The 51,706-nt window shown below is 73.6% G+C and carries 46 protein-coding genes and 2 pseudogenes (1 of these 48 running past the window's edge); 27 read left to right on the forward strand and 21 right to left on the reverse strand.

Annotation, left to right across the window (positions count from 1 at the left end; all coding sequences use genetic code 11):
• Both ABGA99_RS28940 and ABGA99_RS28945 read left to right on the forward strand, forming a co-directional pair.
• Window positions 1–1,276, forward strand: the 3' portion of a protein-coding gene (locus ABGA99_RS28940) for an MFS transporter (protein WP_347583759.1). It extends 149 nt beyond the left edge of the window; only the last 1,276 of its 1,425 coding nucleotides appear in the window; the start codon falls outside the window, past its left edge; the stop codon is at window positions 1,274–1,276.
• A gap of 169 nt (window positions 1,277–1,445) precedes the next feature.
• On the forward strand, window positions 1,446–1,967 hold the full coding sequence (locus tag ABGA99_RS28945) for a GNAT family N-acetyltransferase (RefSeq protein ID WP_347578221.1): 522 nt from the start codon (window positions 1,446–1,448) through the stop codon (window positions 1,965–1,967).
• Between the two features lie 82 nt (window positions 1,968–2,049).
• On the opposite strand, the gene ABGA99_RS28950 is transcribed toward ABGA99_RS28945, so the two are convergent.
• From ABGA99_RS28950 to ABGA99_RS28960, 3 genes are all read right to left on the reverse strand, one after another.
• Window positions 2,050–2,178: a hypothetical protein gene (locus ABGA99_RS28950; protein ID WP_347578045.1), complete on the reverse strand. Its 129-nt coding sequence runs from the start codon at window positions 2,176–2,178 to the stop codon at window positions 2,050–2,052.
• Window positions 2,171–2,740: a Uma2 family endonuclease gene (locus ABGA99_RS28955; RefSeq protein ID WP_347578046.1), complete on the reverse strand. Its 570-nt coding sequence runs from the start codon at window positions 2,738–2,740 to the stop codon at window positions 2,171–2,173. The genes ABGA99_RS28950 and ABGA99_RS28955 overlap by 8 nt, the downstream gene beginning before the upstream one ends.
• A 66-nt stretch (window positions 2,741–2,806) precedes the next feature.
• Window positions 2,807–6,193 (reverse strand): AAA family ATPase, encoded by a 3,387-nt coding sequence (locus tag ABGA99_RS28960; RefSeq protein ID WP_347583760.1) that lies wholly within the window; start codon window positions 6,191–6,193, stop codon window positions 2,807–2,809.
• Between the two features lie 409 nt (window positions 6,194–6,602).
• Here ABGA99_RS28960 and rho point away from each other — a divergent pair, with 409 nt between their 5' ends.
• Window positions 6,603–7,781 carry a transcription termination factor Rho gene (rho, locus tag ABGA99_RS28965; protein WP_347583782.1) on the forward strand — a complete coding sequence of 393 codons (1,179 nt, stop codon included), beginning with the start codon at window positions 6,603–6,605 and terminating at the stop codon, window positions 7,779–7,781.
• An 87-nt stretch (window positions 7,782–7,868) separates the two neighbouring features.
• On the opposite strand, the gene ABGA99_RS28970 is transcribed toward rho, so the two are convergent.
• Both ABGA99_RS28970 and ABGA99_RS28975 read right to left on the reverse strand, forming a co-directional pair.
• Complete coding sequence (locus ABGA99_RS28970; protein WP_347578048.1) at window positions 7,869–10,466, reverse strand: AAA family ATPase; 2,598 nt, start codon at window positions 10,464–10,466, stop codon at window positions 7,869–7,871.
• 122 nt (window positions 10,467–10,588) lie between these two features.
• A complete protein-coding gene (locus tag ABGA99_RS28975; protein WP_347583761.1) occupies window positions 10,589–11,188 on the reverse strand; it encodes a CGNR zinc finger domain-containing protein in 600 nt (199 codons plus the stop codon).
• A 389-nt stretch (window positions 11,189–11,577) separates the two neighbouring features.
• Here ABGA99_RS28975 and ABGA99_RS28980 point away from each other — a divergent pair, with 389 nt between their 5' ends.
• Both ABGA99_RS28980 and ABGA99_RS28985 read left to right on the forward strand, forming a co-directional pair.
• Entirely contained in the window at window positions 11,578–12,846 is a 1,269-nt protein-coding gene (locus ABGA99_RS28980; protein WP_347583762.1) for an MFS transporter, read from the forward strand.
• A 191-nt stretch (window positions 12,847–13,037) separates the two neighbouring features.
• Window positions 13,038–13,835: an SAM-dependent methyltransferase gene (locus ABGA99_RS28985; RefSeq protein WP_347583763.1), complete on the forward strand. Its 798-nt coding sequence runs from the start codon at window positions 13,038–13,040 to the stop codon at window positions 13,833–13,835.
• A gap of 72 nt (window positions 13,836–13,907) precedes the next feature.
• Here the strand turns inward: ABGA99_RS28985 and ABGA99_RS28990 are convergent, their stop codons facing one another.
• The 3 genes from ABGA99_RS28990 to ABGA99_RS29000 all read right to left on the reverse strand — a co-directional run bounded on the left by ABGA99_RS28990 (window position 13,908) and on the right by ABGA99_RS29000 (window position 16,110).
• Entirely contained in the window at window positions 13,908–14,162 is a 255-nt protein-coding gene (locus ABGA99_RS28990) for a hypothetical protein (RefSeq protein ID WP_347578052.1), read from the reverse strand.
• A 160-nt stretch (window positions 14,163–14,322) separates the two neighbouring features.
• Window positions 14,323–15,546 carry a lipase family protein gene (locus ABGA99_RS28995; RefSeq protein ID WP_347583764.1) on the reverse strand — a complete coding sequence of 408 codons (1,224 nt, stop codon included), beginning with the start codon at window positions 15,544–15,546 and terminating at the stop codon, window positions 14,323–14,325.
• 144 nt (window positions 15,547–15,690) lie between these two features.
• Complete coding sequence (locus tag ABGA99_RS29000) at window positions 15,691–16,110, reverse strand: DoxX family protein (protein WP_347578054.1); 420 nt, start codon at window positions 16,108–16,110, stop codon at window positions 15,691–15,693.
• Between the two features lie 370 nt (window positions 16,111–16,480).
• On the opposite strand from ABGA99_RS29000, the gene ABGA99_RS29005 reads away from it, so the two are divergent.
• A complete protein-coding gene (locus ABGA99_RS29005; RefSeq protein WP_347578223.1) occupies window positions 16,481–17,347 on the forward strand; it encodes a serine hydrolase in 867 nt (288 codons plus the stop codon).
• 112 nt (window positions 17,348–17,459) lie between these two features.
• Here ABGA99_RS29005 and ABGA99_RS29010 read toward each other — a convergent pair whose 3' ends face one another.
• Window positions 17,460–18,851, reverse strand: a complete 1,392-nt coding sequence (locus tag ABGA99_RS29010) for an SGNH/GDSL hydrolase family protein (RefSeq protein ID WP_347583765.1) — start codon at window positions 18,849–18,851, stop codon at window positions 17,460–17,462.
• A gap of 324 nt (window positions 18,852–19,175) precedes the next feature.
• Here ABGA99_RS29010 and ABGA99_RS29015 point away from each other — a divergent pair, with 324 nt between their 5' ends.
• The gene (locus tag ABGA99_RS29015; RefSeq protein WP_347578224.1) at window positions 19,176–20,096 is read left to right on the forward strand and encodes a glycoside hydrolase family 19 protein; all 921 of its coding nucleotides are present in this window, start codon (window positions 19,176–19,178) and stop codon (window positions 20,094–20,096) included.
• Window positions 20,097–20,259: 163 nt separating this feature from the next.
• Here the strand turns inward: ABGA99_RS29015 and ABGA99_RS29020 are convergent, their stop codons facing one another.
• From ABGA99_RS29020 to ABGA99_RS29030, 3 genes are all read right to left on the reverse strand, one after another.
• Window positions 20,260–20,577 carry a hypothetical protein gene (locus ABGA99_RS29020; RefSeq protein WP_347583766.1) on the reverse strand — a complete coding sequence of 106 codons (318 nt, stop codon included), beginning with the start codon at window positions 20,575–20,577 and terminating at the stop codon, window positions 20,260–20,262.
• A 63-nt stretch (window positions 20,578–20,640) separates the two neighbouring features.
• Window positions 20,641–21,228 carry a short chain dehydrogenase gene (locus ABGA99_RS29025; RefSeq protein ID WP_347578057.1) on the reverse strand — a complete coding sequence of 196 codons (588 nt, stop codon included), beginning with the start codon at window positions 21,226–21,228 and terminating at the stop codon, window positions 20,641–20,643.
• Window positions 21,229–21,235: 7 nt separating this feature from the next.
• On the reverse strand, window positions 21,236–22,873 hold the full coding sequence (locus ABGA99_RS29030) for an FAD-binding oxidoreductase (RefSeq protein WP_347583767.1): 1,638 nt from the start codon (window positions 22,871–22,873) through the stop codon (window positions 21,236–21,238).
• A gap of 186 nt (window positions 22,874–23,059) precedes the next feature.
• Between ABGA99_RS29030 and ABGA99_RS29035 the strand changes: the two genes are divergently transcribed.
• Together ABGA99_RS29035 and ABGA99_RS29040 are read left to right on the forward strand one after the other, a co-directional pair.
• Window positions 23,060–23,695, forward strand: a complete 636-nt coding sequence (locus tag ABGA99_RS29035) for a hemerythrin domain-containing protein (protein ID WP_347578059.1) — start codon at window positions 23,060–23,062, stop codon at window positions 23,693–23,695.
• Between the two features lie 122 nt (window positions 23,696–23,817).
• Entirely contained in the window at window positions 23,818–24,753 is a 936-nt protein-coding gene (locus ABGA99_RS29040) for a hypothetical protein (protein ID WP_347583768.1), read from the forward strand.
• Between the two features lie 25 nt (window positions 24,754–24,778).
• Here the strand turns inward: ABGA99_RS29040 and ABGA99_RS29045 are convergent, their stop codons facing one another.
• The gene (locus ABGA99_RS29045; RefSeq protein WP_347578061.1) at window positions 24,779–25,543 is read right to left on the reverse strand and encodes an SDR family NAD(P)-dependent oxidoreductase; all 765 of its coding nucleotides are present in this window, start codon (window positions 25,541–25,543) and stop codon (window positions 24,779–24,781) included.
• A 181-nt stretch (window positions 25,544–25,724) separates the two neighbouring features.
• Here ABGA99_RS29045 and ABGA99_RS29050 point away from each other — a divergent pair, with 181 nt between their 5' ends.
• The 3 genes from ABGA99_RS29050 (at window position 25,725) to ABGA99_RS29060 (ending at window position 30,070) form a co-directional block, all read left to right on the forward strand.
• Complete coding sequence (locus ABGA99_RS29050; protein ID WP_347578062.1) at window positions 25,725–26,036, forward strand: MazG-like family protein; 312 nt, start codon at window positions 25,725–25,727, stop codon at window positions 26,034–26,036.
• A 413-nt stretch (window positions 26,037–26,449) separates the two neighbouring features.
• Entirely contained in the window at window positions 26,450–29,329 is a 2,880-nt protein-coding gene (locus ABGA99_RS29055) for an AAA family ATPase (RefSeq protein ID WP_347583769.1), read from the forward strand.
• A 111-nt stretch (window positions 29,330–29,440) separates the two neighbouring features.
• The gene (locus tag ABGA99_RS29060) at window positions 29,441–30,070 is read left to right on the forward strand and encodes a hypothetical protein (RefSeq protein ID WP_347578063.1); all 630 of its coding nucleotides are present in this window, start codon (window positions 29,441–29,443) and stop codon (window positions 30,068–30,070) included.
• Between the two features lie 201 nt (window positions 30,071–30,271).
• Here the strand turns inward: ABGA99_RS29060 and ABGA99_RS29065 are convergent, their stop codons facing one another.
• Complete coding sequence (locus ABGA99_RS29065; protein ID WP_347578064.1) at window positions 30,272–30,622, reverse strand: helix-turn-helix domain-containing protein; 351 nt, start codon at window positions 30,620–30,622, stop codon at window positions 30,272–30,274.
• Window positions 30,623–30,681: 59 nt separating this feature from the next.
• Here ABGA99_RS29065 and ABGA99_RS29070 point away from each other — a divergent pair, with 59 nt between their 5' ends.
• From ABGA99_RS29070 to ABGA99_RS29085, 4 genes are all read left to right on the forward strand, one after another.
• Window positions 30,682–31,581, forward strand: a complete 900-nt coding sequence (locus ABGA99_RS29070; protein WP_347578065.1) for an NAD(P)-binding domain-containing protein — start codon at window positions 30,682–30,684, stop codon at window positions 31,579–31,581.
• A 141-nt stretch (window positions 31,582–31,722) separates the two neighbouring features.
• A complete protein-coding gene (locus ABGA99_RS29075) occupies window positions 31,723–31,995 on the forward strand; it encodes a hypothetical protein (protein WP_347578066.1) in 273 nt (90 codons plus the stop codon).
• A gap of 310 nt (window positions 31,996–32,305) precedes the next feature.
• Complete coding sequence (gene sigJ, locus ABGA99_RS29080) at window positions 32,306–33,187, forward strand: RNA polymerase sigma factor SigJ (protein WP_347578067.1); 882 nt, start codon at window positions 32,306–32,308, stop codon at window positions 33,185–33,187.
• A 75-nt stretch (window positions 33,188–33,262) separates the two neighbouring features.
• Window positions 33,263–34,441 (forward strand): FAD-dependent oxidoreductase, encoded by a 1,179-nt coding sequence (locus tag ABGA99_RS29085; protein ID WP_347583770.1) that lies wholly within the window; start codon window positions 33,263–33,265, stop codon window positions 34,439–34,441.
• On the opposite strand, the gene ABGA99_RS29090 is transcribed toward ABGA99_RS29085, so the two are convergent.
• The gene (locus tag ABGA99_RS29090) at window positions 34,425–34,961 is read right to left on the reverse strand and encodes an SRPBCC family protein (RefSeq protein ID WP_347578069.1); all 537 of its coding nucleotides are present in this window, start codon (window positions 34,959–34,961) and stop codon (window positions 34,425–34,427) included. The two genes, ABGA99_RS29085 and ABGA99_RS29090, sit on opposite strands and share 17 nt — an antisense overlap.
• A gap of 94 nt (window positions 34,962–35,055) precedes the next feature.
• Window positions 35,056–36,600, reverse strand: a complete 1,545-nt coding sequence (locus ABGA99_RS29095) for an MFS transporter (protein WP_347583771.1) — start codon at window positions 36,598–36,600, stop codon at window positions 35,056–35,058.
• A 54-nt stretch (window positions 36,601–36,654) separates the two neighbouring features.
• Here ABGA99_RS29095 and soxR point away from each other — a divergent pair, with 54 nt between their 5' ends.
• Both soxR and ABGA99_RS29105 read left to right on the forward strand, forming a co-directional pair.
• The gene (soxR, locus tag ABGA99_RS29100) at window positions 36,655–37,161 is read left to right on the forward strand and encodes a redox-sensitive transcriptional activator SoxR (RefSeq protein ID WP_347578071.1); all 507 of its coding nucleotides are present in this window, start codon (window positions 36,655–36,657) and stop codon (window positions 37,159–37,161) included.
• A gap of 84 nt (window positions 37,162–37,245) precedes the next feature.
• Window positions 37,246–38,592 (forward strand): GAF domain-containing SpoIIE family protein phosphatase, encoded by a 1,347-nt coding sequence (locus ABGA99_RS29105; protein ID WP_347583772.1) that lies wholly within the window; start codon window positions 37,246–37,248, stop codon window positions 38,590–38,592.
• 68 nt (window positions 38,593–38,660) lie between these two features.
• Here ABGA99_RS29105 and ABGA99_RS29110 read toward each other — a convergent pair.
• Both ABGA99_RS29110 and ABGA99_RS29115 read right to left on the reverse strand, forming a co-directional pair.
• A pseudogene (locus ABGA99_RS29110) lies at window positions 38,661–40,346 on the reverse strand (SpoIIE family protein phosphatase); the annotation flags it as partial.
• Between the two features lie 1,939 nt (window positions 40,347–42,285).
• Window positions 42,286–42,492, reverse strand: coding sequence for a hypothetical protein (locus ABGA99_RS29115; RefSeq protein ID WP_347578073.1), 207 nt, complete (start codon window positions 42,490–42,492; stop codon window positions 42,286–42,288).
• A 388-nt stretch (window positions 42,493–42,880) separates the two neighbouring features.
• Between ABGA99_RS29115 and ABGA99_RS29120 the strand changes: the two genes are divergently transcribed.
• Genes ABGA99_RS29120 through ABGA99_RS29145 form a run of 6 tightly spaced genes read left to right on the forward strand, consistent with a single transcriptional unit; the run spans window position 42,881 to window position 47,303 of the window.
• On the forward strand, window positions 42,881–43,861 hold the full coding sequence (locus ABGA99_RS29120; protein ID WP_347578074.1) for an ATP-binding cassette domain-containing protein: 981 nt from the start codon (window positions 42,881–42,883) through the stop codon (window positions 43,859–43,861).
• The gene (locus ABGA99_RS29125; RefSeq protein ID WP_347583773.1) at window positions 43,858–44,646 is read left to right on the forward strand and encodes an ABC transporter permease; all 789 of its coding nucleotides are present in this window, start codon (window positions 43,858–43,860) and stop codon (window positions 44,644–44,646) included. Before ABGA99_RS29120 ends, ABGA99_RS29125 begins: the two co-directional genes overlap by 4 nt.
• 9 nt (window positions 44,647–44,655) lie before the next feature.
• Entirely contained in the window at window positions 44,656–45,429 is a 774-nt protein-coding gene (locus ABGA99_RS29130) for a MerR family transcriptional regulator (protein WP_347583774.1), read from the forward strand.
• 55 nt (window positions 45,430–45,484) lie between these two features.
• Complete coding sequence (locus tag ABGA99_RS29135; protein ID WP_347578077.1) at window positions 45,485–46,621, forward strand: ferric reductase-like transmembrane domain-containing protein; 1,137 nt, start codon at window positions 45,485–45,487, stop codon at window positions 46,619–46,621.
• Window positions 46,622–46,680: 59 nt separating this feature from the next.
• The gene (locus ABGA99_RS29140; RefSeq protein WP_347578078.1) at window positions 46,681–46,905 is read left to right on the forward strand and encodes an antitoxin; all 225 of its coding nucleotides are present in this window, start codon (window positions 46,681–46,683) and stop codon (window positions 46,903–46,905) included.
• Window positions 46,902–47,303 (forward strand): type II toxin-antitoxin system VapC family toxin, encoded by a 402-nt coding sequence (locus tag ABGA99_RS29145; protein ID WP_347578079.1) that lies wholly within the window; start codon window positions 46,902–46,904, stop codon window positions 47,301–47,303. The genes ABGA99_RS29140 and ABGA99_RS29145 overlap by 4 nt, the downstream gene beginning before the upstream one ends.
• Before the next feature lie 8 nt (window positions 47,304–47,311).
• Here ABGA99_RS29145 and ABGA99_RS29150 read toward each other — a convergent pair whose 3' ends face one another.
• On the reverse strand, window positions 47,312–48,307 hold the full coding sequence (locus ABGA99_RS29150) for an aldo/keto reductase (RefSeq protein ID WP_347583775.1): 996 nt from the start codon (window positions 48,305–48,307) through the stop codon (window positions 47,312–47,314).
• A 274-nt stretch (window positions 48,308–48,581) separates the two neighbouring features.
• Complete coding sequence (locus tag ABGA99_RS29155) at window positions 48,582–49,025, reverse strand: nuclear transport factor 2 family protein (RefSeq protein ID WP_347583776.1); 444 nt, start codon at window positions 49,023–49,025, stop codon at window positions 48,582–48,584.
• Between the two features lie 225 nt (window positions 49,026–49,250).
• Here ABGA99_RS29155 and ABGA99_RS29160 point away from each other — a divergent pair.
• Both ABGA99_RS29160 and ABGA99_RS29165 read left to right on the forward strand, forming a co-directional pair.
• Window positions 49,251–49,537 (forward strand): annotated as a pseudogene (locus tag ABGA99_RS29160) (IS5/IS1182 family transposase); the annotation flags it as partial.
• 47 nt (window positions 49,538–49,584) lie between these two features.
• The gene (locus ABGA99_RS29165) at window positions 49,585–50,082 is read left to right on the forward strand and encodes a DinB family protein (RefSeq protein ID WP_347583777.1); all 498 of its coding nucleotides are present in this window, start codon (window positions 49,585–49,587) and stop codon (window positions 50,080–50,082) included.
• Between the two features lie 545 nt (window positions 50,083–50,627).
• Here ABGA99_RS29165 and ABGA99_RS29170 read toward each other — a convergent pair.
• Window positions 50,628–51,101, reverse strand: a complete 474-nt coding sequence (locus tag ABGA99_RS29170) for an SAM-dependent methyltransferase (RefSeq protein WP_347578083.1) — start codon at window positions 51,099–51,101, stop codon at window positions 50,628–50,630.
• A 94-nt stretch (window positions 51,102–51,195) separates the two neighbouring features.
• Here ABGA99_RS29170 and ABGA99_RS29175 point away from each other — a divergent pair, with 94 nt between their 5' ends.
• Window positions 51,196–51,645 (forward strand): nuclear transport factor 2 family protein, encoded by a 450-nt coding sequence (locus ABGA99_RS29175; RefSeq protein ID WP_347583778.1) that lies wholly within the window; start codon window positions 51,196–51,198, stop codon window positions 51,643–51,645.
• The last annotated feature ends 61 nt before the right edge of the window (window positions 51,646–51,706 follow it).

The following is a 51,706-nucleotide window of genomic DNA, read 5'->3' on the forward strand; positions in this document are numbered from 1 at the left end:
CAGCACCGCGGGCCTGGCATGGGTCGTCAACGCCTACTTCCTCGCCTTCGGCGGGCTGTTGCTGCTGTTCGGCCGCATGGCCGACCTGCTGGGCCGCAGACGTGTCTTCCTGGCCGGCGTGACCCTGTTCGGTGCGGCGAGTCTGGTCTGCGGGCTCGCGCAGGAGCCCTGGCACCTGGTGGCCGGGCGGTTCGTCCAGGGTGCGGGAGCGGCCATGGCCAGCCCCGCCGCGCTGGCGCTGATCGCGCTCCTGTTCCCCGGTACCCGGGAGCGCGCCCGGGCGTTCGGCGTCTGGGGCGGCATCGCGGGTCTGGGTGGCACGGCGGGTCTGGTGATCTCCGGCGCGCTGACCGGCCTCGCGTCCTGGCGCTGGATCTTCCTGATCAACCTGCCGGTGGCGCTGGCGGCCGTCGTGCTGCTCCCGCGCCTGGTCCCCGAGAGCCGGGCCGGGCGCGTGGCGCGCCTCGACGTACCCGGTGCGGTCCTGGGCACCGGTGCGCTCGTGTCGCTGGTCTACGGGCTGCTGCGGGCCGGCGAGTCGGGCTGGGGCGACCCGGGCGCGGTCGGGCCCCTGGCGCTCGCCGTCCTCCTGGCCGGCGCCTTCGTCGGGGTCGAGGCACGCACCGCCGAGCCGCTGGTGCCGTTGTCGTTCCTGGCCGTCCGGATCCGCGCCGTCGCCAACGGGACGACCCTGCTGTTCTCCGCCGCCATGTACGCGATGGCCTTCCTGCTGATGGTGCACCTGCAGACCGTGCTGGGCTACCGCCCGCTGACGGCCGGCCTCGCCTACCTGCCGTACGGCGCCGGCATCCTCATCGGCATGTGGCTCTCCTCCCGGGCCGTGAGGAGGCTCGGCACGCGGCCGGCCCTCGTCCTGTCGTTCCTGCTCGCCGCGGCCGGGCTGCTGCTGCTCTCCGGGGTCGCACCGCACGACGGCTACGCCTCCGGGGTCCTGCCGGGCATGCTCCTGACCAGCCTCGGGTGCGGACTGAGCCTGCCCGCCCTGACCGTCGCGGCACTCACCGGCACCACGGGGGAGAACGCCGGGCTGGGCTCGGCCGTCCTCAGCTCCGTCCAGCAGGTCGGGGGCGCGGTGGGGGTGGCGGTCTTCGTCGGACTGGCCACCCGCCGCCGCGACGAGCCGACCGCGGGGCACGACCCCCTGCACACGGCGACCGAAGGCTTCTCCTTCGCGCTCACCACGGCTGCCGCACTCCTCGCGCTCGGCGCCGTCCTCATAGCCGCGCTGCTCCGCGGTCCGGCCGTCAAAGCCTGATGGACTGGGGAGGCATCTCCTCGCCGCGGCTGCTCAGCAGGGTGCGGGAGTTCCGGCGGACCGCGGGCGGAGTGGACAGTGCCGTGGTCCGCACCTGCGGCGACCGCATCCGCGCAACCGTCCGAGGGAGCGTCACGTGACACCACCACAGGCCGTCGCCGTGGAGCCGATGGACGGACGGGCCGCTGCACAGCCCTTGGGCTCGTTCCGCCTCATCTACGCCGAAGCGTTCGCGGAGCCACCGTACGAGGAGACCGAGAGCGAGGTGAATGCCGCCTTCCGGCGCTTCCGTTCCCAGTCCCGCAAGCCCGGCTTCCGTGCCGTCCTGGCCAGTGCCGGGGACGGTGAGCCGGCCGGTATGGCGTACGGGTATCCGCTCAGCGCCGACACGGGATGGTGGGACCGACTCACCGAACCGGTAGCCGAGGACATGCGGCGCGAGGACGGCCACCGCACGTTCGGCCTCATGGAACTCGCCGTGCGCACACCCTGGCGTGGACAAGGCATTGCCCGCCGCATCCATGAGACGCTGCTCCACGGCATCGGGACCGAGCGCGTCCTGCTCAACGTCCACCCCGGCAGTAGGGCGGCATCGGCCGCGTACCGGGCGTGGGGGTACCGGAAGGTAGGCGAGGCACGGCCTTGGGCCGGTGCTGATGTGCACGACGTGATGGTGCTCGATCTGGGCTGAGCCTGCGCCTAGCGCTGGCAGCGGCGGTCTGTCACGTCGGTTGCCACGGATCGTCCGCACCCTCGTAGAGGGGTGAGGCGGGTCATTCCCAGGCGGGCGGCTCGTCCGACAGGTTCTCGTGCCTCAGCCGCTCTGCGTCCTCGCGTGCCTGGGCCAGCCAGGCCGTGTGGAGCGGCGGATCGTCCTCGGGGCCCTGGTCCGAATCAGTCACGGCTGCTGCCCGTCGACGCGGGGCGGTACGGGTGCCAGCCGTGCGTCTGCACGGTGAAGCCCATCGGCTCGGGGAAGGTGAGTGGCTGGCCGAAGATGCCCTTGTCGGTCTCGACGTACACCCGGCCTTCCAGCTCCAGAACGTGCCAGGTCGCGTCGTTGGGGTCGACGACAAGGTAGACCGGGATGCCCACGGAGGCGTAGCGCTCCCGCTTGTCCTCCCAGTCTCGCTTGATGGCCGTACGGGTACTGGAGACCGTCTCGACCACGGCCAGCACGATCTGCGCGGGCCAGTCCGCGTCCGCCTCGTCCGCCGGGCGGTCCGCACTCCTGATGATCACGGCGTCGGCACGCGGACGATAGTCGTCGGCCACCAGCAGCCCGCGCTCGGACCACGCCTCGAAAGGCTCCGGCGTGTGCCGAACGAGGCTCCGACCGGGAAGGTCGTGAACGTGCCCGGGGTTTGCCTGCATGACGAGCTCGCCGTCGAGTAGTTCGACCCGCAGCCCGTCAGGGACCTCAAGGTCATGCCACAGCTGAACCAGCGCATTGGCCTTGTCCATGGCCCGGCACCGCCTTCGTCTCTCGTGCTTACAGCATAGGGAAGTCCGAGGAGCCCCAGATTTGGTTCACAGGCGCCAGGTGGGGGCCGGGTTCTGGGGGTGGTACGTGCAGGTGGTGCCTGTGGAGAGGGATTCCTTGAGGTGAGCTGCCAGATCGGGGTGGCCCTTGGCGATCTTGCGGAGGGCGTCGCGGATGCGGGCGCCCACCGCTTTGCGGGCGCGCTCCGCCTCGTCGCCCAGGCGGCGGGTGCGGCCGGCGAGGCCGGCGGCGGCGCGCAGTTCGTCGAGGAGGGCCGCCCGTTCGCGGTCGTACGCGGCGGCGCGGGTGTCGTCGCCGGCGGCGGTGGCGTGGTCGATCTCCTCGTCGAGGACTTCCAGGCGGCGCCGGTAGCGGGACCTGGCCTCGGCGTCCAGCACGGGGTCGCCGCCCATGCGGTGCGCGGCGAGGAGTTCCTCGCCGCCCTCCGGGTTGAGGAGGCGTACGGCCGGGAGGTCGGTGCCGGGGGCGGCGAGGAGGGTGTGCAGGTCGCGCAGGCCCTTGGCATCGGGGAGGTGCACGGTCCGGCCCGCGTACGTCAGCGTCCACACCCGGCCGTCGTAGCGGAACTCCTCGCCCGTGGGCGGCGGTTCGGAGGGCGGGGGCGCGGTCCTGGGCTCGTCCGCGTCCAGCCTCATGCCCAGGCGGGCCGCTTCCTCCGCCGTCTCGCGCGCCAGCTTCTCCGCCGCCGGGTCGCCCTGCTCCCGCAGCACCCGCGCCAGGCCGTGGCGGGCCAGCACCGACCACGGGCGGGCCTGCATGAGGTCCGCCGAGCGGCGGGCCGCGCGGAAGCCGGCCGCGGCCGGGTCCCAGCGGCCCTCCGCCGCGTCGACCAGCGCCAGCCAGTAGTCGACGGGGCCGCTCATGTCCCAGCCGTAGACCGCCACGAGCCACTGCCCGCGGTGCGGCGACAGCGCCTCCCGCACCGACGCGGCCACCTCCGGGTCCCGTGTCGCGGCCGCCGTCTCCGCCTGGAGCCGCAGCCACAGCGGGAAGAAGCCGCGGTTTTGCTGCTCGTCCGTCGGCGGGCCCTCGGCGACCAGCCGCAGCGCGGGCTCCGGGTCGCCGCGGCGCAGCTCCGTCAGCGCCTGCAGCACGGCCGGGAAGCCGTGCCCGGCGACGGTGACCCTCGCCGCCGCCTCGGCCGCCTCCGCGTACCGGCCCTGGAGCATCCGGATCGTCCACCAGTGGTGGTCGAGCAGCTCGATCCAGTGCTCGTGCTCGTTGTCCCTGCCCAGCTCCACGACGTGCGCCATGTGCCGCTCGGCGGCGTCGAAGTCGCCGCGCAGCGTCTCGACGAGGGCCTCGTCCATGGCCAGGGTGTGCCGGATGCTGGGAAGGTCGCTCCGCTCGGCGGCCTCGACGTAGCCGCGGTACGTGTGCGGGAAGCGCGGGTCGCCCAGCTCCAGCATCGCCACCCAGCGCATCGCCACCGCGATGTGCCGCCCCGCGGCGCTCCCGGCCCGCTCGGCGAGCGTGATCAGCTCCTCCGTCAGCGCCAGCCGCTCGGCGGCCGTGCCCAGGCCCCAGATCGCGTTGTGCCGGGTCCACAGGCCGAAGCCCAGCTCCTCGTCGTCCTGGCCGCGGCGGGCGCTGACCGACAGGGTGATGCTCAGCTCCGCCGCCATCTGGTCGGCCGTCAGCTCTCCTTCGCCCTCCGCGCCGCCGGCCGGCTCCGGGTGGGAGCTGCGGGCCAGCGCGCGGTGCGCCTCGCGCAGCAGCAGGCGGTTGGCGTCGGCCTGGTCCTGGGGGATCATCGCGCAGTAGCCCTCGGCGCTGTAGACGCCGAGGGCGACGCGGGCCAGCATCTCGGGGTCGTCCTGCGCGCGGGCGGTGCGCACCGCGCCCTCGAACAGCGGCCAGGCGTCGGCCGTCCTGCCCGCGTGCAGCAGCGCGCCGCCCAGGTCCAGGGCCGTGAGCACCCGGCAGCGCACCGATGCCCCGGCGGACCGCTCGTACGCCCGCCACAGATGGGAGAGGACCTCCTCGAACGCGAGCCGGCTGCCGGCGTCCCGCCCGGCGGCCCGCAGCAGCCCGACGGCCTGCTCGGCGGGCACTTCGTCGCCCGCGGCCCAGGCGTGCCGGGCGCGGTCGGCGGGGAAGACCTTCTCGCTCAGCGCGGGCGCGGCCTCCAGAGCGCGTACGACGTCCGCGTGCCGTCGGCGGGCCTCGGCGGGGTCCAGATCCTCGTACAGCGTTTCGCGCACCAAGTCGTGCCCGAAGGCGAACATGCCCGCGCCCCGGCCCACGACGAGCCGGGCGGCGACCGCGGTCTCCAGCAGCCGGTCGACGTACCCGGGCGGCCTGCCGACGGCGGCGGCCAGCACCTGGCGGTGGAACTCGCGGCCGAGCACCGCGGCGGCGACCAGCAGCTCGGCGACCGGCGCCGGCAGCAGTTGCAGACGGCGCTGCAACGCGTCACGCACGCCGGGCGCCACGGCGTCCGCGGAGGCGCCGCCGGCCCAGAGGCGGGCGGTCTGCTCGATGAAGAACGGGTTGCCGCCGGTGCGCCGGTGCACCTCGGCGGCCAGCGCCTCGTCCGGGTCGCGGCCGGCGGTACGGGCCATGAGCCGGGCCGTTCCGGCGCGGTCGAGGCCGGTGAGCGTGAGGGTGGTGGCCTTGGCGATGAGCGGCGCCATCTGCTCGCGCAGCGGGTGGCCGGGGGTGTCGACCTCGGCGTCCCGGTACGTGCCGATGAGCAGCAGCCGCTCGAACCACGTGTGCTGCGCGGCGAACTCCAGCAGGCGCAGGGAGGCGGGGTCCGCCCAGTGCAGGTCGTCGAGGACGACGATGACGGGGCGGGTGTGCGAGACGGCGACCAGGGCGGTGGTCACGGCGTCGGCGAGGTGGAAGCTGTCGGCGTACGTCCCGGTGCCGGCCGGGTCGGTGCCCGGTCCTGTCGGGGGGCCGCCCACGACGGCGGGGTCGGTCCCGTGGGGTGCCCCGTCGTGGTGGGGTGCCCCGTCGTGGTGGGGTGCGCCGTCGTGGTGCGGGCCGTGGCCGTCCCCTACGCGGCCGTCCCGTCCGCGGTCGTCCGGCACGCCGTGCTCGCGGTGCGCGCCGGGGGCCTCCGCGCCGGCCGTGCCCTGCTCCTCGCCGAGCAGCACCTCCAGCCCGCTGCCCGCCGCCTCGCGGGCCGCCGCCCACTCGGCCGCCGGCACCCCGCGCCGCAGCGCCCGTACGACCTGGACCCACGGCCAGTACCCCGGGGCGCTGTCCGACGCCCAGCACGAGCCGCCGAGCACCAGCGTCCCCCGCCGCCTCGCCTGGGCCACCGCCGCGGTGACCAGCGACGTCTTGCCGATGCCCGGCTCGCCCGTGACCAGCACGAGCCCCCCGTGGCTGTCCGCGGCCCGGTCGGCCTCGGCGCGGAGCACGCCCGCGGGGTGGTCTCGTCCGATGAGTGCAGCAGTCATGTCCCTAGCACTGTGACATGCCCCTCTGACACCGGGGCAGCCCTTTTCGCCGGGATATGCCGCTACGGCCCTGTTCAGAGGGCCGGTGGCGGCGAGAAGGAATGGCAGGGGGACGGGGGATGTTACTCTGGCATCAGCACCGAGTCGCGCCCGCAGTCGGCGCCCGTGCTTCTTCACCACCGCGCTCCGGTTCTCCGTCGAGTCGCTGACTGACGCCGAGCGAGGTTGTTCCACCTCTCTACGCGGCCGCGCGTGCCCAAGCCGCGCCTCTGCCGCACATCCCACACCCCTTGGAACCGAGACACCGTCCGTGAAAGGACCGTGCATGACTACTACGACACCCACCACAGCAGAAACCCCGGCGGCCGGTGCCGTCCGGGCCACGTCCGAACTCGCCGCGGTCGCCGGGGTGTTCGAGCCCGTGGGCAACCACGGCTTCCTGCGCGTCGGCAGCCTGCAGCCGGGCGACGACGACGTCCAGGTGCCCACGAACCTCGTACGCCGGTTCGGCCTCCGCAAGGGCGACCTCGTGGAAGGCGGCGTCCTTCCGGCCGGCGACCAGGCGCCGAGGTCCGGCTCCGGGGCCGGCTCGGGCTCGGGTTCCGGGTCCGGCAAGCGCCGCGACCGCGGGGCCGCCGCCGACCGGCGGCCGAAGGTCCCCGCCCTCGCCCGCGTCGACCGCGTCGCCGGCCTCGACCCCGAGGCCGCCGCCCGCCGTCCCCGCTTCACCGACCTCGTCCCCCTCCACCCCACCGAGCGGCTGCGCCTGGAGACTCCCGCGGGACGGCTCACCAACCGCGTCGTGGACCTCCTCGCCCCCGTGGGCAAGGGCCAGCGCGGGCTGATCGTCGCCCCGCCCAAGACCGGCAAGACGATCCTGCTCCAGCACCTCGCCGACGCCATCGCCGTCAACCACCCCGAGTGCCACCTGATGGTCGTCCTCCTCGACGAACGCCCCGAAGAGGTCACCGACATGCAGCGCTCCGTGCGCGCCGAGGTGATCTCCTCCACGTTCGACCGCCCCGCCCACGAGCACGTCGCCGTCGCCGACATGGCCATCGAGCGTGCCAAGCGGATGGTCGAGGGCGGGCAGGACGTCGTGATCCTGCTGGACTCGCTGACCCGGCTGTGCCGCGCCGCCAACAACAGCGCCGGCGCCGGCGGCCGCACCCTCAGCGGCGGCGTGGACGCCTCCGCGCTGCTGATCCCCAAGAAGCTCTTCGGCGCCGCCCGCAACATCGAGGGCGGCGGCTCGCTGACGATCCTCGCCTCCGCGCTGGTCGAGACCGGCTCCCGCGCGGACGACTACTACTTCGAGGAGCTGAAGAGCACCGGCAACATGGAGCTGCGCCTCAGCCGCACGCTCGCCGAGCGGCGCATCTTCCCCGCCGTCGACGTCCACGCTTCCGGCACCCGGCGCGAGGAACTGCTCGCCGCCCCCGGCGAGGTCGCCCTGCTGCACCGGCTCCGCCGGGTGCTCGGCGACCGCGACACCGTGCAGAGCATGGAGCTGCTGCTGGAGCGGATGAAGGCGAGCGGCGGCAACGCGGAGTTCCTGCTGCGCCTGGGGCGTACGACACCGGCGTGACGCGGGCAGGGCGCGCGGGCGTACGGAGCCGGGTGTGCGTCCGGTGCGTACGGCACCGTCGCCCCGCGCCGCGCCGCCCGAACCCGCCTACGCCGCGTCCCGCAGCGCCGTCGGCCCGCCCTCCTCGCGCTCCACCTCGGCCTCCTCCGTCTTCGAGTCCTCCGGCCGGATCAGCGTGCACACCAGCTCGCCGCCGTCCTCGTCCACGTCCGCCAGCACCGTGTCCCCGGGGCGTACCGAGCCGTCGAGCAGCAGGTTCGCGATCCGGTTGTCCAGCTCCCGCTGGAGCGTGCGCCGCAGGGGCCGGGCGCCGAACTCCGGCTGGTGCCCGAGGGCGACGAGGCGCTCCTTCGCCCTCTCCGTCACCTCCAGGTCGACCTCCTGCGCGCGCAGCCGCCGCCGGCTGCGGTCCAGCAGCAGATCCACCACCGAGGCGAGGTCGTCGGCGGTCAGCCCGTGGAAGATGATGACCTCGTCGATGCGGTTGAGGAACTCGGGCAGGAAGCGCCCGCGCAGGTCCTCCATCAGCTCGTCACGGATCTCCTCCGCGCGCCCCTTGTGCGCGAGGATCCGCTGGGCGCCGATGTTCGACGTCATGATGACGACGGTGTTGCGGAAGTCGACCGTCCGCCCCTGCGCGTCCGTCAGCCGCCCGTCCTCCAGCACCTGGAGCAGCGCCGAGAAGACGTCCGGGTGCGCCTTCTCGATCTCGTCGAAGAGCAGCACGCTGTACGGGCGCCTGCGCACCTTCTCCGTCAGCTGCCCGGCCTCCTCGTAGCCGACGTAGCCGGGCGGGGCGCCCAGCAGCCGCGAGACCGTGTGCCGCTCCTGGAACTCGCTCATATCGAAGCGGATCATCCGGTTCTCGTCGCCGAAGAGCAGGTCCGCCAGCGCCTTCGCCAGCTCCGTCTTGCCCACGCCGGTCGGGCCGAGGAAGAGGAACGAGCCCGTCGGCCGGTCCGGGTCGCTCATGCCGGCGCGTCCGCGGCGTACCGCCTCGGAGACCGCCACCACCGCCTCGTCCTGCCCGACGACCCGGTCGTGCAGCGCCTCCTCCAGCTTCAGCAGCTTGTCCTTCTCGCTCTCCGTCAACTGGGCGACGGGGATGCCGGTCGAGCGCGACAGCACCCCGGCGATGTCGTCCGCGGTCACCTCCATCACGCCTTCGCGCCGCTCCTCGACGCCCGCCAGCTCCGCCTCGGTCTCGGCGATCCGCTCCTTGAGTTGCGACGCCTTCTCGTACTTCTCCGCCGCGACCGCCTCGTCCTTCTCGCGGCGCAGCTTCGCCAGTCGGTCCTCGCGGTCGACGGCCTCGGTGCTGCGGCCCATCGAGCGCAGGCGGACCCGCGCGCCCGCCTGGTCGACGAGGTCGATGGCCTTGTCGGGCAGGAAGCGGTCGGAGACGTAGCGGTCGGACAGCTCGGCGGCGGCGACCAGCGCCTCCTCGGCGAAGCGGACCTGGTGGTGGGCCTCGTAGGAGTCCCGCAGCCCTTCGAGGATCTGCACGGTCTCGGCGACGGTCGGCTCCGGCACCAGCACCGGCTGGAAGCGGCGCTCCAGTGCGGCGTCCTTCTCGATGTGCTTGCGGTACTCGTCGATCGTCGTCGCGCCGACGACGTGCAGTTCGCCGCGGGCGAGCGCGGGCTTGAGCATGTTGCCCGCGTCCATGGCGCCCTCGCCGCCGGAGCCTGCGCCGACGACGGTGTGCAGCTCGTCGATGAAGAGGATCGTGCTGCTCTCGGTGTTCTTCACCTCCTCGATGACCTTCTTCAGCCGCTCCTCGAACTCGCCGCGGTACTTCGAGCCCGCGACAAGACCGGCCAGGTCCAGGCCCACGACGCGCGTGCCGACGAGGGTCTGCGGCACGTCGCCCGTCTCGATGCGCTGCGCCAGGCCCTCGACGATGGCGGTCTTGCCGACGCCGGGTTCGCCGATGAGGACCGGGTTGTTCTTGGTGCGGCGGGAGAGGATCTCGACGGTCTGCTCGATCTCCTCGGCGCGCCCCACGACGGGGTCGAGCCGGCCGGCGCGGGCCTCGGCGGACATGTCGCGGCCGTACTCGTCGAGGGTCGGGGTCTCGCTCTGCGGCTGGGGTCCGCCCGGTGCGCCCGGCCGGCCCGCGGCCCTGGCGGGGCCCGGGGCGTGGTGGGCGGTGGCGGCTTCCGCACCGGTACGGAGCCGGTCGGTGTCCGTGCCGTACGCGCCGAGCAGCCGGGCGGCGCCGGCGTCCGGGTCGTCGAGGAGGGCGCCGAGGATGTGCTCGGGGCCGATGTACGACGTGCCGTTGGCCTGCGAGCGGGCCACCGCGCCACGGAGCACCCGCTTCGCGGCGGGCGTCAGCTCCGGCTCCGAGGACGCCGCGCTCCCCTCCCCCGGCAGCGCGTCGGCGACCGCGCGGGCCAGCTCGTCGGGGTCGGCGCCGGCGTGGGCGAGGACGGAGCGCGCGGGGTCCACCTGGGTGCAGGCCCAGAGCAGGTGCTCGGTGTCGAGGTCGACGCTGCCGTCCTCCTCGGCACGGCGCTGGGCGCGGCCGATCAGCTCGCGCGCGGAGTCGGTGAGGAGACGGCCGATGGGCACGCGCTGGACGGCGGGCGGTGAGGTGGCGGGGGACATGCCGAAGAAGCGGTTGAGCAGCTCGGAGAACGGGTCCGAGGAGCCGTAGGAGCCGAGGGGGGAGAGGGACATAGGTGAGTCTCCGCGGCGGTGGGTGGGGTGGTGCCTGGACCTCACCTCACTGAAACAAGAGCGGAGGAAATGCGCAAACGGTGCGAACCGGAGTGGGAGGGGCGCGGGGCGGCGGCCGGGGGTCAGGCGTCTGCCTGCCCGGTCTCCCCGGCCTGCTCGGTCTGCTCGGCCCGGCGGCGGCGGTGGGCCGCCACGCGCGTACGGGAGGCGCAGGCCGTGGAGCAGTAGCGGCGGGCGCTGCCGGGGCCGGTGCCGAGGTAGAGCACGGTGCAGTCGGGGGCGGCGCACTCGCCCCAGGCCGGATGCCCGTACTCGGTGAGGATCTGCGCCAGCGCGAGGGCGCCGGAGGCGAGGAACCAGTCGGCCCAGCCGGCGTCGTCGCCGCGATCCACGTGCAGGTGCCAGGGGTGGTCGCCGTGCCGGGAGAGCCGGGGCCGGGCGCCGCACTCCGCGAACACGTCGTTGAGCGCGGCGGCGGCGCGGTCCGCGTCGGGCTCGGTGAGCACGGCGGTCATCCGCCGGGCGGCGCCGCGCAGCGCGTCGGCGTCGGCGTCGGTGAAGGCGCCGGGTGCGAGGTCGGCGGGCGTCTCGCCGTGGGCGGCGAGGAGCCGGGCGAGGTCGCCGCGGGGGATGCGGGGGTCACGGCGGACGGCGTTGGCGACGTCGAGGAGCCGCTGCGCGGGACGGAAGCCGTGGCCCGGGGGTGAGGGCGGCGGGGTCATCGGGGGCTCCTGGGGCGGGCGGGGTGGTCGGTCGACGATAGTGTAACGTCTTGATCCGATAAGCCGTTACGGAGAGCGGTGCTCTGCGGAGTGAGCGGTGCTCAGAGCGACGCTCCGAGCCGAGAGCGCCGCTCTTGGGTGAGAGCAGTGCTCTCGCTTCGGGGCGGCGATCACGAAGTCGAGCACCGGTGGCGGCGGCCTGCCGCTCAGTGCGCCGCTCTCACGCGAGAGGCGCCGCTCGTCCGCGTGAGCAGTGCTCTCGTGCGAGAGCACTGCTCCGTACGCAGAGCGCCGCTTCACGCGGGCGGGCCGACGGCGGGCAACGGGGCGGAACGACCGCCGCGACGGGGCAGCGGGGCCGGACAGCGGGACCGAGGAGGCGGGGTCGGATGGGGCGCGGGCTGCGGGGGTACCTGGCCACGGCCACCTGTGCGCGGCTCGCCGACGACGGGATGGCCGTCTCCGTCACGTTGCTCGCCCTCCACCGGACCGGCAGCGCCGCCCAGGGCGCGGCGGTGCTCGCGGCGTGGATGGCGCCGCACGCCGTCGCCGCCCCGCTCACCGGGGCGCTGGCCGCGCGGGCGCGGGGTGCGGGCGCGGCGTTCCACGTTGCGGCGCTCGGCGTCTTCGCCGCGGCGATCGCGGGCGTCGCCCTCACCCTCGGCCGCGCCCCCGTGCCGGTGGTGCTGGCGGTCGCGGCGCTGGGCGGCTGCTGCGGGCCGATGGTCACCGGCGGTCTGTCGAGCCTGCTGGCGGGCCTGGTCCCGGACTCCGGCGCCCGCGCCCGCGCGTACGCCCTGGACGCGGCCACGTACAACGCGGCGGGCATCGCCGCCCCGGCCGCGGTGACGACGACGGCGGGCGTGTGGGGCGCGGGCCCGGCGATGGCGACCCTGGCCGTGTCGGCGGCGGGCGCGGCGGGCCTGGCCACGACCCTGCGGGTGCCTCGGCCGGCCGCACGCCGTGCTGACCGCCCCGGCCGTCGACGCTCCCCGTCCCGTTCCCCGCTCTGGGAGGAACTGCTCGGTGGGCTCCGGGTGTTGTGGCGGATACCCGCCCTGCGGGGGATCACCGCCGCCACCTCCCTCGCCTTCGTCGGCGTCGGCGGGCTCGCTCCCGCCGCCGTGGTGCTCGCCGACGAGCGGGGCTACCCCGGTGGCGGCGGCCTGCTGCTCACCGTGCTGGCCGCCGGGGCGCTCGTCGGGGCGCTGGGGGCCGCGCGGCGGGGGCCGGGGCTCTCCGACGTGCGGCTCGCCGGCATCTGTCTCGTCGGTACGGGGGCGGCGCTCCTCGGCGCCGCCACGGCCGGGCCCCATCCGGTGTGCGTGGCGCTCTTCGCACTCGCCGGTCTCTTCGACGGGCCGCTGCTCGCCGCCACCCTGCGCATCCGCGCCGACCACGCGCCGCTCGCGGTCCGTACGCAGGTCTTCACCCTCGGCGCCGGGCTCAAGACCACCGCCGCGTCCGCCGGTGCGGCCCTCACCGCCGCCTCGGCTTCCGCGCTCTCGCCGGCGCAACTCCTCGCCGGTCTCGCCGCGCTCCAGCTCGCCGGCGCCACGCTGCTGTACGGGATCCCCCATTCCGCACACCCGGAGGAAGGCCCGGAGAAGGGCCCGGAGGAAGGCCCGGAGCAACGCACGGAGGAGCCGGGGCCGTAAGCCTCCCCACCCCCGCGCCGCCCGCGGGCGACATCCCTCAACTGTCGGTCACTGTCCGTGAGTCGGCCGGTAGGGTTCGGGGTCGAAGGGGCCCCTCCGGGGCCCGGTCGCGGGGCCCACGGCGTCTCCGCGGCGGCGCCCGGGGCGGACGTGCCCCGGTGTGCCGCCTGTCGGAGCAGAAGGAGTTGGCCGTGTCGCAGCCCTCGAAACCCCCGGTGATCGACTCAAGCGTGCCGTCGTCGCCGCGGATCTGGAACTTCTGGATGGGCGGGAAGGACAACTACCCGGTCGACAAGGCGGTCGGCGAGCAGGGCCTGGCGATCGATCCGGACATCGGCACGATGGCCAAGGCGTCGCGCGGCTTCCTGATCCGCGCGGTGGCCCACCTGGCCCGGGAGGCGGGGGTGCGGCAGTTCCTCGACGTCGGCACGGGGCTGCCGGCGTCCGAGAACACCCACGAGGTCGCCCAGGGGATCGCGCCGGAGTCGAGGGTGGTGTACGTCGACAACGACCCGTCGGTGCTGCGGCACGCGGAGGCGCTGCTGCAGCCGGTGAGCGCGGAGGGCACCGTCGCGTACATCGACTGCGACTTCCACCACCCGGAGCGGATCGTCGAGGAGGCGCGGCGGACGCTGGACTTCGGTCGGCCCGTCGCCGTGATGTTCATGGGCGTCCTCGGCCACGCCCGCAGCTACGCCGACATGCAGCGCATCGTGCGCACGGTGACGGACGCGGTGCCGAGCGGCAGTCACCTGGTCCTGTGGGACGGCACCGTCGACAGCAAGCCGTACGTGGCCCTGTGCGAGGAGTACGCCAAGGGGAGCCCGGATCCCTACTACCCGCGGACCCAGGCCGAGATCAGCGCGTGCTTCGAGGGCCTGGAGTTCGTCGAGCCGGGGTTCGGCCGGATCGCCGACTGGCGGCCGGAGGCGGCCGCGGAGGAGCAGCGGCAGGTGGCCGCGTACGGCGGCGTGGCACGCAAGCCCTGAGACGGGATCCGGCGCATACGCCGGGCGCGTCGTGGGACGCCCGCTGCGGGCGCCCCACGACGGCGGACCGGCTCAGTCCTGGAGTTGGCCCCGGTAGCCGACGGGCCCCTCGTCCGGGAACTGGGCGGTCCCCTCGAAACGGCTGCCGCCGTCGAAGAAGGTGACGGAGCCGTTGCCGGTGTCGCCGCTCCACGTCACGGTCGTTCCGGTCGCGGGAGGTGCGTCCTCCGGGACGACTTCGTTACGGTTCGCGATGCTGAGCGTCAGTGGCTGGTCCTGCTGCCAGCCGCCGCCTCCGGTGTGGATCTCGGTGTCGTACGTAGCCATGGGCTCGTCCTTCCTGCGCCGACGCGGGCGGCAACTCGCACACCCCGCACGGTTCTTCCCCCGGTGCGGGCGACGGCCGCGGATGCGGGTGTTCCGCCGGCGAAAACCACCCCGGGGGAGGAGTTCCCGGACACAGAGGCGAGTGCGTGGCCCCTGGCACTCAGCAGTCGGACGGTGCCGGCTTCCCGGCCAGCCGCCCTTCCAGCCAGCCGTACGCCGCCGGATACGACGCCACCGCGCCGCCCACGTGCGTCGGCGCGACGTTCGTCGAGAAGTCCACCGTCGCGCCCTTCGCGCACCAGTCCGCGACCAGCTTCTTCCCGACCCCGTACGGAATCACGTCGTCCAGCATGCTGTGCGAGACGAAGACCGGAACCTCCGGCTTCCGTACGCCGATCCGCTGCTCCTCGACGACCTCGCGCCACGGCGACGCGTCCATGTAGTCGGTGATCGGCCGGCCGTCGGCGGTCAGCGTCTTCGACTGCAGGAAGGGATAGCGCAGTACGGCCTCCGCCGTGCATGTCTGTGCCGCCTCGGCCATGACCTGCCGGCCGCGGTCGTTGAGGTACGGGCCGAGGTCGACGTCCGAGCCCTCGGCGAGGCCCGCGACGGCGAAGCCGAGGAAGGCGGCGTACAGCGAGCCGTCGAGGTTGCGGCCGACGGCGGCCAGGTCGGCGGGGACCGCGCCCGCCGCGACGCCCTTGACGTCGAGGTCCGGGGCGTAGGAGCGGGCGAGCTCGGCGGCGGAGGCGGCCGCGCCGCCGCCCTGGGAGTAGCCGTAGACGGCGACGGGGCCGTCGTCGGGGAGACCGGCGGCGGGCAGGCGCTGGGCGGCGCGTACGGAGTCGAGGACGGCCTGGCCCTGGACGGCGCGGTTCATGTACGTGTGCAGGCCGGGGGTGCCGAGACCTTCGTAGTCGGTCATGGCGACGCCGTAGCCGCGGGCGAGGAGGCCCTTGACGAACAGGCCCTCGTACTCGGTGCCGTTGGCGAGCTGGCGCGAGGGCGCGCACTGGTCGCCGAGGCCCTGGGTGCCGGCGGCGTACCCGATGACGGGGCGCTCGCCGGGGCCCGGCCAGGCGGACTTGGGAGTGATGACGGTGCCGGTGACGGCGACGGGTGCGCCGTGGCCGTCGGTGGAGCGGTACATGACGCGCTGGACGTTCGCGTCGACCTTCAGGACCTTGAGCGGGTCGAGGTAGTAGACGGACGGCTCGGCGCGGATGACGTCGCCGTTGGCCGCGGGGAGCGCGGCGGGCGGCTCGTAGAACGGCGGCCGCTCCGCCGCGGCGGCGGTGAGCGGGAGGGCGACGGTGGCGGCGACCGCCGCCGCGGTGGTGCCGGCGAGCGTGCCGAAGGCACGCCGGAGGGTACGGCTATGCATGCGGGCAACTCCTCGGTGGGCGACTCTGCCAACAGAAGTTACTGACTTGTCAGTAAGAAAGCGCGCTCTCCGCGGACATGTCAACCCTCCGGGCACGGGCAGTACGTGCGCCGTCCCGTGCGCCCGTCCCGTACGCCCCGGCCGTCAACTCAGATCGAACAGCGGCCCGGTGACCGTCAGGCCCAGGTCCCCGCCCACGTACGCGAAGAACCCGAACAGCATCAGCGCCGCCCCCGCCAGCGCGACGTCCTTGTTGAAATGGATCATCTCCGTCTGCTTCGCCTGTGCGTCCTCCTCCTTCCAGAACGCGTGCATCAGCACCGCGGTCGGCACCAGGAACACCAGCAGCAGCAGCGCCCCCAGATCCGCCCACACCCCCAGCAGTACGCTGAGCCCGCCCGCCAGCAGCAGCACGCCGCTGCCCGCAGTCGCCGCCCCGGCCGCCGGTACGCCCTTGGCCGCGGCGTACTGCCCCATCTGCTTGGTCTGCGTCAGATGGCCGACCGCGGAGCTGAGGAAGAGGGGGACGAAGAGGATGCGGCCGATCAGCACCAGCACGTCCATCGAAGCCTCCGGTCACGAGGAGTCATTGAGGGCACAACTATTCCTTGCCCCTGCCTCCGTCAAGCGCAACGGCACCGGAAGGACTCCCCGTACGACCCTTCCGGGGTCGCAGAAATCACGCCTGTTGTCGTACATCCATCGGGCCCCCTCGTGAGTCAGGAGAAGAGCGGCGCCGCCGCCGCGCCCGCCGTGATCCTCACGCCGGCGCCGCGCGCAGCGCGCAAGCGCGCCGCTCACCGACATTCGGAGCAACGGAGCAACTGCCTTGACAACAACAGAACACAGCGTTCGCCCGCGCCGCACGGGCACCCGGTTCCGTAGGACGACGGCCGGGGTCGTGGCCGCGGGCGCCCTGCTGGCCGTGGCGCCGATGGCCGCCCCGGCGAGCGCGGCCGAGGCCGCCGCCGCGCCCACGGTCTCCGCCAAGGGCGCGTTCCTGATGAACGGGTCGACGGGCGCGAAGGTCTTCGGCAAGGGGTCCGACACCAAGCGGCAGATCGCCAGCACCACGAAGATCATGACCGCGCGGGTGGTGTTCAGCCAGCCGGACCTGAACCTCGACAAAAAGGTCACCATCAAGCAGGCGTACCGCGACTACGTCGTCAACAGGGGCGCCAGCACCGCCGACCTGAAGGCCGGCGACAAGGTCTCCGTGGGCACGCTGCTGTACGCGATGATGCTGCCCTCCGGCTGCGACGCCGCGTACGCGCTGGCCGACACCTACGGCTCGGGCAGCACGACCTCGGCGCGGGTGAAGTCGTTCATCAAGAAGATGAACAGCAAGGCCGATTTCCTCGGGATGACGAACACCCACTTCGACTCGTTCGACGGTGTCTCCTCCACCGGGGACAACTACTCGACGCCGCGCGACATGGCGAAGCTGGCGAAGAGCGCGTACGGCTACTCCAGCAAGTTCCGCGAGATCATCTCCAAGACGAAGGCGGTGCGCTACGGCACCGCGACCAACGGCAACCGGCGCACGTACACCTGGTACAACACCAACCAGCTCCTCGGCTCCTACAGCGGCGCCAACGGCATGAAGACCGGCACCACCACGCCGGCAGGACCGTGCCTGGTCTTCACCGCCAAGCGCGACGGCAAGACCTACATCGGCGTGGTCCTCAACGCCAGCGACCGTTACAAGGACGCGGCCAAGCTCCTGGACTACGGCTTCGGCACCAGCACGGCGAGCACGATGCAGCTCCGCCAGCTCCCGGAGAACGCCCAGCGGGACTGATCCGTACGCCCGTACGGAACGAGGGCCGGCCGGCGGCAGCGCCGGCCGGCCCTTCGCGCTGTTCAGAAGTGTTGCGCGGGGGTGCTGTTGAGGAGTGCTGCGCGGCTGCCGCTCAGGTGAACAGGCGCAGCGGGACCGCCGCCGCCATCGCCGCCATCCCCGCGTCGTTCGGGTGCAGGCCGTCGCCGCTGTCGTACGCCGGGAGCAGGCGGCGCGGCTGGGCCGGGTCGCGGGTGGCCGCGTCGAAGTCGACGGTGCCGTCGTACTCGCCGGCGGTGCGGATCCAGTCGTTCACCGTCTGGCGGACCGCTTCCCGCTCCGGGGTGTAGAAGCCGAGGTCGTCGCCCTCCACCGGCAGCACCGTCGCGCCGTGGATGCGCAGCCCGCGGGCGTGGGCCTGGCGGATGAGGCTGCGGTGGCCGTTGATGAGGTCGGCGGCGGTGACCTCCTCGTCGCGGGGGGCGTCGCGGCCGGGGTGGCCGAGGTCGTTGATGCCGAGGAGCACGACGACGTGCCGGGCGGCCGGCTGGTCCAGGACGTCGCGGGCGAAGCGGCGGATGCCGGCCTCGCCGAAGTACGGGGCGTAGTTCTCGGCGTTGGAACCGGGCGGCGGGTTGGGGTCGCGCAGGAGGCGGTTGCCGCCGATGCCGGCGTTGAGGACGCCCGTGCCGGGGCGGCCGGCCTCGTCGCGCAGGCGGCGGGCGAGGGCGTCGGGCCAGCGGCGGTTGGCGCCGACGGTGGTGCGGGAGCCGTCGGTGATGGAGTCGCCGAAGGTGACGATCGCCTGGCGGGCTCCGGTGCCGGCACCCGCGCCGGTCCCGGGCGCGGCGCCGGTGACCGCGATGCCGGCGAGGAAGTACCAGCTCGTGACGGTGCGCTGGGGCTCGACGGCCGGCTTGGCGGCGACGTTCCCGGCGGCGACGTAGGTGCGCTGGAACGCCGACCTGTGGACCGTGTCGGCCGGCGTCGGCTGCGGCAGGTGGACGCTGACGGCGAGGTCCGCGGCGGTCGGTACGTCCAGCCGCACCGGGTCGCTCCACCGCCGGGTGCCGGGCGCCAGCGTCACCGACGTACGGCCGCCGAAGCGCACCGCACGGTCGGTGCCGGGGACGACGGCGGTGCCGTCGCCGGGGACCGAGTGGGCGACGCGGACCTCGCCGACGACGAGGGGTTCGGTGCCGTACCGGTTGGTGAGGCGGATACGGAGTGCGCGCCCGCCGGCGCTGGTGTGGACGACCTGGCGCAGGGTCTGGTCGGCGAAGGCGGTGCCGTCGGCCGCGGGCACCCTCGTCTCGGCGCAGGCCCAGGTGCCGGTCCAGGCCCGGCCCTGCGCGCCGTCGGCGCCGTCGGCCGCGGCGGCGGTGGAGGCGGTGAGCGCCTGCCACGTACCGGCGAGGACCGGGGTGGCGGCGACGGCGGCGGCGGCGCGGCCGAGGCTGCGTCTGCTGGGCCCCCGGGCGGCGCCGTGGCCGTGATCGGGGGGCGGGGCGGCTTCGTCGGGCATGTGCGTACCTCCCGGCTCGGCGGTCGGGGCACGCCCGGCTTCCCGCCGTCGCACGGCGGTCGATCAGGGTGTCCGACCGGCTGAGAAACCAAACGGAAGGAAGGTACGGCTGCTCAGAGCGGCGGTCAACGGTGCCTTGCGGGCGCTCGCTTGCCGTGGGTCGTCGTCATAGAAAGCCCTTGCTGGTGAGGGCCCGTAGACCGGCGTGCTGATCCTCGGGGTATTTGTTGGTCTAGACCTTGACAGGTCCAGACCAATGGGCTTTGCTCCACCATGCCACGTACACCCCCACTGACAGGATGTGATGACGTGTCAGCCACACACGTGCACGTACACCTGCACCGCAGACTCGGCAGACGGATCAGGGGCATCGTCGCCGCCCTCGCGGCGGTGGCCATCATCGCCGTGCTCGTCCCGCTCGCCACCGCCACCACCGCCAGCGCCGCCGCCTGCGCTGCCGCGTGGAACAGCGGCTCCGTGTACACCCAGGGCAACGTCGTCTCCCACAACGGCCACAACTGGCAGGCCAAGTGGTGGACCCAGGGCGAGACGCCCGGCACCACCGGGCAGTGGGGCGTCTGGGCCGACCAGGGCACCTGCGGGGGCAGCGACCCCGGGCCCGGGCCCGGCGGCTTCGTGACCGAGGCCCAGTTCAACCAGATGTTCCCGAACCGGAACCCCTTCTACACGTACGCGGGCCTCACCACCGCCATGCGGTCCTACCCCGCCTTCGCCAACACCGGCGACAACACCACCAAGGCCCGCGAAGCCGCCGCCTTCCTCGCCAACGTCAGCCACGAGACCGGCGGCCTCGTCCACATCGTCGAGCAGAACCAGGCCAACTACCCCCACTACTGCGACGCGACCCAGCCCTACGGCTGTCCCGCCGGCCAGGCCGCGTACTACGGCCGCGGGCCCATCCAGCTCAGCTGGAACTTCAACTACAAGGCCGCCGGCGACGCGCTCGGCCTCGACCTGCTCACCAACCCCTGGCGGGTGGAGCGGGAACCGGCCGTGGCCTGGCAGACCGGCCTCTGGTACTGGATGACGCAGAGCGGCCCCGGCACCATGTCCGGCCACACGGCGATGACCACCGGCGCCGGCTTCGGTGAGTCCATCCGCTCGATCAACGGCGCCCTGGAGTGCAACGGGGGCAACCCCGCCCAGGTCCAGAGCCGCATCAACAACTACCAGCGCTTCACCCAGATCCTCGGCGTCACCCCGGGCGACCGCCTGAGCTGCTGACCCGCACCCCGTCCCCGAGGACGGCGGGCCCGTCTCCCCCGGGCGGGCCCGCCGTTCGCACGCACGGCCGGGGACTCATTCCGCGAGTTCCCGGTACAGGTCCGCCAGTGCCGTGTGGTCGTCCGCCGTGCCGGCGTACGGCCCTTGACCCACGGCGTGACGCTCAGCGCCCCGTCCCCGTAGGGCACCGTGAACCCCGCCCCGGCACCCGCACCCGCCCGCTGCGGCGCGCACACCGACTCCAGCCCGCCCGCCGCCAGTGCCGCCGCCCCCGCCTACGCCGCCTCCACGACCGCGCCGAATGCCGCGGCGCCAGCGCGTCCAGCGTCGCGAACAGCACCGTCCCGCCGCCCGACACCCGCCAGTGGTGCGCCCCGAAACCCCACGGCAGGTGCGCCGCCTCGTCCGCCTCCGGCAGCCAGTGCTCGGCCACCGCCTTCAGCACGTCCTGATCGGTCACGGAGTCGGGCGGCGTCAGCATCCAGCCGATCGTACGAGCCGGAGCCGGAAGCCGCAGCCGGAAGCCGGAGACCGGCCGCCCCGGTCACGGCCGGACGGTCCGGCCCTGCGCGGTGCCCGTCACGGCCTCCGCGTACGCGCGCGCCACCTCGGCGGCCGGGGTGCCGTCGGCCGGGTCCATGCCCAGGCTCTCCAGCGTCTCCGTGATCCACCCCGGGCTGATGAGATTGATCCGCAGATTCCGCGGCATCTCGGCGGCCGCGTTGCGGACGAAGCCCTCCAGGCCGGAGTTGACCAGGGCTCCCAGTGACCCGCCGGCCAGCGGCGCGGAGAACGTGCCGCCGGTCAGCGTGACGGAGCCGCCGTCCGGGAGCCGGCGCATGGCCCGCCGGGCCAGAGCGACCTGGCCCAGGAGCTTGCCCCGCACTCCCGCGGCGAACTCGTCGTCGGTCACCGACGCCAGCTCCACCAGCGGGCCGCTCGCCGCACAGCACACCACCGCGTCGAGGTCCGGCACGTCGTCGAAGAGCCCGTCCAGCGTGGCGGGATCGTCCAGATCCACCCGCACGGGACCGCTGCGCGACGCCTTCACGACCTGGTGAGAATCCTCCTCCAGCGCGCTGACGACAGCACTGCCGACCGTTCCGGTCGCACCGATCACGAGTACCTTCATGCGCCGATCATGTCAGCGGCCGTACGGACAGCCCGTGGTGGAAGACGTTCCGCGGATCCCACCGCTCCTTGGCGCGCTGCAGCCGGGCGTAGCCGTCCTCGCCGAAGTACAGCGTGTGCCAGGGGGTGCCGGAGGTGTTGTGGGCGGGGTCGGCGAGGTCGTTGTCCGGGTAGTTGATGAACGTCCCGCTGTCGTCGGCGCCCGCGGGTACCCCGCCGGAACGCGCGTACACCTTCCCGTACAGCTCACGCATCCACGTCAGTTGCCGCTCGTCCTCCGCCTCGTCCAGCCAGCCGTTGAGGAAGCCGACGAGGAAGACGGAGTCGCGGTGCGGCATCGCGGTCGCGCCGGGGGAGACGGCGTTGACCTGCCCGCCGTAGGTGTTGACGAAGACGCTGCCGAAGGGGTTGTCGTACGCGGGGTCGGTGAGACCCCGGTACAGGGTGGTGAGCTGGTCGGCGCAGAAGCCGCGGCGGCGGTAGCCCGACTTGATCTTCATGCGGGCGTCGAAGGGGGTCGCGTCGGCGCCGCTGTTCTTCAGCGTCGCGGTGAGCCACGGCAGCGTCGCGGCCTGCCGTTCGGGCTGCGGTACGCCCCGGCCGCGGGTCAGCGCACCCTGGAGGTCGTCCAGCAGCCGGCGCGCGGCGGTGTCGTCGGCGGCGATCTGGCCGGCGATGCCGAGGGGGCCGCTCGGCGAGGGGGTCATGGCGAACTCGCCGTAGAGCGCGGCGGCGGGGGTGCCGGGGGCGGAGTTGCGCTCGCCCCAGCGGCCGTAGTTGCGCATGAGGGTGCCGAAGGCGTCCTCGTCCAGGTCGGCCCAGTTCCAGGTGAGGGAGTAGGTGAGGACGGTGGCCGGCGGCCGCGGCAGCAGGTCCCCGGGCCCGGCGTCGCGGGAGGCACCCGGGGAGCGGAACCAGTAGCGGGTGACGACGCCGAAGCTGCCGCCCCCGCCCCCGGTGTGCGCCCACCACAGGTCGCGGTGCGGGTCCGACGGCTCCCGGGTGGCGACGACGCTGCGCGCCCGGCCCGACCGGTCGACCACGACGACCTCGACGGCGTACAGGTGGTCCACGGTCAGCCCGTACAGCCGGCACAGCGCGCCGTACCCCCCGCCCGCGACGTGCCCCCCGGCGCCCACGCCGGTGCAGGTGCCGCCGGGGACGGTGACGCCCCAGCCGAGGAAGAGCCGCCGGTACGCCTCGGCGAGGGTGGTGCCGGCCTCGACGACGAACGCACCGCGGGCGGGGTCGTAGCCGACGTCGCGCATGCCGCTCATGTCGATGATCACGTCGGTGTCGGGGCGGTCGACGAAGTCCTCGAAGCAGTGCCCGCCGCTGCGCACGGCGACGCGCCGCCCGGTCCGTAAGGCGTCGGCCACGGCGCGTACGACGTCGGCGGTGGTGCCGACGAGGCGGATCCGGGAGGGGTGGGAGGCGTGGCGGTGGTTGTAGCCGCGGAGCCGGAGGGAGGCGTAGCGGGGGTCGTCGGGGCGTACGGTCACGGGGCCGAACGCGCCGTCGGCGGCTGCTTCGGCGGCGGGTCGCGGCGCGGCGTGCGCCCGAGGTGCGGCGTACGCGGCGGCCGGTGCGGCCACGGCCGCGGCTGCGCCGGCGCGCAGCACGCTGCGGCGGGTGGATGCGGACATCAGGGTGCTTCTCCTTGTGCGGGGTCGGGGGGCTTCTCGACGCTAAGGAGCCGCCGCCCGCGGGGACATGGGCCTGGCCCCCGGTCCCGCGGTGCAGCCAGCACCCCTGTGCGGCCGGCATCGCCGTGCCGTCTCACATTCCGCGGGGCTGTGTCGTCATGAGGGGTGAGCAAGGGAGAAGCGACCATGAGTGACACCATCGACTTCACACTGATGTACGCGATGCACGACGCGCTCCGCCGCGACCTGGAGCAGATCGCGAAGGCGACCGCACGCACCGACGACGATCCGCGCCGCATCCTCGCCGCCGCGGCCGGCTGGGAACTCTTCAAGAAGGTCCTGCACATCCACCACACGGCCGAGGACGAGGCCCTGTGGCCGCCGCTGCGCGAAGCCCTGGCGAACCGTCCCGACGACCTCGCGGTCGTCGACGCGATGGAGGACGAACACGCCGAGATCGACCCCCTCCTCGACGCGGTCGATGCTGCCCTGGCCGACCGCGAGGCGGGCCCGGAGCGGCTGGCGGGGCTGGCGGACGAGATGGCCGTGAAGCTCACCGCGCACCTCACCCATGAGGAGGACGTCACGCTGCCGCTGATCGAGCGGACGCTGACACAGGCGCAGTTGCTGCACTTCGGCGGCGTGCACGCGGCCAAGGGCGCCGCCGACGGGCCGGTGCTGACGTCGTGGATGCTGGAGGGCGCGGACGACAAGATCCATGCGGCGACGCTGGCGATCCTCCCGGAGCCGGTGCGCGCGGCGTACCGCGACGAGTGGCGGCCGGCGTACGTGGCGCGGGACTGGTGGGGCACGGGCGCCTGACGTCGCCCCCCGGGGCGGGCGTACGGGCCGGAACCGTGCATTCCTTCCCGTACGCCCGAGTTTCCGGCATTTCGCCGCTGCGGTCACATCGGCCGGCTCTCGATTGTCATCAGGAACGAAAGGTGTCGCCGAGAGGACTCGACCAGATGGACGAACACGACTGGCTGGCCGAACGTTTCGAGACCGACCGCCCCGGCCTCCGACCCCTGGCGTACCGGCTGCTCGGCCCCGCGGAGGAGGCGGGCCGGGAGGACTGGACGAGGCTGAGCCGCGCCGACCGCGTGGGGGCCGACGGCCCCGACGCCTGTCCGTGCCCGACCGTCGCGCAGGTCACGCTGCACGTGCTCCGGTCCGGGGCCGTCGTGGACACGCCCGGGACGGGCGAACCGCCTGCCGACCTTCCCCGCTCGGTACGCGTCACGCTGCTGGCCGTCCTCGACACGCCGATGCCGCCGGAGCGGCTGGCGTACGCGCTGCAGGACATGTTCGCCGCGCCGTTCGAGGAGATCGCGGCGCTGGCGGCGCTGGCGACCCGCCAGTTGGCGGGCAGCGCCCGCCGTCCGGGCCCCGCGGGCGGATACGGCGGGACCGGCTACGACCGGGTCTCGTTCGGTACCGGCATGGACACCGGGGCGAGGACGGGCGCGGACATCGCGGGCGCGTTCCTGTCGGCGTCCCGCGGGGGCGACTTTCAGGCCATGCTGACGGCCCTGGACCCCAACCACCCGGACCGCCGCCCCGACCCCCGGGCCCCCCGGCCGGCGCACGCACCGCCTGCCGCCGGCCCCGACGGCGGCGCCCCCCGCCCCGCCCCGTCGGAACACCGCGGCGGCGACGCGGTGATCGGCACCACGGAGGTCCGCGGCACGGAGTCCGTCACCCGCGTCTGCACGGTACGCACCTGGACCCCGATCCCCGCCCTCATCGACGGCGCCGCGGGCCTGGTCTGGGTCCAGAACGGCCGTCCCCAAGTCGCCTTCCGCTTCACGGTCGAGGACGGCGAGGTCACCGCCACCGAGCTGGAGACGGACCTCTCCGCCCTCAGCATCGTGTTCTGACGACGACCGGCGGCAGGCGGCGGGGCTACCAGGGCAGCGGCCCGTCCTCGCCGAAGAACCCGCCGGTCGGGCCGTCCTCGCCGAGGGTGGCCAGGCGCACCACCACGGCAGCGCCCTCGGCCGGGGTGAGGAAGCCGCTGTGGCCGTTGATGTCCGTGTCGACGTAGCCGGGGGCGGCGGCGTTCACCAGGATCTTCTCCGTGCGCAGCTCGTTCGCGTACTGCAGGGTCAGCGCGTTCAGCGCCGTCTTGGAGGGCGAGTACGCCATGGACGGCAGCTCCGACAGGGGCCCGCCGACCGTGGCCGTCATCGCCAGCGACGCGGCGTGGCTGGAGAGGTTGACGATCCGCGCGGCCGGGGACCGACGCAGCAGCGGGAGCATCGCGTTGGTCACGGTGATCACCCCGAAGACGTTCGTGTCGAAGACCGCGCGGACCCGCTCCACGTCGACGTCGCTGGGCACCCGGTCGAGGGCGTCCTGCGGTGCGGCCTGACCCGACCCGCTGATGCCGGCGTTGTTGACCAGCACGTCCAGCCGGCCGAAACGGTCGTCGATCCAGGCGGCGGCCGCCCGCACGGAGGCCGGATCGGTGACGTCCAGGACCACAGCCCGCGCCTCGCCCGCCCCGGCCCGTATCGCCGCCGCGGCCTGCTCACCCCGGCGCGCGTCCCGGGCACCGACCAGGACGGTGGCTCCCCCGGCGGCCAGCAGTTCGGCGGCCGCGCGGCCGATCCCCTTGTTCGCACCGGTGATCAGGGCCACCTTCGGCTGTGCCGTGCGCTCGTTCATGGTCTCCGGACTCCCTTCCGTACAGGGCCTGTGTGCGTGCCGCCCTGGTTTCCATGAAGATGCCGCTGCCGCACTTTCTGTGACGCTTTGCTCGTGTGGCGTACGCCACCCCCCGCCCGGACCGGCCGGGCTTGGTCCTTCGGCCGCCTTCGGCGGACCGGACCCGATACCGAGGACGGCGATGGACGAGACCTGGAAGACGATCGAGCGGCTGTGCGCCTGGCTGGACGACGAGAGCCCGGTGCAGGGGAGGACCGGGCGGCTCCTGCGGATCCTGAAGATCGGCGAGGAGTACGGCGAGGTCGCCGGGGCCGTGCACGGCCTGCTCGGGTCGAATCCGCGGAAGGGCAAGACCCACACGATCGACGACGTCTGCGAGGAGCTGTGCGACGTGATCGTGACGAGCATGGTCGCGCTCGCCTCGATCTCCGACGACGCCGACCAGGTCTTCACCAGGAGGCTGCGGGAGATCGCCCACCGCTCCCTCACCTGAGGCGGGGGCGGAAACAAGAGTGGCACGGCACCCCGGGGGAAGGTGCCGCGCCACTCGGTCCATGGGGTCCGGTCAGGGTGACCGGGTGGGGGGTCGGCACGGTGGGGAGTGGGTGGCGTGGGGCCCCGGCGGTGGGCTCACGCCACCCACGGTCTCGTGGGCGCCTTCCTGCGTTCCGGCGCCGGCCGACCGCGTGCGGGAACGTCCCGGATGCTGCACGACGTCCCCCTCGGTCGCTTGTGAACCCGCTGCCCTCCTCTATGACAGCCGCGGGGCCGACGATGTGACGAACCGCGCCGGGTCGGTCTTGCTCGGGGTACGGGCTGAGGCTTACCTTCACGCTGTCGCCGCCGCGACGCGCCGCGCACACCCCCGCCCCGCGTGTCGTCGGACCCCACCGGCCGGAGGCGTTCATGACCGTGGAAAACGTTCTGCGCCCCGCGGAAGCGCCTGTGCTGGTCGGCCGGGCGCGGGAGCTGGGCGCGCTCGTGGACGCCGTCACGCGGTCGCCGTCGGTGGCGATGGTCGAGGGCGAGGCCGGGATCGGGAAGACGCGGCTGATCCGGGAGGCGCTGCGGGATCCCGCCGTGCGGGGGCGGCGGGTGCTGCTCGGGGGGTGCCGGCCGCTGCGGGAGCCGTTTCCGTACGGGCCCGTGTTCGATCTGCTGCGGCATCTCGCCGGCGGCGTGCCCACCGCGCTGAGCCCTGTCTGCGGTGCCCTGCGCGCGTATCTGCCCGAGTTGGCCGACCGGCTGCCCCCGGCGCCCGAGCTGCTCAGCGACTTACGGGCCCGGCGGCACCGGCTCTTCCGCGCCGTACGGGCCCTGCTGGACGCCGCCGGCGAGACCGTCATGGTCGTCGAGGATCTGCACTGGACCGACGACGGCACCCGCGACCTGCTGCGCTTCCTCGTCGACGATCCGCCCGACGGGCTGTCCGCCGTGCTCAGTTACCGCCGCGAGGACCTGCCGGGCAGCGGGCTGCCGCTGGGCCGCGCGTACCGGCAGCCGCCCGGCACCACCGCCGTCGTCATCCCCCTGCGGCCCCTGGACGTCCACGGCGTCCGCGGCATGTTCGCCGCCCTGACCGGGACCTCCGGGACCTCCGACGCCTTCACCGCCGAGCTGCACCGCCGTACCGCCGGCATCCCCTTCGTCGTCGAGGAAGTCGTCCGCGCCCTCCCCGCCGCCGACAACGGCGCCTTCGCCCGCATGCCCGTCCCCACGCGCCTCCAGGAAGCCGTCGCCGACCGCATGAGCGTGCTCTCGCCCGCCGCCGCCGACGCCGCACGGGCCGCCTCCGTCCTCCGCGTGCCCGCCGGCGAGGCGCTGATCGCCGCCGTCGTCCGCGGCACCCCCGGGCAGCCGGCCGCGCCCGCCGACTCCGCGGCCGTACGTGAGGCGCTGCGCGCCGGCATGCTGCACGAGTGGGGCGAGGACCGCTACGGCTTCCGCCACGCCCTCGCCCAGCAGGCCGTCTACGCCGGTCTCCTCGGCCCCGACCGGCACCGCCTCCACCGGCAGGCGATGCACGCCCTGGCCGCCGAGGACCCGCAGCCCCTCATCCAGCTCGCGTACCACGCGCACCACGGCGGCGAGCTGGCCCAGTGGCAGCGCTACGCCGAGGCCGCCGCCGGTTCCGCGCGCGAGATGGGCGATCTGGCGCTCGCCGTGGGGGTGCTGGAGGAGCTGCTGTCGGACGGGCGGCTCGGCCGGCCCGAGTGCGCCCGTATCGCCGTCGACCTCAGCCGCGACGCCGTCGTGGGGCTCACCCACCACCGGGCCACCGCGCTGCTCCACGACATCGTCAGGGACGGCCACATCCCCGACGGCGTCCGCGGCGAGATCCGCCTCAACCTCGGCCTGCTCCTCTACAACCAGGCCGGCAGCTACGAAGAGGGCCGCGTCCACACCGAGGTCGCCGTGGCGGAGCTGCACGCCCGGCCCGCGCTGGCCGCGCGCGGTATGGCGGCGCTCGCCATGCCGAGTTGGGGCGACCACCCGCGGCAGGTCTACGAGGGGTGGATCGCACGGGCGGAGGCGCTGGTGGCGCACGAGTCCGACCCCGCGGTCCGTACCGCCGTCCGCGGCAACCACCTGGCCCTGCGCATGAGCCTCGGCGACCCCGGCGTCCGGGCCGAGGCCGACGACCTCATCGCGGGTTCGGGACCCGGCACGCACCGCCGCCAAGTCGCCCGCGCCTGCGGCAACTTCGCCGACGCCGCCACCTGCCTCGGCCACTACCAGGCGGCGCAGCGCTACCGCGGCGAGGGGCGGCGGCTGGCGGCGGAGTGCGGGGCGGCGTTCCTCGAAGGCATCGTGGAGGGCACGGCGCTGCGCCTGGAGTGGTACGCGGGCCGCTGGAGCGGGCTTGCGGAGCGGTGCCGGCACACCCTCGACGCGGTGCAGGGAGTCTCCAGCATCGCCGCCGACGCGCACCTGGTGCTGGGGCTGCTGGCGTCGGCGCTGGGGGAGTGGGACGAGGCGGCGGCGGAGCTGGCGGCGGCGGGGCTCGCCGACCCGCGCAATGCGCCCGCGCCGGTACTCGCCACCGCCGCCGGGGCCATGACCCGCCTGCTGGCGGCCCGCGGCGAGCCGGAGTCGGCGCGCGCGGAGGCGGAGCGGGGCCTCGCGCGGATCCGCCGCAAGGACATCTGGCCGTGGGCGGGCGACCTGGCACCGCCGGCGGTCACGGCACTCGTCCGGGCCGGGGAGCTGCGGGCGGCGGAGGAGGTCACGGCGGAGCTGGCGGCGGGCATCGCGGGCCGGGACGCCCCGCTGGCGGCGGCGGCGCTGCTGGCATGCCGGGGGATCGTGGCGGCGGGGCAGGGACGGGCGCCGGAGGCGGCGGGGCAGTTCACGGCGGCCCAACGGGCGTACGGGGCCCTGCCGCAGCCGTACTCGGCGGCCCGCGCGGGCGAGGCGGCGGCGCGGTGCCGCCTGCCGGCGGACGCCGGCCCCGAACCGGCCCGCGAACTCGCCGCGCTCGCCCAGCAGTTCACCGACCTCGGCGCCATCCGTGACGCCGCCCGCTGCCGTCGCGTCCTGCGCGGCAACAACGTCCCGCTCCCCTCCCGCCGCGGCCGCCGGGGCTACGGCGACCAGCTCTCCCCGCGCGAACGCGAAGTCGCCCGGCTCGTGGCGCTCGGCCACACCAACCGGCAGATCGCCGACGTGCTGTACCTCTCCCCGCGCACCGTCGAGCAGCACGTGGCCAAGCTGCTGCGGAAGCTGCACGTCGGCTCGCGGTCGGAGGTGGCGGCCGCCGCACGGCGGCCGGGCGCGGCCAATTAATACGTACCGCCTACGTACCGTTTCCCGGATTGTTCTCCGTCCGCAGGCATGCGATCTGTGTGAACGGGCGGCGCGCCGCCCCGCATCCCCCACCAACATAAGGAGAGCGCCATGCGGAGCAAGGTACTCCTGAGATCGGTACTCGTGGCCGTGGCCGCGCTGGCCGCCGCGGTCGTCGGCCCCGGCGCGCAGGCGGCGCCCGCCCCCGAGGCCCGCGGCATCGCGGCCGTCGAGGCGTCCGCGCACGACCACGCCGACCACGGCAAGACCGGCGAGGGCCACGGCATCACCGCGGAGGAGTTCGAAGCGCTGGCAAAGAGCCCGCAGAGCCGCGACTTCGGAGCCAACGCCTGGCCGGTGCCCACCGACCGCAGCTACTACCTCACCTCCTCCTGCAGCGCCTACGCCGGCGCCATCGCGCAGGGCGCCGCGGCCTGGGCCAACCTGGACCGCACGTCCGGCAGCGGCACCCCGGTCGAGTGCCGCAACAGCTACATCACCGACTGCGGTGGCGGCGGCAACATCGTCGGCTGCAACTGGGGCGCGGGCCAGCGCATCGCGCTGTTCATGGGCGGCGTGAACGACGACGCGCTGCTCGCGGCGCACGAGTTCGGCCACGACTGGTACGGCCACTCCACCTACCAGTGCGCCGGCTGGTCCAGCCCGGCGCACGTGATGGCGCCGTCGATATGCAACTTCGCGGGCGACGGCGCCAAGAGCGGCCCGGTCCGCATCGACTGACCCGCCGCGGCACGACCCGCGGGGTGTCCGGACGGCGGACGCCCCCGCGGCAGGGGGCCCTCGCGGCAGCGCGAGGGCCCCTTCCCGTCGGCGGCGGGGGGCCGACGGCCCCCGGCCGGGCGGCCGTACCCACCTTTTTGTGGGTACTTGGCACGCCACCGCCGAGGCGTGACGCTGGAGGCAGACGCGAAACGGAGGTGGTCAGGGAGCCGGTACGGCTCCGGTGAGGTTGTCCAGACGGCGGTGGCCCCAGTCGGACAGCGGGGCCAGCGCCACGGAGAGGTCGCGGCCGAAGTCGGTGAGGGAGTAGACCGTCTTCAGGGGCAGTCCCTCGTGCACCTCGCGGTGCACCAGGCCGTCGCCCTCCATCTCGCGCAGCGCCTGCGTCAGCACCTTCTCGGTGAGGCCGGGCAGTCGGCGGAGCAGTTCGCCGGGGCGGTGGGGGCGGGTCTCCAGCAGCCAGAGCAGCGTCGTCTTCCACTTGCCGTCGATGACGGCGATCGCGGCGGTCACCCCGCAGACGTTCGTGTTCTGAGCGAGCTTGCGCGTCATGGCACCCCCATGGTCACCACGTGTCTCTTTTTCCCTGTCTTCACTTATGGAGGTTAGTCATGTCCGCAAACTCTGCGGTCACGGTCCTCGGGCTGGGCCCGATGGGACGGGCCCTGGCCGGGGCGTTCGTCGCCGCCGGGGTCCGTACGACGGTCTGGAACCGGACGCCTGGCCGGGACACCGAGCTGGTCGGGCGGGGGGCGCTGCGCGCGGCGTCGCCCGCGGAGGCGGTGGCCGCGAGCGACCTGACCGTCGTGTGCGTCGTGGACTACGACGCCGCCGACGCAGTGCTGCGGCGTGCGGACGTCGCTTCCGCGCTGAAGGGGCGTACGGTCGCGAACCTGAGCGCGGACACCCCCACGCGGGCCCGCGACGCCGCGGCCTGGGCGGCGGACCACGGGGTGCGCTATCTGGACGGCTCGATCATGACCCCGGTCGTCACCATCGGCACGCCGGACGGGGTGTTCATCTACAGCGGTCCGAAGAACCTCTACGACGAGCACCGGCCTGTGCTCTCCGCGCTGGGCGGCGCCCACACGCACCTCGGGGAGGACGTCGGCCGGGCCGCCGCGTACGACGTGGCGCTGCTGGACATCTTCTGGACCACGATGGCGGGCTGCGCCCACGCCCTGGCCGTCGCCCGGGCCGAGGGGGTCACCCCGGGCGAGCTGGCCCCGTTCGCGAAGGGCATCGGCGCGATCCTGTCCCCGGCCATCGAGGACATGGCCGCGCGGGTGGAGGCGGAGGACTACTCCGGGGCGAGCAACCCGATCACGTCGTCCGCGTCGTCGATGAAGCACATCGTCGCGACCTCCGAGAGCCACGGCATCGACGCCGGGGTGATGCGGGCGGCGGCGGGGCAGGCGCAGCGGGTCATCGGGCTGGGGTACGGAACGGACGGGTTCGTCCGCATCACGGAACTGGTGGCGGGCCGGCTGGCGGAGGCTGGCCGGGCCTGACGGCCCGGCCAACGGGGGGCGTCCGGCGCGGGTCCCGTCGGCCAACTTCCGGCCTTCCCGGCGCCCGGGGCGTGAGAGGGCGTACGGGAGGGCATTCCACCGTCGACTCGCGGAGGACGCGGGAGCGACGAAGGGGGAGCCATGGGGCGACGGTGGGGGATCGGCGCGGGGCTGGCGGCAGCGGCGGCGGTGCTGCTGCTCGCGGGCTGCGGCCAGCCGGCGGACTACAGCGAGGTGGTGACGTTCACCGACGAACACGGCCGCGCGTGCACCGCGGCGGTGGTCGTCGACCAGGAGCAGAACGAGGGCGACGACTACGAGGTGGCCGGCCTCGACTGCGACTACCCCCCGAAGGGCACAGAGCCGGGCCCCGCGGGCCACCAGCCCCTCCCGGAACGCGACACGAAGGACTGACCGGAAGGCCGGGACCGGAGGCCGGGGGAGGGGCGAGGGACGGAGGGCCGGGGTTCGGCCCGGCGGCCCCACGGCGGGGCCCTGCCGCGGGTGGCCGCCCCCGGCCGTGCGGCCACGGCCGGACAACGGGCGGGACCGACCGCTGCGCGGCCGGCCTCGCCCCGGGGCCGTGGGCCCCGGGGCGTCCCGCCGGACTCGCGGGCTCCCGGGCTCAGGTCCCGCCCCGTCCCCGCCGTCCCGGCGGAAACGCGCTGACCTGCGTCTGCCTACACTGCACGCAGCCGTCCCGGCGTGAGGAGGCCGTGCCCCCGTGGAGTCCACCCGTGCGTTGTCCGAGGCGGACTGGGCCGCTCACCGGCCCGCCGTGTTCGGGGCCGCCTACCGGATCCTCGGGTCCGTTGCCGAGGCCGAGGACGTGACGCAGGACGTGTGGCTGCGGGCCGCCGGCGCCGATCTGTCCCGGGTGCGGGATCTGCGGGCCTGGCTGGTGACCGTCGCCGCGCGGACCTCGTACAACGTGCTGCAGTCCGCCCGCGTCCGGCGGGAGACGTACGTCGGGCCCTGGCTGCCCGAGCCGCTGCCCACCGGGCCCGACGCCGCCGCGCAGGTGCTCGTGGACGAGTCGGTCGGCACCGCGATGCTCGTGCTGATGGAACGGCTGACGCCCGCCGAGCGGGTCGCGTTCGTGCTGCACGACGTCTTCGACTTCCCCTTCGCCCGCATCGCCGACGTGCTCGGCGCCACCCCCGCCGCCGCCCGCAAGCTCGCCTCCCGGGCGCGCGCACGGGTGCGGACGGACGGGCGGCAGCCGCACGCCTCCCGGGCGGAGACCGAGCGCGTGCTGCGGGCGTTCAAGGCCGCCGCCGAGGCCGGCGACATGGCCGCGCTGGTCGCGCTGCTGCACCCCGACGCCGTGTACGTCGGCGACGGCGGCGGCAAGGCGACCGCCGCGCGCCGGCCGGTGCGGGGGGTGGAGACGATCGCGCTGCTCACGGCCCGTTCGGTACGGATCGCGCGCCCCGACGCCGTACGCCTCGTCGAGGTCAACGGGCAGCCCGCGCTCGCGGCGTACCGCGACGGCAGGCCCGTCTGGCTGGACACCGTGGAGGTCGCCGACGGCCGTCTCACCGCGATCCGCCGGCTCGCCAACCCCGACAAGCTCGGTCCCCTCGCCGCCCTCGGTCACCTCTGACCCTCCTGTCTTGTCTCCCTGCGGATCCTCGCCCCCTGAGGATCCGTACCGAGCAAGCTGAGGAAGGACCACACGATGAACCATGTCGTGATCACCGGCGGGGGCTTCGCCGGCGTGTGGAGCGCGGCGGGCGCCGCGCTCGCCCGCGGGGACGCGGATCTGCGCATCACGCTCATCGCGCCCGACGACCGCCTGGTGCTGCGCCCGCGGCTGTACGAACCGGAGCCCGACCGCGCGACGGTGGCGCTGGACCGGATCCTGGGCCCCATCGGCGTCGAGCACGTACGGGCGACGGTCAGCACCATCGACACCGACCGCCGCCTGGTCGTGGCCGACGGGGCGGAGATCGGCTACGACCGGCTGGTGCTGGCGTCCGGCAGCCGGCTCGTGCCGCCCGCGGATCTGCCCGGCGCCGAGCGGCTCTTCGACATCGACACCCTCGCCGGCGCCCGCCGCCTCACCGACCACCTGCGCGGCCGCGACGGCTACGCCGCCGTGGTCGTCGGCGCCGGGTTCGTCGGCCTGGAGGCGGCGACGGAACTGGCGGCCCGCGGCCGGGTGCTGCTGGTGGACACGGCCGGGACGGTCGGGGAGCCGCTGGGCCCCGGGCCGCGCGCGGCGATCGAGACGGCGCTGGACGAACTGGGCGTCGAGCGGCGGCTCGGCACCTCGGTGACCGAGGTCGGCGACGGCTACGCGGTGCTCTCCGACGGCGAACGGGTCGACGCGGACGCCGTGGTGTGGTCGATCGGGATGCGCGCCCAGGAGCTGACCCGGCAGCTCACGGACGACCCCGGCGACCTCGACCACCTCGGCCGGGTGCCCGTGGACGAGTGGCTGCGGGCCCTGCCCGAGGTGTTCGCCGCAGGGGACACGGCCGCGGCGCCGTACGACGCGGAGCACACCGTGATGCAGGCGTGCCAGCACGCGACGCCGCTGGGCAAGGTCGCCGGGTACAACGCGGCGGCGGACCTGCTGGGTGTGCCGCTGCGGCCGTTCACCCCCGCCCCGTACGTCACCTGTCTCTATCTGGGCGGCGCCGGCGGGGTGTTCACCCGCGGCTGGGACCGCATGGTGATGGCGTCGGGGGCGGACGGCGGTTTCGTCAAGGAGCAGATCAACGGGTACATCCACCCGCCCGTGGACGACGCCGGGGAGATCCTGGCGGCGGCCGACCGGGTCTGCATCGACCTGCCGTTCTTCCCGCGCGAGGACGAGCCGGAGGCGCCCGAGGCGGTCAGGTCAGCGAGGTGAAGTAGTCCCGCTGCGCCGGGTAGTAGTCGTCGAACGACGGCGCCGCGGTGTCCGCGGCGCCGTCGTTCGCGGCGACCATCAGGTCGAGGTAGTACTCCCAGCCGGGACCGACCTCGCCCACGCCCTCGACCGAGGAGAGGTGGTGGATCAGCTCCAGCCGCGTCCCGCCGCCGGTCTCCGCGAGCAGCGCCTCCATACGCCAGTCGCCGGCCTCGTCGACCATGGACACGGCCAGGCGGTGCGGCGCCTCACAGGTGTCGATGCGCAGGTCGGACCAGGGCGTCCCGTCCTCGTACGCCAACTGCACCCGGATCGTGCGGCCGGGCGCGGGGTCGCCCTCCCACCGGCCGAACCAGCGGACGGTGCGCTCGGGTTCGGTGAGCCAGGCCCAGACGTCGGCGGCGGGGGCGCGGAACGTACGGCAGAGCACGAGGTCGTGCCCCTGGGCGGTGGGGCGGAGCACCCCGGTGGGCCGGGGGGCTTCGCGGGGGGCGCCGGTTGCGTGGTCGTCGACGGTCACGGTGGTCCTCCGTACGGTGTCGAGTGCGGCCCCCGGGTCGCGCGCTCCGCGCGGGCGTTCCCCCGCGCGGGCGGGCTGAGAGCGTAACCCATGGTCAGGGGCTGACGCGTCGCTTTCCGCGCCCGCCGACCAGCGCCACCAGCACCGCCGTCGCCACCGTCAGCGCCGCGCACACCCCCGCCGCCACCTGGAACCCCGTCTCGAACGCCCCCCGCGCCGCGCCCAGCAGGTCGTCCGCCACCGGCCCCGGCAGCCGCTCCGCCGCCGTGACCGTCGCGCTCAGGTCGTCCTCGAACGCCCCGGCCGCCGCCGCCGGAACGCCCTCGGGGGCCGCCCCGTCCGTACGCCCCCGGTAGACCGCCGTGATCACGCTGCCCAGCAGCGCGATGCCCAAGGCACCGCCCAACTGCGGCGCCGTGGACGAGATCGCCGCCGCCGCGCCCGTCCGCTCCGGCGGGGCCGCGCCGACGACCATGTCGGTGGCCAGCGCCATCATCGGCCCCAGCCCCGCCGACACGATCACCGCGCCGGTGACCAGCACCGGCAGCGTGTGCGGGCCGCCGGCCTGCGTCAACACCCCGTAGCCGACGGCCGAGAGTCCCAGCCCGACGCCGATGATCCGGGCGGGCGCGTACCGGCGGGCCAGCCGCGGCGCCAGCATGGAGCCGGCGATCACGCCGAGCGCCGGCGGTGCCGTCCACAGCCCCGCGTCCAGCGGCGAAAGACCCTCCACGAGCTGAAGGTACTGCGCGAGCGCGTAGTTGGAGCCCCACAGCACGAAGATCCCGGCGGCCAGCGTCGCCGCGGCCGTGGCGAGCGTACGGTCCGCGAAGAGCCGCAGGTCCACGAACGGGTCGGCGAGCGCCCGCTGCCGGCGCACGAACGCCACCGCCACCAGCACCCCCGCCACCACCGCCGCGACCGGCACCGCGCCCGCCCCCTCGGCGGCGATCTGCTTCAGCCCGTACACCACGGGCAGCACCGCGGCCAGGGACAGCAGCGAGCTGAGCACGTCCACCCGCCGCCCCGCCGGGCCGCGCGACTCCGGCAGCAGCACGGGCAGCAGGACGAGCAGCACCGCCATCACGGGTACGCCGAGCAGGAACGCCGATCCCCACCAGAACCGCTCCAGCAGCCATCCGCCCACCAGCGGCCCGATCGCGGTGCCGCCCGAGACGCCGGCCACGATGACGCCGATGGCCGTCGTCCGCTCCCGCGGCCCGGGGAACAGCGCCGCCGCCAGCGCCAGCGTCGAGGGCATGAGGGTGGCGCCCGCGACGCCCATGAGCGCGCGGGCGGCGATGAGCATCTCCGCGTTCACGGAGTACGCGGCGACCAGCGACGCGACGCCGTAGCCGGCGGCCCCGTAGAGCAGCAGCCGGCGGCGGCCGATGCGGTCGCCGAGCACGCCCATGGTGATGAGGGAGCCGGCGAGGAGGAAGGCGTAGATGTCGACGGTCCACAGCAGCTGGGTGCTGCCGGCGCCGAGGTCGCGGCCGATGGCGGGCAGGGCGAGGTTGGTGACGGTCAGTTCGAGGGAGGCGAGCAGCGCGGGCAGCGCGAGCACGGCGAGCCCGAGCCACCGGCGCCGCTGCCGTCCCTGCTCCTGCCCCTGTTCCGACGTGCGGGAAGTGGTCATGGCGGCCAGTCTCAAACCTCGACCATAATCGAGGTCAAGAGCTAGCCTGCCGGAATGGACAAGCCACCCTTCGACGCGAAGGAACTCACGGTCGGCCAGCTCGCCGCCCGCTCCGGCGTCGCCGTCACGGCCCTGCACTTCTACGAGGGCAAGGGCCTCATCCGCAGCCGCCGCACCCCCGGCAACCAGCGCCGCTACACCCGGGACACGCTGCGCCGCGTCGCGTTCATCCGCACCGCGCAGCGGGTGGGCATCCCGCTGCGCACGATCGCCGAGGCGCTGCGGACGCTCCCCGACGAGCGCACCCCGACGCAGGAGGACTGGGCCCGGCTGTCTGCGGCCTGGCGCGACGAACTCGACATCCGCATCGACCAGATGGTGCGGCTACGGGACCGGCTGACCGACTGCATCGGCTGCGGCTGCCTGTCGCTGGAACGCTGCCTGCTCCGCAACCGCGACGACCGCCTCGGCGACACCGGCCCGGGCCCGCGCCGGCTGCTCACCCGCCGGCTGGCCCAGGAGACCCGGGTCCCGCCGGCGGGCGAGGGGGAGGACGCCTGACGGAGGTCAGTCGTACGGCGTCGTCGGCCCACCCCTGACGGGCGATTCGATGGGCCAGGCGACGGTATTCGGACCACGGCGACGATGGGGGTGACCAACCGGGGGAATGGCCTCAAGGTGGACGAGTACGACGTGGACGTGATCCTGCAGCAGGCGCTGGACCGGCTGACGGTGCTGGCCGACATCAATTCGGCGCTGGCCGGGACCCTGGAGGTGGGCGAGGGGCTGCGGCGGGTCACCCGGATCGTGGCCCGCCGGCTGGGCGACTGGTGCGCCGTCGACCTGCTGGCCGGCAAGGGCCGGATCGAGCGTATCTCCGCCTCCCGTACGGAGAGCGGTTCCCAGCCGCACGAGGAACAGGCTTTCCTGCCCCTCCCCCCGGGGCCGGCCGCCGATCCCCTGGTGCGCGTGCTGCGCGGCGCCGGCCCTCTGCTGCTGACGGAAAGCGACCTCGCCCCCGACGACCGTGATCAATCGGAGACGGGACGGGTCTCCTTCGCCGCGGGCGCCACCAGTGCCGTCATCGCCCCGCTGCGGGCCCGGCGGGAGGTCATCGGCGCACTCATCGTCAGCCGCTCGGGAGACCACCCTCCGCTCACCGAGCACGACCTGCCCCTGATCGGCGATCTGGTCCAGCGCGTCGGTCTCGCCATCGACAACGCGCGCCTGTACCGCCAGGGGCAGCGGGTCGCCGAACGTCTCCAGCGTTCGCTGCTGCCCGAGCTGCCCGACGTCGACGACCTGTACATGGCCGCCCGCTACTCCCCCTCGCTTGCCACCGCCGAGGTCGGCGGGGACTGGTACGACAGCTTCCTGCTGTCCACCGGCAACACCACGCTGATCATCGGCGACGTCACCGGCCACGACCTCAAAGCCGCCGTCACCATGAGTCAGCTTCGCAACATGCTCCGCGGCATCGCCAGCGACCGCCAGGAGCCCCCCGAGAAGATCCTGCACCGGATGGACGTCGCCCAGCACGCCCTCTACCCCGGGACCACCGCGAGCTGCGTCTTCGCCGTCCTCCACGGACCCGACACCGGTCCCTGGGAAATCAACTATGCCGTCGCCGGCCATCCGCCGCCCCTCCTGATCAGCCACGACGGCGATGCCCGCTACCTCGAAGGCGGCCGGAGCCACCTCCTCGGCGTCACCACCGACCTGGCCCGCACCAGCGCCACCGAATCCCTGCCGGCCCGGTCCACCCTCCTGCTCTACACCGACGGACTCATCGAACGCCGGGGCGAGACCCTCGACCAGAGCCTCGCCCGGCTGCGCCAGCACGCCGCGGCCCTCGCCCGCGAGACCCCCGACACCTTCTGCGACGAACTCCTGACCGGCCTCGCCCCCGACAGCACCGACGACGTCGCCCTTCTCGCCCTGCGCCTCCCGCGGGCCGACCGCCCTGAGAGCACGGCATCACCGGCAGACTGACCTGATCCGGGACGGCTCCTCGGCAGGTTTCTCCGCTTGTGCGCGGGCGGCGGCGGCGGTCGGGCCGGTCAGTCGCCGGGTGTCTCCGGTGTGGTCTGTTCGGCCCAGATGACTTTGCCGTCCTGGGTGTAGCGGGTTCCCCAGCGCGCGGTGAGCTGGGCGACGAGGAAGAGACCCCGTCCGCCCTCGTCCGTGGCGGCGGCGTAGCGCAGGTGCGGTGAGGTGAGGCTGTGGTCGTAGACCTCGCAGGTGAGCGTGTGGTCGCGCAGCAGCCGTACTTTGATGGGCCCGACGCCGTGGCGCATGGCGTTGGTGATCAGTTCGCTGAGGATCAGCTCGGTGGTCTCCCGGAGGTTCTCCAGTTCCCATTCTGCGAGGAGTGTGGAGACGGCGGCGCGTACGCGGTGGACGGCTGCGGGGTCGGACTCGATGTCCCACTGTGCGACCTGCCCCCTCCCCAGCACGCGTGTGCGGGCGACGAGCAGTGCGATGTCGTCGCTCTGGGTGGGCGGGAGGAGTGCGTCGAGTACGGCGTCGCAGGTCTCCTCGGGGGTCTGATCGGCGCGTGCGAGGGTCTGGCGGAGTACGTCGAGCCCGGTGTCGATGTCCTGGTCGCGGCGTTCGACGAGGCCGTCGGTGAACAGGACGAGTCTGCTGCCCTCGGGCAGGTGCAGTTCGACGGATTCGAAGGGCAGTCCGCCGATGCCGAGGGGGAGGCCCGAGGGTACGTCCAGGAATTCCACGGTGCCGTCGGGGTGGGCGAGGGCGGGTGCCGGGTGGCCGGCTCTGGCGATGGCGCAGCGGTGGGTCACGGAGTCGTAGATGGCGTACAGGCAGGTGGCGCCGGTGATGGTGGTCTCGAAGCCGGCGGCGACGGATTCCTGGTCGGTGCGGGTGACCAGTTCGTCGAGGTGGCCGAGGAGTTCGTGGGGTGGTGGATCGAGGGAGGAGAAGCTGTGTACGGCGGTGCGCAGCCGTCCCATGGTGGCGGCGGCGTGCAGTCCGTGTCCGACGACGTCGCCCATCACCAGGGCGACGCGGGCGCCGGACAGGGGGATCACGTCGAACCAGTCGCCGCCGACGCCTTCCTGCGCGGGGAGGTAGCGGTAGGCGACTTCGACGGCGTGCTGTTCGGGCAGGGTGCGGGGCAGCAGGCTGCGCTGAAGGGCCACGGCCATGCCGTGCTCGCGGGTGTAGCGGCGTGCGTTGTCGAGGGATACGGCGGCGTGGGCGGCCAGTTCGGCCGCGAGGGAGAGATCGTCCTGCTCGAAGGGCTCGGGTTTCTCCGAGCGCCAGAAGTTGACGACGCCCAGCAGCACACCGCGGGCGCGCAGCGGCGCCGTGATGAGCGAGTGGACTCCGTAGTCCAGGATCCGTGCGGCCCGTGCGCGATCCACCTCCTGCCACCCCGGGGAGTCACGCAGCCGGGGCACCAGGATCGCCTGCCCTGTCTCGATACTGCGGGCGGGTGGCGAGGACGGCGCGTAAGTGATCAGGTCGCCGATCGTGAAGAAGGGAGCGTCGTCACGGATACCGCTGACGGCCGTGCGCTCCATCCGTGGGCCGATGTCGCCGGCGCCGCTGCCGTTCATCCCCGGTTCGTCACCGCGCACCACGGCCTCGGGCAGGTCGACGGTGGCATAGTCGGCGAAGCCCGGAATCACGGCCTGGGTCAACTCCTCGGCCGTACGGGTCACATCGAGGGTGGTTCCGATGCTGCTGGTCGCGTCGTAGAGGAACTCCAGCCGTCGCCGGACCAGCTCGACCCTCTGCGACGCCTCGCCGATCATCTCCATCACCACATCGGTGCGGACCGGTTCCTGTCCGACCACCGCGTCGACCGCGAGCCGCGCGGACGCCGCGCCGACAGAGCCGGAGAGCTGGGCCTCCGCGTGATGGATCAGCTCCGGGGGCGCCACGGCTTCCGGTGAGTCGGGCCTCGTCCCCGGGTAGGCGCGCATCGCCCGCTCGGCGCCCTCCCGCCCGAGGAAGCGCTCCAGCATCGTCTGCAGGGCGCCGACCGTGGCACGGGCCTGCCAGCGCCGTTCCCTGGCAGGCTCCGCGAGGATGTCGACGAACTGCACCGCCTGCGCCCGCTCGGCGGCGTTCGGCCGGCCGGCGAGTGAGACGGCGACGTACCCGCCGACGTTCACCAGCGCGCACCAGAACATCGCATGGCCGATCGGGTCCATTCCCGCCAGGCCGAACAACTGCTGCGGCCGGAGCGGCTCGATGCCGAGCGGGCCCTCACGCAGGAACGAGGCGGGCAGCAGCCCGGCCTCGGCGAAGCTCGGCAGCAGCAGGGTGTACGCCCACATGACGAACCCCGCCAGAAGACCCACCAGCACACCCCAGCGGGTGCCGTGCTTCCAGAACAGGCCGCCGAGGATCGCGGGCGCGAACTGTGCCACGGCCGCGAACGACACCAGTCCGAACGACGTCAGCGCCCGCCCCTCGCCTGCGAGTCGGAAGTAGGCGTAGCCGAGCAGCAGGATCAGCACGATGGTCGTTCGGCGGATGCGCAGTACCAGGCCGGTGAGATCGTCTCGACGGGCGAGCTGGGACCTGCCGCCCAGCAGCAGCGGCATCACGAGTGAGTTGGACACCATGGTGCTGAGTGCGATGGTCTCGACGGCGATCATGGCGGCGCCCGCGCTGAGGCCGCCGATGAAGACGAACAGCGCGAGTGCCTGCTGGCCCGCGGCCATCGGGAGGGCCAGCACGTAGGTGTCGGCGTCGGTGGCGTTCCCGATCCGCAGAAGGCCACCGGCCGCGAGTGGAAGCACGAAGAAGGTGTTCGCGAGCAGGTACAGCGGGAACAGCCACATCGCGCGTTTGAGGTGCTTCTCGTCGACGTTCTCGACGAAGGTGACCTGCCACTGCCGGGGCAGCAGCAGGATCGACAGCATGGACAGCACCGTGAGCCAGACCCACGTGCCGTAGTCGGTGTGCCCTTGCAGGGTGAACAACTGGGTGAGGTCGGCCTGCGCTGCCTGGGAGAAGAGGTCGTCGAACCCCCGGAACATCCCGAAGGTCACAAAAATCCCGACCGTGAGGAGCGCCGCGAGCTTGACCACGGACTCGAACGCGACGGCGGCGACCAGACCCTCGTGGCGTTCGGCGGTGTCCAGGTGGCGGGTGCCGAAGAGGATGGTGAACGCGGCGAGCAGCAGCGCTGCGTACAGCCCGGTGTCCTGAAGCAGCGGAACCTGGCCCAGCTCCGAGGGAGCGGTGATCTCGGGATACCGGCGAATGACCTCAAAGGCGTTGGAGACCGCTTTGAGCTGGAGCGAGATGTAGGGAACGATCCCCACCACGGCGATGATCGTGACCAGACCGCCCAGCACCGCGCTCTTGCCGTAGCGGGCGGAGACGAAGTCGGCCAGGGACGTGACCCGATGCCGACGGCTGATCCGGATGATCCTGCGCAACACCGGCCAGCCGAGCGCGAGCATGATCACTGGCCCCAGATAGAGGACCAGGAAGCCGATACCGGTCGTGGCGGCCCCGCCCACGTTGCCGTAGACCGCCCATGCGGTTTCGTACACCGCGAGGGACAGGGCGTAGACCGTGCCGTTGTTGATCAGGCTCCGGCCGGTGTCTGCCCTCCGGTCGGCGTAGAAGGCCACACCGAAGAGCAGACCGAGGTACACCACCGAAACAGCGACGATGACCCCGGTCCGGAGCACAGCACTACCGTGATCTGGCGCCGATGACGGCGACCAGGCCGATCACGATCGCCCAGACGAGGTACAGGTACGCCCAGAGAACCGGGACACCGAAGACCCGGTCCATGCGGTCGAACTGCGCCAGCAGCGGTGGAACGACCAGCACGAACCCCAACGCCCCCACGGCCGCCAGACGCCCGCCCAGCCGCTCGTCGTCTCGTGACTCCGCCACGGCTGCCTCCACAACCCCATGTCACGCCTCGCCACGCACCCAGGTGTGTCCAGTGCCGAAGCACGGCCGCCGACACCTTCGTATCCACACAAATGCCGCCCCAAGACGCTATCGGCAGCCCGCTGCATCATCGATGACCAACACACCCGGTCCTGCTCCCCCTGCAGGACGACAGCCCGCTCCCGGGCGCCCACCCCCTCGCCCGCTTACTGGCCCGGGAGCCCCGGGTCCCGCCGGCGGACGAGGCAGATCCGCCGGGATCGCCCGCAGCCCGGTGCGCAGCAGCGCCACGGTCTCCGCCGTGCCCGGCACCCGCGGCGAGTGGATGTCGTACACGCCGGGCGCCGGCCTTGACCCCGACGCAGGGTCAACCTTCGAGCATGGCGCCATGACCACGAGAACACCCGCCGTCGAGGCCGCGGGACTGCGCAAGGCGTACGGCGACCGCGAGGTCGTCGCCGGCGTCGACCTCACCGTGCCCGCCGGCACCGTCTACGCCCTGCTCGGCCCCAACGGCGCCGGCAAGACCACCACCGTCCGCATCCTCACCACCCTCCTCGCCGCCGACGCCGGCACCGCGCGGGTCGCCGGCCACGACATCCGCCGCGCGCCCGCCCGGGTACGTGCGGCGATCGGCGTCACCGGCCAGTTCTCCGCCGTGGACGGGCTCCTCACCGGCCGCGAGAACCTGCGCCTCATGGCCGACCTCGGCCACCTCGAAGGCCCCCGCGCCACCGCCGTCACCGCGCGGCTGCTCGCCCGCTTCGGCCTCGAAGACGCCGCCGACCGGCGGGCCGCGACGTACTCCGGCGGCATGAAGCGGCGGCTGGACCTGGCGATGACGCTGGTGTCCGGGCCGCGGCTGATCTTCCTCGACGAGCCGACCACCGGACTCGACCCGCGCAGCCGCCGCGCGTTGTGGGACGTCGTCCGCGAACTCGTCGCCGACGGCACCACCGTCTTCCTCACCACCCAGTACCTGGAGGAGGCCGACCGGCTCGCCGACCGCATCGGGGTGCTCGACGGCGGCCGGCTCGTCGCCGAGGGCACCGCGGCCGAGCTGAAGCGCCGCGTCACCGGCGGCCACGTCGAGCTGCACGCCGCCGACCCGGCGCGGGCGGCGGAGCTGGCGCGCCGGCTGCCCGGCGCGGTGGCCGACCCCGCGGCGCCGGCCGTCACCGTGCCGTACGACGGCAGCCTCGGCGCGCTGCGCCGGCTGCTGGCCGGGCTCGACGACGACGGATCGGTCACCGGGCTCGCGGTGCACACCCCGGACCTGGACGACGTGTTCCTGGCCCTGACCGGCCACGCCGCCGCGACTCCGGCCCCCGCTGCCGCATCCGCCGCCGCCGGGAAGGCAGGGGCATGAGCGCCCCCGGCACGTACGTCCTGCGCGACTCCGCGACCATGCTGCGCCGCAACCTGAGGCACATGGCCCGCTACCCCTCCATGACGATCATGCTCGTCGGCCAGCCGCTGCTGTTCCTCCTGCTGTTCACGTACGTCTTCGGCGGCACGATGGGCGCGGGACTCCCCGGCGGCGACCGCGGTGGCTACCTCACGTACATCGCCCCGGGGATCCTCACGATGACGGTCGCGAGCGTGTCCATCGGCACCGCCGTGCTCGTCGCCAACGACATGACCGACGGCATCATCGACCGGTTCCGCACCCTGCCCATCGCGAAGTCCTCCGTCCTCACGGGACACGTGCTCGCCGCGATGATCCAGACCGCGCTGGCCCTCGCGGCGGTCGGCGCGGTGGCGTTCGCGCTCGGGCTGCGGACGGGCGCGTCGGCGGCCCACTGGGCCGCGCTGCTCGGGCTGCTGGCGCTGCTGTCGTACGCGCTGACGTGGTTCACGGTGGCGCTGGGCCTGGCGAGCCCGGACCCGGAGACGGCGAGCAACCTGCCGATGGTCTTCGTGCTGCTGCCGTTCGTGGGCAGCGGGTTCGTGCCGGTCGACTCGATGCCGGCGGGGCTGCGGTGGTTCGCGGCGCACCAGCCGTTCACGCCGGTCATGGACCTGGTCCGGGGGCTGCTCGGCGGCACGCCGGCCGGCGCGGACGCGGCCTGGGCGGTCGGCTGGTGCGCGGCGATCGGCACGGCCGGCTACCTCTGGTCGCGCCGCCTCTACCGGACCCGCGCGGCGACCTAGGATGCCCCGATGCTGACCATCGGCGAACTGGCGTCGTACGCGGGCGTGACGGTCCGCGCGGTCCGGCACTACCACGCCAAGGGCCTGCTCCCCGAGCCGGACCGGGACCACTCCGGCTACCGCCGCTACGACGCCGCCGCCGTGGTCGAGCTGATCCGCATCCGCACCCTCGCCGAGGCCGGCGTCCCGCTGGCCCGGGTCCGGGAGCTGCTGCGGGCCGACGAGGCGGAGTTCGCGGCCGCGGTCGCGGACATCGACCGGCGGCTGCGGGCCGAGATCCGGGCCCGCCAGGAGACCCGCCGCCGCATCGCCCGGCTCACGGCGGGCGACAGCCTGGCGCTGCCGGCGGAGGTCGTGGCGTACCTGGACCGGCTGCGGGAACTGGGCGTGGACGAGCGGATCGTGGCGGTCGAGCGCGAGGGCTGGATCCCCCTCGCCGCGCACGCCCCCGACCGCGTACCGGAGTGGCTGGCCCGTAAGAGATCCCAGCTCGCCGACTCCCACCTCCTCGACTTCTACCGCACCCTCGGCCGCGCCCTCGACTGGGCGCCCGACGACCCCCGACTGACCGCCCTGGCCGACGACCTCGCCGCATACCTCGCCCGCCTCACGGCCGAACGGGGACAGGACTACGTCGACGACGTCGACCTCGCGCCGCCGCTCGCGGAGCTGATGGACAAGCTGGCGTACGAGGCCGCGCCGCCGGCGCGGCGGCTCATCGAGCTGCTGCGGCAGCGGGGTTGGACGGGGTGGACGCGGCTGGAGCCGCTGGAGACGCGTTGATCCCGATCGTGATGGGTACACATCACGTGGGGTCGGCGGGACCCAGGAGGCGGACGTGAGGGCTGTGCAACGTCGATCGGGGCTGCCCGAAAACGGCGGACGGGGCGGCGGAGGGCGGGGCGGGCAGGCCGGCGGCCGCGCCGCCGGATGGGTCGACTGGCCGGGGCTGAAGGCCGACATCCGGGCGGCGGGGCCCGACGCGGGCATCGCGCTCATCGTCACCGGGGCGATATCCGTCTGGCTCTACGTCCGCGCCGGCAACGGCTCGTCGGCGACCGTCCAGGTCATGCCGATGCTCGCCGACGCCGACCGCTACTGGATGTACTGGCTCTGCCAGGCGTTCGGCTGGTCCGGCCTGCTGTGGGCGTGGATCACCATCGTCTTCAGCCTGCTGCGCACGGGGCCGCGCCCGCGGGTCCGCTGGCTGCCGCCCGCCGGGCTGGAGAAGCTGCACCGCACGACGAGCCTGACGACGATCGCGCTGATGTTCCTGCACGCGGTGATGTTCTTCCTGGAGGAAGTCCGCGGCAACGAGGGCGGAGCGACCTGGCCCGGCCGGCTGTGGGACGCCTTCGTCAAGGTCTTCGTTCCCGGCGGCTACGCCACGGGCACCGGCCGCATCGCCATCCTCGTCGGCCTGCTCGCCTTCTACCTCGCGATCCCGCTGGGCCTGGCGTACTACCTGCGCCAGCGGACCGGTTCGCGCATGTGGCGGGCGCTGCACCGCTTCATCATCGTCGTCTACGTCCTCAGCGTCTGGCACACGCTGCTGTACGGCACGAACGTCTGGTACGACGGCGCCTTCCGCACCCTGGTCTGGGCCCTTCAGATGCCCATAGCCGCCATGCTCCTCCTCCGCCTCCTCTCCCCCGCCCGCCCCAGCGAACGCCTCCACCTCCGCGGCCCCCGCCGCTCCCGCCCCCTGCCGCTGACCGCCCGCGCCGCGGGCCGCCTGGCGGTCGTCGCGACGGTGGTGGGCCTGGCGGCGGTGGTGGCCACGGGCGTGGACGGCGGCCGCACCCCGGACGGTGCGTCGCCGGGGCTGTGGCCGGAGCAGTGGGTGATCTGGGCGGGGCTGCTGGTGCTGACACTGGCGTTGGTCGCGGTGGCCCACCGCCTGCGGCCCTCGGCGGTGGGAGCCCCTGTCCGGGAGCGACGGGGGGAGGCGGCGACGGAACAGGGAGTGGGCTGAGGGCGGGAGGCGGAATCCCTTTGCAGGCATTCTGCTGTGAATGCAGGTATTATGCATGCATGACTGCTGTGACGATTCGTGACGTTTCCGAGGACACGTTGAGAGCGATCAAGGTGCGTGCCGCCCAGGAAGGTAAGTCCTTGCAGGGCTTCCTGCACGAACTGATCGAACGTGAAGCGACGATCCCCACGATGAACGAGATCGTCACGCGCATCCGCGAGCACGCCTCCGTCGACCTGACCGAGGTGGACACCGCCGCACTCGCGGACGAGGAGCACCGTTGATCGTCGTCGACTCCTCCGCCGTCGTCGACCTGCTGGTCGACACCGGCACCAGGGGCAAGGCCGCCGCCCGCCACCTGGCCGGCGAAAACCTGCTCTCGGCCCCGTACCTGATCGACACCGAGGTCGCCTCCGTGCTGCTGCGACTGGAGCGCGCCGGGATGCTCACCGGGGAGAAGACCACGCGGGCCGTGGCCGACTACCGCAGCCTGCCCATCCGCAGGCACGAGCACCTGCCGCTGCTGGAACGCGTGCGCCAACTCGGAAGCGTGCGCTCCTACGACGCCTTCTACGTCGCCCTCGCCGAAGGCCTCGACGCCCCCCTGCTGACCTCCGACGCGAAACTCGCCCACGCTCCAGGCCCCCGCTGCCGCATCATCAACCTCCACGACGACACCTGACCGGGCGTTCAGCCCTTCGGCGTCGGGACGTTCGGGGGGAGCAGGCCCGTGGACTTGGCCTCCGTCCAGAAATCCTCCGGAATCGGGTGGGTGAACGCGCCGGCCGTGTCGGCCACTTCCGCCGGGGTGCGGGCGCCGATCACCACGCTCGTCACCGCCGGATGGCCGAAGGGGAAGGCGATCGCCGCCGCGGTCGGGGGGACGGCGTGGCAGCGGCACAGGGTGTGCCAGGCGGTGACGCGGCGGGCGAGGTCCGGGGGGATCGTCGCGTAGCCGTGGGGGGCGTCGGGGCGGGGGTCGGTGAGGAGGCCGGACTGGTAGACGCCCGCCGCCAGCACGGCGACGCCGCGTGCCGTGCACAGAGGCAGCAGCTCGTCGAGGCCGGTGTGGTCCAGCAGGTTGTACCGGCCCGCGAGCATCACGCAGTCCGGCCCCGGCGCCGCCGCCTCGCGGAGGTAACGGGCCGCCACCGGCGCGTGGTTGACGCCGATCGACACCGCGCCGACCGTGCCGCGGGCGCGGAGTTCGGCCAGCGCCCGGTAGGCGTCCGTGACGGCGACGGGGAAGTCCTCGTCCGGGTCGTGGACGTGCAGCACGTCGATCCGGTCCAGCCCCAGCCGCTCCAGGCTGTCCTCGACCGAGCGCATGACACCGGCGTACGAGTAGTCCCGCCGCGGCCCGACCCCCGGCGGCGGGTCCGCCCAGATCGGCTGCGTGTCGGTGCCGCCGGGCACGATGAGCCGGCCGACCTTCGTGCACAGCGCGTACGCCCCGCGCGGGCGGGCCGCGAGCGCGGCGCCGGCACGGCGCTCGGAGAGCCCGTACCCGTAGACGGGCGCGGTGTCGAAGAGCCGGACGCCGGCGTCCCAGGCGCGGTCGACGGTGCGGGCGGCGACCTCGTCGGACACGGGCGAGAACAGGCCGCCGATCGAGGCGAGTCCCAGCCCGAGGCGGGTGACGGACACGCCGGTACGCCCCAGGGGCACGACCTCGTCCGCTCGCATACGCGGCTCCTCTCGGGGGTCGGGCCCGCCCGTTCGCGGGCGGGCACCATGCGGGGAGGGTCGGGGGCGTGTCAGTCGGCGACGCCGCGGTGGGCGTGGGGCCGGACCGTAGGCGGGCCACCCTGGTCGCGGCCGGGCGCCGGGACGGGGGGAAGCCGGGGGCTCTCCCCGTCCTGGGCTGACGGCTGGGGCCCGCCCGGCCTGTTGGGGCGTCGGGGCCCGCCGATCGTGCACGGGCCCCCGGCGGGTGGTGATGGCAGCCCGGTGGTCGTCTTTAGCGACGCTCCGCGTCGAAGGCCTGGGCGACGGCAAGACTGTCCTCGTAGACGTGGTGCCGGGTGACAAGCCCGTCCTCGACGGTGAGGTGCAGCGCGAACCGGGCGCGGTACGCACGTCCGGTGGACCGGGCGGTCTGGCGGATCTCCCCGAGCACGACCGCGTCCTTTCCGTCGACGAGGATGCGCTCGACCTGGGTCGCCACGGCTTCGGGTACGTGGTGCTCGGCAATCTCGCGGTAGTGGGCCGCCGCGTCGGCCCGGGTGGACCGGTGCCGGATCCAAGGCGTGGCGGAGCGACCGTGCTCGGCTTCCGGCCAGTCCAGCTTCCAGTCGCCCTGCTCGGCGTACAACTCGGCGATGTGGTCGGGATCGCCCTCGCCGATCCGACGCAGCAATTCCTCAACCACCGTGCGGGTGCTCGCGGACGCGGCTTCTGACACGACTGCCCCCTACGTCTTGGTCCGCGTCCGGGCAACGCGGCGAGATCAGCAAGCATCCCCGTCGAGGACGCCCGACGCGATTACCCCGGAGGTAAGACAGGCCCTTCGCCCTGGGGCGGGGTGCGTGTCGGTGAGCGAAAGTCGCCCCGGGTGGGTGGTTTGCCCCAGTTCGCGGGCGGTGTTACCGGGAGTTTCTATCGGCGGCGTTCGTGGGGGGATCACGGCGGCCCTTCACCCGTCGACCGCGGCCGCCCTGGCTCGCCTCGGAACTCCCCTCGCCGTGACGCTCACCGGTGGGAGCCGCCGCGACGTCACCCAGTTGCTGCCTCTACCGGCGTCGCACACGGTTCCGGACTGGGCAAGGTGGGCTGGGTCGTTGAGCGCGCTTCGCCTGACCGCACCGGTTCAAGCGACTCCGTACCCGCTACGAGCGGCGCGCCGACCTCCGCCAGGGCCTCCTTGAACCCGCCTGTGGCGTCATCTGCCACCGGCGGCTCGGAACGGCCTCCTGAAACGCTCGGTGAGCCGGATGCCAGTGGGGCCGCATAGGATCCGGCCCATGGGTGACACCGAACTGCCGGCGCTGCTCAGCGCCCTGAACAGCAAGCGCAGGCACGTCCTGGACATCCTGGAAGGCTTGGACGAGGAGGCGCTGCGGCGCCCGGTTCTCCCGTCCGGATGGACATGCCTCGGGCTGGTGCACCATCTCGCTCTGGACGACGAGAAGTTCTGGTTCCGCGCGGTTGCTGCGGGGGAGCAAGCGGCGATCGAAGAGATCCTCGGGGCCGGGGAGAACGCGTGGCAGCCCGCCCCGGAGAAGACGGCCGAGGAGGTCTTCACTCTCTACCGGAAGGAAGGGGAGCTCGCCGACGCCTTCCTGGCCGACGCCGACCTGGAGGCGGCCCCGAGCTGGTGGCCGGACTTCTTCGGCGACTGGCACCTCGACACTCTGCGCGAAGTCGTCCTGCACGTGATCACCGAGACCGCCACCCACGCCGGCCACCTCGACGTCGTGCGCGAACTCCTCGACGGCAGACAGAGGTTGGTTCTCACGTGACGGGAGAGCCACTCCGCTCCGCCGACCAAGGTCGCCGAGCGCGAGGTCCGGAGTTCGACTCATTCTGAAACGATCAGGCGAAAGTCGGCCCGCATGGGTGATGTGGGGCGGTTTTGACGGAGGATTGCCGCGAGTTCGTGCTGGTTGTGTTCACTCGGGGGCGTTCGGGTTGTGGATCCCGGCCCCGGAGTGGGTCGATGCTCGCCGTGGGGCGAAAGTCGGCCCGCATGGGTGATTTGGCCTAGTTCGGCGGGCGCTTACCGCGAGTTACGGCAAGATTCGTCCGCCCCGGGCGCTGTGCGGCCGGGTCGGTTCGGGTGAGGGGCGAGGGCCTCTCGCCGGCTGGTCCCGGAGATCGCCGGTGCCGGCCGGACGGCGGTTGTTCCGCACAGCGGGCTGGCTTTCGAGGGGGGACCGATGCTCCAAACCCCACGTCGGGGCAGCTCCCTACGAGACCGCCCACCCCGACTCGGCACCCCCGGCCCGGGAATATCGGCCAGCGGGCCAGCCCCGCCTCCGGTGGTACGCCCCCCGCGCCCCCGCCCCTACGGCTTGAAGTACTCCGCCATCATCCCGCTCACCCACTCCGGCTGCCTCACCCCCACCGCCCGGAACTCCTCCATCATCGGCTTCAGGTCCACCACCGGTGTCCCCGACACCGCATCAAGCCCCACCACCGTCAACTCCCGCCCCTCCACCGACTCGATCGCGCACGTCGTCACGCCCAGCCGGTTCGGTCTCCGCGGGCCCCTGCCCGCGAAGATGCCCATGGGCGGGAGGTCGGCCCGGCCCCGGTACGGGCGGGGTTCGCTGACCGCGCCGGCCTCGGGTTCCGGGAAGCGGTCGAAGACGAACAGGACCTCCACGTGCGAGAAGCCCTCCAGGCCCTGGAGACATGCCTCGCCGAAGCGCTCGTCCACGGTGATCGTGCTGCGGACGGCACCCCAGTTGTCCGTGTTCTGGATGTCCGTCCGGTCGTTCCGGACCGTACCAATCGGTGTGATCTCGAAGCTCGGCATGGCCAGAGGCTATCCCCGCCGCGGACCGGGGCGGGCCGAACGTGATGTCGGATTCCCGCCGGCCATCCGCCCGCGCGCCGATCATGCTGGCGGCATGACGACTTCATCCGCCACAGCCTCCGTGACCGTCCTCACCGGCATGTACGCCGCCGAGGCGGAGTACCTCGCCGCCGGCGGTCCCGGCGGGGCTTCGTTCGACATCCTCGCCCCCTTCTTCGCGCCGGACGTCGTGCTGCATCAAGCGGACGCCCTGCCGTACGGAGGCACCTGGCGCGGGCACGACGGCATGACGCGCTTCTTTCTCGCGATGGGCCGGGTCTGGGAGACGTTCGACATGGTGGAGCAGGAGTTCCTTGCCACCGGAGAGACCGCGGTCGTGCTGACGCAGATCCGTGCGCGCGCTCGTGCGACCGGCCGTGAACTCGCCTTCCCCATTCTGCAAACGGTCACGGTCAAGGCCGGGCGGATCACCGAAGTCCGTCCGTTCTACTGGGACACCCGGGCCATCGCCGACGCCTGCGCCCCCTCCGCGCCGGCAACCTGACACCGCACAGCCCCGCAGACCGCCCCCCCCCGCCCCCCCCCGCCCCCCCCCCGCCCCCCCC

Source organism: Streptomyces sp. B5E4 (assembly GCF_039871555.1).
Taxonomy (GTDB): Bacteria; Actinomycetota; Actinomycetes; order Streptomycetales; family Streptomycetaceae; genus Streptomyces.

Bases quoted from the DNA above. Each gene is read 5' to 3' on its own strand.
- ABGA99_RS28945 (WP_347578221.1), top strand. From the start codon at position 1,446: ATGGACGGACGGGCCGCTGCACAGCCCTTGGGCTCGTTCCGCCTCATC.
- ABGA99_RS28955 (WP_347578046.1), bottom strand. From the start codon at position 2,740: ATGGACAAGGCCAATGCGCTGGTTCAGCTGTGGCATGACCTTGAGGTC.
- ABGA99_RS28960 (WP_347583760.1), bottom strand. From the start codon at position 6,193: ATGACTGCTGCACTCATCGGACGAGACCACCCCGCGGGCGTGCTCCGC.
- ABGA99_RS28970 (WP_347578048.1), bottom strand. From the start codon at position 10,466: ATGTCCCTCTCCCCCCTCGGCTCCTACGGCTCCTCGGACCCGTTCTCC.
- ABGA99_RS28975 (WP_347583761.1), bottom strand. From the start codon at position 11,188: ATGACCCCGCCGCCCTCACCCCCGGGCCACGGCTTCCGTCCCGCGCAG.
- ABGA99_RS28980 (WP_347583762.1), top strand. From the start codon at position 11,578: ATGGGGCGCGGGCTGCGGGGGTACCTGGCCACGGCCACCTGTGCGCGG.
- ABGA99_RS28990 (WP_347578052.1), bottom strand. From the start codon at position 14,162: ATGGCTACGTACGACACCGAGATCCACACCGGAGGCGGCGGCTGGCAG.
- ABGA99_RS28995 (WP_347583764.1), bottom strand. From the start codon at position 15,546: ATGCATAGCCGTACCCTCCGGCGTGCCTTCGGCACGCTCGCCGGCACC.
- ABGA99_RS29000 (WP_347578054.1), bottom strand. From the start codon at position 16,110: ATGGACGTGCTGGTGCTGATCGGCCGCATCCTCTTCGTCCCCCTCTTC.
- ABGA99_RS29005 (WP_347578223.1), top strand. From the start codon at position 16,481: ATGGCCGCCCCGGCGAGCGCGGCCGAGGCCGCCGCCGCGCCCACGGTC.
- ABGA99_RS29010 (WP_347583765.1), bottom strand. From the start codon at position 18,851: ATGCCCGACGAAGCCGCCCCGCCCCCCGATCACGGCCACGGCGCCGCC.
- ABGA99_RS29020 (WP_347583766.1), bottom strand. From the start codon at position 20,577: ATGCTGACGCCGCCCGACTCCGTGACCGATCAGGACGTGCTGAAGGCG.
- ABGA99_RS29025 (WP_347578057.1), bottom strand. From the start codon at position 21,228: ATGAAGGTACTCGTGATCGGTGCGACCGGAACGGTCGGCAGTGCTGTC.
- ABGA99_RS29030 (WP_347583767.1), bottom strand. From the start codon at position 22,873: ATGTCCGCATCCACCCGCCGCAGCGTGCTGCGCGCCGGCGCAGCCGCG.
- ABGA99_RS29035 (WP_347578059.1), top strand. From the start codon at position 23,060: ATGAGTGACACCATCGACTTCACACTGATGTACGCGATGCACGACGCG.
- ABGA99_RS29045 (WP_347578061.1), bottom strand. From the start codon at position 25,543: ATGAACGAGCGCACGGCACAGCCGAAGGTGGCCCTGATCACCGGTGCG.
- ABGA99_RS29050 (WP_347578062.1), top strand. From the start codon at position 25,725: ATGGACGAGACCTGGAAGACGATCGAGCGGCTGTGCGCCTGGCTGGAC.
- ABGA99_RS29055 (WP_347583769.1), top strand. From the start codon at position 26,450: ATGACCGTGGAAAACGTTCTGCGCCCCGCGGAAGCGCCTGTGCTGGTC.
- ABGA99_RS29060 (WP_347578063.1), top strand. From the start codon at position 29,441: ATGCGGAGCAAGGTACTCCTGAGATCGGTACTCGTGGCCGTGGCCGCG.
- ABGA99_RS29065 (WP_347578064.1), bottom strand. From the start codon at position 30,622: ATGACGCGCAAGCTCGCTCAGAACACGAACGTCTGCGGGGTGACCGCC.
- ABGA99_RS29070 (WP_347578065.1), top strand. From the start codon at position 30,682: ATGTCCGCAAACTCTGCGGTCACGGTCCTCGGGCTGGGCCCGATGGGA.
- ABGA99_RS29075 (WP_347578066.1), top strand. From the start codon at position 31,723: ATGGGGCGACGGTGGGGGATCGGCGCGGGGCTGGCGGCAGCGGCGGCG.
- ABGA99_RS29085 (WP_347583770.1), top strand. From the start codon at position 33,263: ATGAACCATGTCGTGATCACCGGCGGGGGCTTCGCCGGCGTGTGGAGC.
- ABGA99_RS29095 (WP_347583771.1), bottom strand. From the start codon at position 36,600: ATGACCACTTCCCGCACGTCGGAACAGGGGCAGGAGCAGGGACGGCAG.
- soxR (WP_347578071.1), top strand. From the start codon at position 36,655: ATGGACAAGCCACCCTTCGACGCGAAGGAACTCACGGTCGGCCAGCTC.
- ABGA99_RS29105 (WP_347583772.1), top strand. From the start codon at position 37,246: ATGGGGGTGACCAACCGGGGGAATGGCCTCAAGGTGGACGAGTACGAC.
- ABGA99_RS29120 (WP_347578074.1), top strand. From the start codon at position 42,881: ATGACCACGAGAACACCCGCCGTCGAGGCCGCGGGACTGCGCAAGGCG.
- ABGA99_RS29125 (WP_347583773.1), top strand. From the start codon at position 43,858: ATGAGCGCCCCCGGCACGTACGTCCTGCGCGACTCCGCGACCATGCTG.
- ABGA99_RS29130 (WP_347583774.1), top strand. From the start codon at position 44,656: ATGCTGACCATCGGCGAACTGGCGTCGTACGCGGGCGTGACGGTCCGC.
- ABGA99_RS29140 (WP_347578078.1), top strand. From the start codon at position 46,681: ATGACTGCTGTGACGATTCGTGACGTTTCCGAGGACACGTTGAGAGCG.
- ABGA99_RS29150 (WP_347583775.1), bottom strand. From the start codon at position 48,307: ATGCGAGCGGACGAGGTCGTGCCCCTGGGGCGTACCGGCGTGTCCGTC.
- ABGA99_RS29165 (WP_347583777.1), top strand. From the start codon at position 49,585: ATGGGTGACACCGAACTGCCGGCGCTGCTCAGCGCCCTGAACAGCAAG.
- ABGA99_RS29170 (WP_347578083.1), bottom strand. From the start codon at position 51,101: ATGCCGAGCTTCGAGATCACACCGATTGGTACGGTCCGGAACGACCGG.
- ABGA99_RS29175 (WP_347583778.1), top strand. From the start codon at position 51,196: ATGACGACTTCATCCGCCACAGCCTCCGTGACCGTCCTCACCGGCATG.